We start from the raw sequence: 57,671 nt of genomic DNA on the forward strand, positions 1-57,671 counted from the left end.
CCTGTTTCCTTAGCCATAGTGCCGACCATTTTGGCACTACACCGGGGGTGCGGGTACAGCCGATTTCACGGGGCCGCGCGGGTCAGGACCGAGCGCCGAGGCCGGTGAGCACCGTCTCGGCCCGCTGGAGGGCGCCGGAGCCGGCCTCCAGGTCGGGGGTGATGCCCCGGCCGTCGACGGTGTGTCCCGAGGGGGTGCGGTAGTGGCCGACGGTCAGCTCGGCCACCGCGCCGTCGGGCAGCGCGGTCGGCATCTGGACGGAGCCCTTGCCGAAGGTGCGGGAGCCGACCACCACCGTGCGGCCCCGGTCCTGGAGGGCGCCGGTGAGCAGTTCGGCGGCGCTCATGGTGCCGCCGTCGACGAGGGCGACCAGCGGGCGGGTGGTGTCGCCGCCGGTGTCGGCGTGCAGGGCGCGCTGGGCGCCGTCGACGTCGTAGGTGGCGACCAGGCCGCCGTCCAGGAAGGCGGAGGCGGTGCCGACGGCCTCGGTGACCAGGCCGCCGGAGTTGCCCCGCAGGTCGAGGACGATCCCGGCGCCCGCGGGGGCCTCGCGCACGGCGGCCCGGACGGCGTCGGCGGCGCCCTTGGTGAACGCCGAGACCCGGATCAGGGTGACTCCGCCGGGCAGCCGGCCGGCGGTCACGGAGTCGGTGGACAGCTCGGTACGGCGCAGGGTCTCGGTCCACGCGCGGGTGCCGCGCTGGAGGCCGAGCGTGACCGTCGTACCGGCCGGGGCGGCCTCGGCGTCGCCGCGGAGTAAGGAGAGCACCTCGGTGACCGGGCGGCCGTCGACCCGGTCGCCGTCGACGCTGCGCAGCCGGTCGCCCTCGCGGATGCCGGCGGTGGCGGCGGGCGAGCCGGACCGCACCCGGGTCACCTCGACCCGGCCGTCGCGCTCGCGGCGGGCCCACAGTCCGACGCCGGTGTAGCGGCCGTCGAGGGCGTCCTGGAACTCCTCGAACTCGTCCTCGGAGTAGACGGCGGCCCAGCGGTCCCCGCTGCGGCTGACCGCGCGTTCGGCCGCCTCCGTGGGGGACTTGCCGTCGGCCGCCGCCTCGACGGCGGCCCTTCGCACCGACTCGTGCCGGGTGTCGGTGCCCCAGCCGTCCGCCGTGACCCGGCGCGCGGCCTGCTGCGACTCGGATGCCTCGGGCGACTCGGGCAGGGAGCCGGTGGCGGCGCCCGCGGCCAGGACGCCGGCGAAGAGGAAGGTCAGGGCGGCCCCGCGGCGGATGCGGCGGGGCGGACAGAACAGCTCTCGGCCCGGCATGGCCGTGAGTCTAGGACAACACGGGGGACCGTACGGACGCTTGACCGTACGGTCCCGGGGGGATGCGTCACACCTTCAGGTACTTGCGCAGCGCGAAGAACGCCGCAAGCGACGGCATCAGAACACTGGTGGCGAGGATCAGCGGGAGCTTGGTCAACACCGCGTCCCAGCCGACGAAGTTGATCAGCGTGAGCTTCTCGGACAGGGCCATGCCGTGGTCGATGGTGAAGTACCGCCCGGCGACCAGGAAGACACAGGCGACGCTGCCGCCGATCAGTCCGGCGACGGCCGCCTCGGCGATGAACGGCGCCTGGATGTAGAAGCCCGAGGCACCGACCAGGCGCATGATCCCAGTCTCGCGCCGGCGGCTGAACGCCGACACCCGCACGGTGTTGACGATCAGCAGCAGCGCGACCAGCAGCATCAGCGCCATCACCCCGAGCGCGGCCCGGTTCATCAGGTTCAGCAGCTGGAAGAGGTTGTCCAGGATGCCCTTCTGGTCCTGCACCGACTGCACGCCGTCACGGCCGTTGAACGCGGACGCGATCACCTGGTACTTCTGCGGGTCCTTGAGCTTGATCCGGTACGACTCCTGCATCTGGTCCGGCGTGAGCGAGCCGGCCAGCGGCGAGTTGCCGAACTGCTCCTTGTAGTGCTTGTACGCCTGGTCCTGGGACTCGTAGGTGACCGTCTCGACGACCGGCATCTTCTTCAGGTCGGCGAGGATCTGCTTCTTCTGGTCCTCGGTGACCGCGCCCTTGGCGCAGTGGACGTCCGAATCGGCATCGTGCTTGTTGCACAGGAAGATCGAGACGTTGACCTTGTCGTACCAGTAGCCCTTCATGGTGCTCACCTGGTCGCTCATCAGCAGGGAGCCGCCGAACAGCGCCAGGGACAGGGCTACGGAGACGATGACGGCGAAGGTCATCGTCAGATTGCGGCGGAGACCCACACCGATCTCCGACAGGACGAACTGGGCGCGCATGGCGTCTGGTCAAGCCTTTCCGTCGTGAACTTGCTTCAGTGCTGGTAGCCGTAGACGCCGCGGGCCTGGTCGCGGACGAGGCGGCCCTTCTCCAGCTCGATGACGCGCTTGCGCATCTGGTCCACGATGTTCTGGTCGTGCGTCGCCATGATGACGGTCGTGCCCGTCCGGTTGATCCGGTCGAGCAGCTTCATGATGCCGACGGAGGTCTGCGGGTCGAGGTTGCCGGTGGGCTCGTCGGCGATCAGCAGCTTGGGCCGGTTGACGAAGGCGCGCGCGATGGCGACGCGCTGCTGCTCGCCGCCGGACAGCTCGCCGGGCATCCGGTCCTCCTTGCCGCCGAGGCCGACGAGGTCGAGCACCTGCGGCACGGACTTGCGGGTCTCGCCGCGGGACTTGCCGATCACCTCCTGCGCGAAGGCCACGTTCTCCGCGACCGTCTTGTTCGGCAGCAGGCGGAAGTCCTGGAACACCGTCCCGAGCTGGCGGCGCATCTGCGGCACCTTCCAGTTGGAGAGGCGGGCGAGGTCCTTGCCCAGCACGTGCACCTGGCCGTGGCTGCACCGCTCCTCGCGGAGGACCAGCCGCAGGAAGGTGGACTTTCCGGAGCCGGAGGACCCCACGAGGAAGACGAACTCGCCCTTCTCCACCTCAAGGGAGACATCCCTCAGGGCGGGGCGGGTCTGCTTGGGGTAGACCTTGGAGACGTTGTCGAATCGGATCACGGATGCACCACGAGTCGCCGGGGGTAGATGAGCGTGACCATACGCGAACCGGGTGTGCAAGTGCAGTCGCGGGTTGAGGTTGGGCAATACTTGTGCGGTTTTGTACCCGCTCCTGATTTCCGCACCGGTCTTTCCGGGCCCCGCGCGGGCTCCGGTGGAACCTGGCACAGTGGAGGGGGGAACGTTCCCGTTTCCGTGAGCGTTGTAGTTCGTGAGCGGTGTAGGTGTGATGGCCGGTGCGAGGAGGGCGAGCGCATGACGTACGACCGGTTGGTGTGCGCGAACTGCGCGGCGCCCGTGAGCGAGGGCCGGTGCCCGGTGTGCCGGGCCAACCGTGCGCGCATGCAGCAGGAGGGCTTCCTGGGCGGGCTGAACCCGATGGCGCTCGTGGCGATGCTGGCGGTGCTGATCGCCGCGGTCGCGCTGCTGGCGCATCAGACCGCGTAACCGCGTAGGGACCCGCCCGAAGACGACCCGGCGGACAGCCGGAAGGGCCCGGAGCGGCATGCTCCGGGCCCTTCACCGTGCATCACGCGTGCGCTGCGTGACCGTGCGGCCACGCTCAGGCCGCGGCGCCGCCCCGGGCGCCGGCCAGACGCGGCAGCACCCGGAAGCCGATGCCGCCGGCGATCATCGTCGCGGCACCGATGAGCAGGAACGCGGTCTGCCCGGCACCGGTCTCGGCGAGCTGCTTGTCGCCGCCCTGGGCCGTGGTGTCGGAGCCCGTGTCGGTGATGACCGAGGAGCCCTCTTCCTGCGAGGCGTTGTCGTTGCCACCGTTGGGCGTGGTGTTGTTGCCGCCGTCGGTGGAGCCACCGCCGGACGCGTTGCCGCCACCGGTCGAGTGGCCGCCGGTGTCGCCGCCGGTGTTGCCGCCGCCGGTCGAGTTGCCACCGGTCGAGTTGCCGCCGGTCGAGTTCCCACCGTCGCCGCCGGTGTTGCCGGAGCCGCCGTCGGTGCCGGTGCCGCCGGTGTTGCCGGAGCCGCCGTCGGTGCCGGTGCCGCCGTCGGTGGTGGAGCCACCGTCCGTGCCACCGCTGGTGCCGGTGCTGCCGTCGGTCGTGGTGCCACCGTCTGTGCCGCCGTCGGTACCGGTGCTGCCGTCGGTCGTGGTGCCACCGTCCGTGCCGCCGTCGGTACCGGTGCTGCCGTCGGTCGTGGTGCCGGCGTCGGTGCCGCCGATGGTGACCGTGCCGCTGACACCGCCGTCCCCGCCGTCCGTGGTGGAGCCGCCGTCGGTGCCCTCGGTCACGCCCACGGAGGCGCCCGAGATGTCACCCTCGGTGCTGCCCTCGGTCGTGCCGTCGGTGTCCTTGCCGTCGGCGGTCACGCCGATGCTGATCGGACCGGCCTGGATGTTGGCGTCGAGTGCGGACGCCGCACCCGCGGCGGTCAGGGACGCACCGGCCGCGATCACGGCGCCCGCGGCTATCCGCGCGACCCGGATCCGCGTCTTCTTCGTCATGTGGTTGCTACCCCCAGTAGCTGATCGTCAGTGAGGCGGCGCGTGGGGCGGTGCCGTGATCGACGGAGGCAGCTGGTGACGCGTTACCGCGTCAGCTCGATCCCCCGGTTCACATGCGCCCCGAAGTACGCATGCCGCGCATCACCCTTCCGATTTTTCCCAGCAACGTCAAGGCCGTTGCGGGCGCAATGTCCACCGGAGGGGCGTTTGGGGGAAGTTGAAACCTGTGAGTGTGAGGTAAAACCCAGACATACGACAACTGCCGCCCCGGGGACGGCAGTTGTCATGTCGACAAAGTTACTTCTCCTGCTGCTTGCGCCAGCGAATGCCGGCCTCCAGGAACCCGTCGATCTCGCCGTTGAACACGGCCTCCGGGTTGCCGACCTCGAACTCGGTGCGCAGGTCCTTGACCATCTGGTAGGGGTGCAGCACGTAGGAACGCATCTGGTTGCCCCAGGAGTTGCCGCCGTCGCCCTTGAGGGCGTCCATCTTGGCCTGCTCCTCCTGCCGGCGCCGCTCCAGCAGCTTGGCCTGGAGGACGTTCATCGCGGTCGCCTTGTTCTGGATCTGCGAGCGCTCGTTCTGGCAGGAGACGACGATGCCGGTGGGCAGGTGAGTGAGGCGCACCGCGGAGTCGGTGGTGTTCACGCCCTGGCCGCCGGGGCCGGAGGACCGGTAGACGTCGACGCGCAGCTCGGACTCGTCGATCTCGACGTGGTCGGTCTGCTCGACCACGGGCAGCACCTCGACGCCGGCGAAGGAGGTCTGGCGGCGGCCCTGGTTGTCGTAGGGCGAGATGCGCACGAGGCGGTGGGTGCCCTGCTCGACGGAGAGGGTGCCGTAGGAGTACGGCGCCTGGACGGCGAAGGTGGTCGACTTGATGCCGGCCTCTTCGGCGTACGACGTCTCGTAGATCTCGGTCTTGTAGCCGCGCTGCTCGGCCCAGCGCAGGTACATGCGCTGGAGCTTCTCGGCGAAGTCGGCGGCGTCGACGCCGCCGGCCTCGGCGCGGATGTTGACGAGGGCCTCACGGGAGTCGTACTCGCCGGACAGGAGGGTGCGGACCTCCATCTCGTCGAGCGCCTTGCGCACGGAGGTCAGCTCGGACTCGGCCTCGGCGCGGGTGTCCGGGTCGTCCTCCTCCTCGGCCATCTCGAAGAGGACCGCGAGATCGTCGATCCGCCCGCGCAGCGCCTCCGCCTTCCTGACCTCGGCCTGGAGGTGGGAGAGCTTGCTGGTGATCTTCTGCGCCTCGTCCGGGTTGTCCCACAGGGACGGCGCGGCCGCCTGCTCCTCGAGCACGGCGATGTCTGCCCTCATCTTGTCGAGGTCCAGGACGGCCTCGATCGACTCCATGGTCGAGGAGAGGGACTTCAGCTCTTCGGATACATCGACGACTGCCACACCCCCAGCGTAACGGCTCCGCCGAGCGGGCCGGGCAGGGTACGGGGAGCCGCACGGCCACACACCCCCTCCGCCGGGGCGGAGCCGGGGCTCACCAGGGCCACTGTCCGGCCGACCGAGACGGGTGGGCGGGTGGGAAAGGACGGGAAGCGAGCCGACGGTGCGGCTGGGGTGGGGGCCAGTGGCGCCGGGGCCACTGTTCGGCCGACCGAGACGGGTGGGTGGGTGGGAGGAAAGGACGGGAAGCGAGCCGACGGTCCGCCGGGAAGGGAACCCCGCTGAGGCCGCCGGCCAGAGGCTACGGCGCCGACGTCGACCGGGTGCCGTGCGGCGGCTCGGTGTCGCCGTCCGCCGAGGCCCACCACGCGCCGACGCCCACGAGTGCCGCGACGACCACTCCGGCCACGCCCAGCGTGATCCGGCGCCGCCGCACCGTGGCACGGTGCCGTGCCGAGCCCGGCCGGGGCGCACCGGTGGCCCGAGGGGCGCGAGCCGTCCCGTGGGCGCCCCCCGCCAGCTCGTCCGGCGCCGGCACCCGCATCGAGGTGTGGGTGTCCCGGTTGGAGTCCGGCTTGGCCCCGGGGACCAGGGAGACGGCACCCCGGCGCCGTACCGGCTGCTCCCCCGCCGCCCCGGCCGACGGCACCGGCTCGTCGGCCGCGTCCTCGTCCGCCGGGTCCGGCTCGTCCACGTCTAGCGGCGGCAGCCCGGCGAGGATCGGCAGCTGCTCGCGCAGCCGCGCCGCCAGCTCCGAGGCGCGCAGCCGGGAGGCGGGCGCCTTGGCCAGGCACTGCACGAGGAGCTGCCACAACTCCTCGGGGATGCCGGGCAGCGGTACGACGGTCTCGGTCACGTGCCGCCGCAGGACCGCGCCGGGGTGGCCGCCGCCGAAGGGGGTGAACCCGGCCAGCAGCTCGTAGAGGACGGTGGCGAGCGCGTAGATGTCCACGGCCGCCCGCGGGGGCAGTCCCTCGACGATCTCCGGGGCCAGGTAGTCGGGCGTCCCGATGATCTTCGTGGCCCGGGTCCGCTTCGGCGAGTCGATCAGCTTGGCCACGCCGAAGTCGGTGAGCAGCGCCGGGTGCGCGCCGCCCGGCCCGAGCGGGCCCCGCATGTCCAGCAGCACGTTCTCCGGCTTGACGTCCCGGTGCACGACCCCGGCCGCGTGGGCGGCGGCCAGCGCGTCGGCGACGTCGGCGACGATCGCCACGGCCGCCTCGGGGGCGAGCCGCCGCTCGCGCTCCAGCCGGGTGCGCAGGTCGGTGCCCCGGACCAGGTCCATGACGAGGGCCAGGTCGTTGCCGTCGACCACCAGGTCGCGGACCGAGACGATGTGCGGGTGCTCCAGGCCGAGCAGCGCGGTGCGCTCCTGCACGAAGCGCCCGACCAGCTCCTGGTCGGAGGCGAGGTCCTCGCGCAGCAGCTTGACCGCGACGGGACCCTCCGGGCCCTCTCCCAGCCACACCGTGCCGGCACTGCCCCGCCCCAGGATCTGGTGGGCGGTGTACCGGCTGCCGATCTTCCGTGCCAAGGCTGCTCCTACCGACGCGTGTTGTCGTTAAAACTACGCGTCCGACGAGCCAACCTTCACCGCGGAGACGGAAATCACCCGCCGGGTGTCGACAAATCCCCAAGCCCGTGCGGGAATCCCCGCCGCTCCGGCCGCTCAGTTACCGGCGGACGAGCCCAGGTCCCTGACCCAGCCGACGGCCTTGCCGATCCAGTCGCTCATCTGGTCCCAGTAGCCGCGGCCCTGGCCGATCCAGCTGTGCAGCGGGGTCAGCTCCCAGACCAGCCAGCTCGCGACGACCAGGATGACGATCGTGAACAGGCAGCCCTTGAGGCAGCCCAGCCCGGGGATCTTCATCGGGTTGGCGCCGCGCTGCCGGGGCGCCCGCGGCTCGGGCGCGGGCCGCTGCGGCTCCGGGGCGGGCGGCGCGTACCGCTGCGGCGGCTGCGGCGGGGCGTACCGCTGGGGCTGCTGCTGCGGGGCGTACTGCTGAGGCTGCTGCTGCGGGTAGCCGTACCCGGCCGGCGCCTGCTGCTGCCTGCCGCGCGGCTGAGGCTGCTGCGGGCGGCCCTGCGGTGCCTGGCGCGGCTGCTGCTGGGGCCGGGCCACCTGCCGCTGGGGGCGGCGGCGCAGCGGGTCCTCGTCCGGGTCGAGGTACTGCACCTGCGTCTGCTCGTTGCGGTCGCGGGCGGCGCGCAGCTGGGTCTGCCACGGGTGCGGCTGGTCGGGCCGCTGTCCCTGCTGGTCCTGCTGCCCGTAGCCGCCGTACTGGTCCTGCTGTCCCGGCGGGGCGGGCGGCACCGGCGGCAGGACCGCCGTCGGATCGGCCGCGCCGGTGTTCGGCAGGACGGCGGTGGGGTCGGCGGCGCCGGCCGGGCCGCCGGTGTGCGGCAGGAAACTGGTCGCGGCGTTCGGGTCGTACGACCCCTGCGGCGCGTTCGTCGGCAGCACCTGGGTGGGGTCGGCGGCGCCGGGCACGCCCGGTACGGCGGCCGGGTCCGGGTCGGGGGCGAGCAGGGCGCCGACCCCCTCGGCGGCGGCGATCTGCGCGGGGTTCGCGTGCACCCCGATGCCCTCGGCGACCACCCGCAGCCCGCGCGCGAGGTTCTCGGCGCTGGGCCGCTCGGCGGGGTTCTTGCGCAGGCAGCGCTCTATCACCGTCCACAGCGGTTCGGGGACGGTGGAGGGGCGGCGCGGCTCGGCGCTCAGGTGCTGGTGGAGCACTTCGAGGGCGGAACCGCCGGAGAACGGGGGGCGGCCGGTGACCAGCTCGTACAGCAGGATGCCGGCGCCGTAGATGTCGACGGCGGAGGTCTGCGGGCGGCCCTCGGCGGACTCGGGCGCGACGTAGGCGGGCGTGCCGACGAACTCGTGGGTGCGGGTCAGGCCCGGGGAGTCGGCGAGGCGGGCGATGCCGAAGTCGGTCAGCAGCGGGTGCATCCGGCCGTCGCGCTGCAGGAGGAGCACGTTGGCGGGCTTCAGGTCGCGGTGGACGACGCCGTCGGCGTGGCTCGCGGCGAGCGCGTCGGCGATCTGGGCCGTCATGAGCGCGGCGGCGACGGGGGTGAAGGGGCCGTTCTCGCGCAGGTAGCGGTGCAGGTCGGGGCCGTCGACGAGGTCCATGACCAGCGCCAGCAGATCGCCCTCGACGACCAGGTCGCGCACCCGCACGATGTTCGGGTGGGTGAGGCGCAGCAGCACGGAGCGCTCCCGCAGGAAGCGCATCACGATGTCGGGGTCGCCGGCCAGTTCCTCTTTCAGGACCTTGATCGCGACGGTCTCACCGGGCTGGCCCGGCACGGCCGCTTCGGCGCCCGCGGTCTCGCGCTGGCGGGCACGCCAGACGGTGCCTGTGGCGCCGCGTCCGAGCGGCTCCTCAAGCAGGTACTTGCTGCCGACTGGCCGCACGTCACGCGCTCCCTGCTGCTTGCTGATGGTTGCCGTACCGCATTCCGGTGTTCCGGCCCACTGTAGTGCCGTGTCCCGGGGCACCGCGTTGTCACTCCCGAGCATGTTCGAAGGGAAGACGCTCTGTCCGGTCGCGTGGTTGCCGGGGAGTGGACGTGACCGATCTCAACTGATCACGCCCGTACCACTGGTCAGGCATTTTTGGGGGCAGAGCCGACCAATCAAGATCACTTCGTACCGGGTGCCGGGCGCGCTGTCAGTGGCAGGTGCGAGGATGCACCCCAGTACCGCCGGTGCCGGCGGTACGGGCCGACGTGCTCGTGTGGGAGTGGGGGGAAGTCCGCGCCCGCGCAGACCCGCGCAGAAGGGACCGCTGACGCCGATGCAGATCCGGCTGACCGTCGTAGACCCGCTGGGCCCGTCCCCGCAGCGGGGCCGCGCCGCGAGCCGCGACGTGCTGGTCACGGCGCCCACGGGCACGGACCTGGCCGCGGTCGCGTCGGCACTGGCCGGGGCGGTCGCCGGGGAGGGCGGCACCGGCCGCGACACGGGCGGCGCACCGGTCGTCCTCTATGCCGGCACCGACCGGCTGGATCTCCGCCGCTGCGTCCTGGGCGAGCCGCCGCTGGTCGACGGCGCCGTCCTGTCCCTCGGCGCCCCCGCCGCCGCCGAACCCCACCCCGAGCTGGACGACGCCCCGACCCAGCTGCACGTGGTGGCGGGACCGGACGCGGGCGGGGTGCACCTGCTGCACGGCGGCCGGATCACGGTGGGCCGCTCCGCCGAGGCGGACGTGCCGCTGGACGACCCGGACGTCTCGCGGCTGCACTGCGCGGTCACCGTCGGCGCGGACGGCCGGGTCGCGGTGGCCGACCTGGACTCGACGAATGGCACGACGCTCGACGGCGAGCGGGTGGGCGAGCGGGCGGTGCGGTTCCCGGCGGGGGCGTTGCTCCGGATCGGTGAGTCCGCGCTCAGGGTGACCCCGTCGGGGGGCACCGGGGCGCGGGTCGGGGTGGTGGCCGACGGGGAGGGGTGCGTGCGGGTTCCCGCCGGGGGCGCACCGGGCGCCGGGTCCCCGGGCGGACCGGCTGACGTACGGCCGCCGTCCTCGGCCTACGGCTCCCCGGGGGGCCGGGAGCACCGGCACGCCGAGCCTCTCGTGGTGCCGGGGCAGGCCGCCGCGCCGGGCATCGAGACCCGGGGCGCCTTCGGGGACACCCACGTCGGGCGCCTCGGGGTGGGCGGTTCCCACGAGCACGGCTACGACCTTCCGGTGGACGGCGGCCACCTGCCGATGGACACCGGCCGCCTTCCGGTGGACACCGGCCGTCTACCGATGGACACCGGCCGCGAGGGCACGCCGGCGGCGGAGACCGACGTACCGGCGGGTACACGGCGACGCGGGCTCGGGGCATGGGCCAGGCGGCTGGCCGGTGCCCGCGCCGAGCCGCCCGCCGGTGCGCTGCCGGGGGCCGGCCCCGCCGAACCGATCGCCGAGGCGCCGGCGCCCACCGCCCCGCACCAGCCCGACACCTGGCCCGACCCGGCCGCGCTGCTGCTGACCGCGCTGGGCCCGGGACCCCGGCTCTGGGAGCGCGGCCCTGGACACCCCGAGGCGCTGACCCTGCGGCTCGGCACGGCCGACCGGAGCGCCCCGGACGGCACCGGCCCGCTGCCCGCCGTACCGGTGACGGCGGCGCTGCGCGAGGCCGGCGCGCTGGGCCTGGCCGGTCCGCGCCCCCGGCTGTCCGGGCTGGTCCGCTCGGTGCTGGCGCAGCTCGCCGCGCTGCACTCGCCGGATCTGCTGGAGATCGTGCTGATCAGTGCCGACCGGTCGCGTCCCGTCGAGGACCGCGCGGCCGAGTGGTCCTGGCTGGGCTGGCTCCCGCACGTGCGGCCGGGGCACGGGCAGGACTGCCGGCTGCTGCTCGCCTACGACCGCGAGCAGGCCGCGGCCCGTACGGAGGAGCTGCTCCGCCGGCTCGACGACCACGCGGCGACCGGCCGAAGCACGGCCCACCCGGCCGCGTCCGGCCCGCCGCCGGCGCCCGCCCCCACGCGGGTGGAGACCCCCGGCACCCCCGCGACCGACCCCGACGCCTCCGCCCGCCGCCCCTCCTGGGCCCGGGACGGCCAGGCCCTCGCGGCCGGCGGCACCGGCTTCCCCGGCCCCTACACGGTCGTCGTCGTGGACGGCGACCCCGGCGGCAGCGCCCTGCGGGACGCCCTCGCGCGGCTGGCCGCCGCCGGGCCCCGGGCCGGGATCCACCTGGTGTGCCTCGCGGAGACCGACCCGGCCTCGGCCGCCTCCCCGGTGACCCGGACGTACGAGGACGCCTGCGCGGTGACGCCGGCCTTCCGGCACTGCGGCGCGGTCGCGCTGCTCGGCGGGGACGTCGCCGCCGCGCTGCACCTGATGCGGGTGGGGCCGGGCGGACCGGTCGGACCGGGGACCGTCGCCGCCGTGGACGCCGTGTCCCCCGCCTGGGCGGAGCGGTTCGCGCGGGCGCTGGCACCGCTGCGGCCGGACGGCCCGGTCGGCGAGCCGCACGCCCGGGTGGCCGTCCCGCTGCCCCGGTCCGCGCGGCTGCTGGACGAGCTGGGGCTGGCCCGCGCCACCCCGGCGTCGCTGATGGCCCGCTGGGCGGACGCGGCGGACGACGCCCGGTCCGTGGGCGGCCGGGCCCGCGCCGTGCTGGGCGCCGGCCCGCGCGGGCCGCTCACCGCCGACCTGGTGGCCGACGGCCCGCATCTGCTGGTCGAGGGGCCGGCCGGCAGCGGCCGTACCGAACTGCTGCGGGCCGTGGTCGCCTCGCTGGCCGCCGCCGAGCGGCCGGACCGCCTCGGCATCGTCCTGATCGACGGCCGGGACGGCGTCGGCAGCGGCGCCGGGCGGGACGAGGGCCTGCGGACCTGTACCGACATACCGCACGTCACCACCCACCTCGCCGTCAACGACCCGGTGCGCATGCGGGAGTTCGCGCAGTCGCTGAGCGCCGAGCTGAAGCGCCGGGCCGAGCTGCTGGGCCGCGCGGACTTCGCCGACTGGCATGCCGGTGCCGGGCGCGGGGTGCCGGGCCGTGTCGTCGCCCAGCGCACCGCCCCCGGCGGGGACATAGAAAGCCCGCCCAGCTCGACCCTGCGGCTGCGCCCGGGCGGCGCGGCGCGGCAACGCGCCGAGGCCGCACCGCCGTTGCCCCGCCTGGTGGTGGTCGTCGACGATCTCGACGCGCTGGTCTCTCCGCCGCTCGGCTCGCCGGGGCGGCCCGCCGCCGGCTCGGTGATGCGGGCACTGGAGGCGGTGGCCCGGGAGGGCGAGCGGCTCGGCCTGCACCTGGTGGCGGCGGCCGGAGCGGGAGGCCGTACGGCGGAGAGCGAACCGGCCCGCCGGGCCACGCTGCGGGTCACGCTGGACGCCCCCCAGCCCGGACCGGACGAACCGGCGCCGGGGCGCGGGCGGTTGACCGGCGCGGACGGCCGGGCCACCGACTTCCAGTCCGGCCGGGTCACGGGCCGTATCCCGCGCACCGCCACCCAGCGGCCCACGGTCGTCCCGCTGGACTGGCGGCGGATGGGCGACCCGCCCACCCGCCGCCCGGTCCGCGAACTGGGCAACGGCCCCACCGACCTGGCCCTCCTCGCCAGCGCAGTGGAGCGAGCGGCCCGCCAGGTCTCGGCCACCGAGGTGCCGTCCCTGCTCTAGCGGACCGTCAACGCATACCTCCTCGATCACGAGCCGGTCACGATCACCCCGTGGACCGCGCAGGCGGTCTTGCCGCCCCCGCGCGGCCCGGCGTACACCGGACCGCACGGGACGGACGTTGCGGCGTTCATGGCGTCATGGCGTTCATGGCGTGCGAGACGTTCCGAGACGTTCAACGGCGAACGACGAGCGGGGAAGTGATGCACAGCAGCAGCACCATCCGGACACACCGGGCCGTCAGCGCGCTCGCCGCGCTGCTCGCGGGGGCCCTCGCGCTCACCGCGTGCTCCGGCGGTGACGACGACAAGAAGGAGAACGGGGAGAAGGGCGGCGCCACGCAGGGCTCCACCGTCTCCCTGCCGAAACTGGACGGCGCCCACCTGGAGGTCGCCGCCGTCTGGACCGGCGCCGAGCAGGCCAACTTCAAGAAGGTCCTCGCCGAGTTCGAGAAGCGCACCGGCGCGAAGGTGACCTTCGTGCCGGCCCAGGACCCGATCATCAACTTCCTCGGCTCGAAGATCGCGGGCGGCCAGCCGCCGGACGTGGCCATGCTGCCGCAGCCCGGCGCCATCAAGCAGGCCGTGCAGAAGGGCTGGGCCAAGCCGCTCGGCGCGGACGCGCGCAAGGAGCTGGCGGAGAACTACTCGCAGGGCTGGCAGGACATCGGCACGGTCGGCGGCAAGCAGTACGGCGTCTACTACAAGGCCGCCAACAAGTCGCTGATCTGGTACAACGCCAAGGTCTTCGAGAACGCGGGCGCCCAGGAGCCCAAGACCTGGAAGGACCTGCTGACCGCCACCCAGGCCGTCTACGACTCCGGGGTGACGCCGTTCTCGGTGGCCGGCGCGGACGGCTGGCCGCTGACGGACTGGTTCGAGAACGTGTACCTGTCCCAGGCGGGCCCGGAGAAGTACGACCAGCTCGCCCAGCACAAGATCAAGTGGACCGACCCCTCGGTGAAGCGGGCGCTGACGACGCTGGCGCAGCTCTGGGGCAAGAAGGATTACCTCGCGGGCGGCCAGGACGGCGCGCTCCAGACCGAGTTCCCGCAGTCGGTCACCCAGACCTTCACCGGCGGCGACCAGCCGAAGTCGGCGATGGTCTACGAGGGCGACTTCGTGCAGGTCAACATCGGCGAGACCAAGGCCAAGGTGGGCACGGACGCCAAGGTGTTCCCGTTCCCCGCCGTCGGCTCGACCGCGCCCGTGGTCTCCGGCGGTGACGCGGCGGTGATCCTGAAGGACTCCAAGGCGGCGCAAGCCCTGGCGACCTTCCTGGCCTCCCCGGACGCGGCGACGATCCAGGCCAAGCTGGGCGGCTACCTCTCGCCGAACAAGAACGTGCCGGTGTCGGCGTACCCGAACGCGGTGCAGCGGAAGATCGCCAAGGCGCTGGTCGCGTCCGGCGACGACTTCCGCTTCGACATGTCCGACCAGGCTCCGCAGGCCTTCGGCGGCACCCCGGGCAAGGGCGAGTGGAAGGACCTCCAGGACTTCCTGAAGAACCCGGGCGACGTCGCGGGCGCCCAGGCGAAGCTGGAGAAGGACGCGGCGGCGGCCTACGGAAGCGGGAGCTGATCCGGCGATGGCGTCGGCAGCGGCGGCCGGAGCCCCACCGGGCCCGGCCGCGCCCCGCGGTCGCAAGAGCGTGACCGGCACCCGCAAGGCCGTGGCAGCGCTGTTCCTGCTGCCCGCCCTGGTGCTGCTCGGCGCGCTCGTGGTCTACCCGATCGGGTACTCCCTCGTCCGCAGCTTCTTCGACTCCTCCGGCGACGGATTCGCCGGGGCGGACAACTACAAGGCGCTCTTCACGGACGACAGCATCCGCACCGCCCTGAAGAACAACGTCATCTGGGTGGTGTTCGCGCCCACCGTCTCCACCGCGCTCGGGCTGGTCTTCGCGGTGCTGACCGAACGGGTGCGCTGGGGAACGGCGTTCAAGCTGGTCGTCTTCATGCCGATGGCGATCTCGATGCTGGCCGCCGGGATCATCTTCCGGCTGGTGTACGACCAGGATCCGGACAAGGGCGCGGCGAACGCGGTGTGGGTCGGGGTGCACGACACGTTCGCGCAGTCCTCGGCGTTCCCGAAGGCCCACCCGGGCAGGCAGTCGCCGCTGGTCGCGGAGGGCGGCGGCTTCGTCACCAAGGCGGCCGTGCACACCGGGCAACCGGTGACGCTGCCACTGGTCGGGGTCGCCCCCGATCAGCTGCCGGACGGGGTGAGGAAGGCCGTCGCCGCGAAGGCGGAGCCGGGCAAGGTCACCGGCAGCACCTGGCAGGACTTCACCCGGGGCAAGGGCGTCGGGAAGCTGGGCGCGCCCGACCCGTCCGAGGTGGGGTACGCCGGGATGCGGATCGAGGCGGTGAAGAACGGCAAGGTGGTCGCCTCCACCGAGGCGGCCGGCGACGGCACGTTCACCCTGCCCGCGTCCGCCGACGGGGCCCGGCTGCGCCTTCCGGCGGCCAACTTCCGGGAGCCGTACAACGGGGTCGAGTGGCTCGGGCCCACGCTGGTGACCCCGGCGGTGATCGGGGCGTACGTGTGGATGTGGGCGGGCTTCGCGATGGTGCTGATCGCGGCCGGTCTCGCGGGCGTGCCCCGGGAGCTGCTGGAGGCCGCGCGGGTGGACGGCGCCTCCGAGTGGCAGGTGTTCCGCAAGGTCACCGTGCCGCTGCTGGCGCCGGTCCTCGCGGTGGTCACCGTCACGCTGATGATCAACGTGCTGAAGGTGTTCGACCTCGTCTACATCATCGCCCCCGGCTCCTCCCAGGACGACGCCAACGTGCTCGCCCTGGAGCTGTACCGCAAGGGCTTCGCCGAGGGCCGTCCCGGCATCGCCAGCGCCATCGCGGTCCTTCTGCTGCTGCTGGTGATCCCGGTGATGCTGTTCAACATCCGCAGGTTGCGGCGGGAGGTGCGGCGATGAAGTCGCGAGCGCTTCAGGGCGGCTGGGGGCCCGGGGGTCGCCCCCCGGGAAGGCACAGCAACATCCGCAGGTTGCGGCGGGAGGTGCGGCGATGACGGCGACCGCTTCGCGTGTCGGCAAGGTGTCGTCCCCCGGTACCACGGCCCGGGCCCGGGAGTCGCTCGGGGCGCGGATCGCCGGGCGGCTGGGCGGCGGTCTGGTGCGGGTGTTCCTGATCCTGGTCGGCCTGTTCTGGCTGGTGCCGACCATCGGTCTGCTGATCTCCTCGCTGCGCGCGCCCGAGGACATGAGCGCGAGCGGCTGGTGGACGGCGCTCACCAAGCCGTCCCAGCTGACCGTGGACAGTTACCAGAAGCTGCTGGAGAACGGCGACATCACCCACTCCCTGCTCAACACCGTGCTGATCACGGTCCCGGCGACCGTGCTGGTCGTGGTGATCGGCGCCCTCGCGGGCTACGCGTTCGCGTGGATGGAGTTCCCGGGCCGGGACTGGTGGTTCCTGGGCGTGGTGAGCCTGCTGGTGGTGCCGGTGCAGGTGGCGCTGATCCCGATCGCCGAACTGTTCGGCAAGATCGGCCTGTTCGGGTCGATCCTCGGCGTCATCCTGTTCCACACCGGCTTCGGGCTGCCGTTCGCGGTGTTCCTGCTGCGCAACTTCTTCGCGGAGATCCCGCGCGAACTGCTGGAGGCGGCCCGCCTGGACGGCGCCGGTGAACTGCGGCTGTTCGCCCGGGTGGTGATGCCGCTCGGCGGTCCGGCGATCGCGAGCCTCGGCATCTTCCAGTTCCTGTGGGTGTGGAACGACATGCTGGTCGCGCTGGTGTTCACCAAGTCGGGCACCCAGCCGATCACGGTCGCCCTCCAGACGCAGGTGCGGCAGTTCGGCAACAACATCGACGTGCTGGCACCGGGCGCGTTCCTCTCCATGGTGATCCCGCTGGCGGTGTTCTTCGCGTTCCAGCGGCAGTTCGTGTCCGGCGTGATGGCAGGCGCGGTCAAGTAGCCCTTACGGCAACCGGTTTGGCATGGGAGGCGGGTCGTCAACGGCCCGCCTCCCGGCGTTCACCGGAATTCCCCCACATGACGTACGAGCCGTAACCAAGTCACTCCATCGGCCGTTGCCGGGCAGAACGCCCGCGCCGACCCATGGATGTGCCGTGCCCAGGTTCAGTGTCATCGTCCCCGCGTACCAGGTCCAGGCGTATCTGTCCGAGTGCCTGGACTCGGTGCTCTCGCAGTCGTACCCCGACCTCGAACTGATCGCCGTGGACGACCGCTCCCCCGACGCGTGCGGCGCGATCATCGACGAGTACGCGGCCCGGGACCCCCGGGTGCGGCCGGTGCACCTGGTGGAGAACGTGGGCCTGGGCGGCGCCCGGAACGCGGGCATCGCCGAGGCGCGCGGCGACTACCTGGTCTTCCTGGACAGCGACGACACGCTCACCCCGGGCGCACTGCACGCGATCGCCGACCGGATCGAGGCGACCGGCGACCCGGACGTCCTGGTCTACGACTACGCCCGCACCCACTGGGACGGACGCACGGTCCGCAACCAGCTCGCCGGGCAGCTCGCCGAGGAGGGTCCGGCGCCGTTCCGGCTGGCCGACCGGCCGGGGCTGCTGCGGGTGCTGATGGTGGCCTGGAACAAGGCCTGCCGCCGCGACTTCGTGGCCCGGCACGGCTTCACCTTCCCGCCGGGCTACTACGAGGACACGCCCTGGACGTTCCCGGTGCTGATGGCCGCCGAGTCGGTCGCGACCCTTGACCGGGTGTGCGTGCACTACCGGCAGCGCCGCCAGGGCAGCATCCTCGGCTCCACCAGCCGCCGGCACTTCGACCTGTTCGAGCAGTACGAGCGGGTGTTCGCGTACGTGGCCGAGCACCCGGAACTGGAGTGCTGGCGACCGGAGTTGTACCGCCGCATGATCGACCACCTCGCCGTGGTGTTCACCCAACCGGGCCGGCTGCCGCGCGGCAGTCACGGCGACTTCCTGCGCCGGGCCCGCGCCCTCGGCCGCCGCCACCGGGTGCCGGGCGTCCGGTTCGGGCCCCGGCAGACACTGGTCCGCCTCGGCCTGCACCGCACCCTCCGGTCGCTCCGGCTGGCCTCGGCGCTGCGCCGGCGCGTCCGGCGGACAGCGGGACGACCGGTGCGCGCCCTGCGGTCCGGGGCGCTGCGGCTGCACTACGCGCTCCAGTCACGGCTGCCGCTGCGCGCCGACCTCGCCGTGTTCGCCGCCTCCCACGGGCCCGGTGACCCGGGCGCGCTGGAGGAGGCGTTCCGGGCGCACGCCCCGCACGTGCGCACCGCGTGGCTCGCCCGACCGGGTCAGGAGGGCGCCGTACCGGCGGGCCCGCGCGTGCTGCGCCCGGGCACGGCCGCGTCCTGGTCGGCGCTGGCCCGCGCCCGGTACCTGGTCAACGACGGCGAGTTCGGGCCGGCCGTGCGCAAGCGGCGCGGGCAGGTCTACGTGCAGACCCGGCGCGGCACCCCGCTCCTCCACACCGGCCTGGACCTGCTGGAGCGCCCGGCGGCGGCCCGGGACACCGACTTCGGGGAACTGCTGCGGGAGGTCGACCGCTGGGACTACCTGTTGTCCGGCAACCGGCACGCCACCCTCACCTGGGAGCGGGTCCTGCCCGGCCGCTACACCACCCTGGAGTACGGCGCCCCGCGCACCGACGTCCTGCACCGGGCGACCGAGGCGGACGTGACCCGGCTGCGCGCCGCGCTCGGCGTCCCGGCGGGCGCGGTCGCCGTCCTGTACGCGCCGGCCCGCCGGGACCACCGGCGCACCCAGCACCCGCCGTTCGACCTGGAGCGGATCGCCCGCCGCCTCGGCCCGCGCTTCGTGCTCCTGGCCCGCCCCCACCCCGCGCACGGCGGCCCGCTCGGCACGGGCCCCGGGATCATCGACGTCGGCGGCCACCCGAGCCCGGCCGAACTGTGCCTGGCCTCGGACGTGCTGCTCACCGACCGCTCGTCCCTGATGGTCGACCACGCCGACCTGGACCGCCCGGTCGTGCTGCACACCGGGGAGCTGGCGGTGGTCGAGGCGGTCCGGGGCACCTATGTCGACCTGCGGGCCTGCCCGCCGGGCACGGTCGCGGACAGCGAGGACGAGCTGATCGACGTCCTCGTCTCCGGCCGGTGGTGCGACGCCCGCTCGGCCCGGCTGCGCGCGGAGTTCCGGGAGCGGTTCTGCCCGTACGACGACGGACGCGCCGCCGAGCGGGTCGTACGGCGGGTGGTGCTGGGCGAGAGGGCGGGGCTGCCCGTGGCCGTGCCGCTCGCGGAGCGCAAGCCCGTGCCGCCGGCCGTGTCCCGGGCGCCGTGGGCCACCGTGCCGCAACCTTCCGGTCCGCCCACCGTCACCGAGAGCCGCTGAACACCGTTGATCCCCACGGGAGTTCCCATGCCCCTCGGCTCGACGCGGCCCACCCCGAGCCGGCCGTCCACCTGGCGTCCGGCGGGGCGGCCCGGCCGCGTCCGCACGACGACAGAAAGAACCACATGCCCCGCTTCAGCATCATCGTCCCGTCCCACGGGGTCGCCGGCCGGCTGTCGCAGGCGCTGGACTCGGTCCTCGGCCAGTCCTTCGGCGACCTGCAACTGATCCCGGTCTGCGACGCCCCCGACGCCCCGGCCGCCGAGGTCGCCGCCGGGTACGCGGAGCGGGACCCCCGGGTGACCCCGGTCCACTCGCCGCCGTCCGCCGGTCCGAGCGGGGCCCGCAACACCGGGCTGCGGGCGGCGACCGGCGGCTATGTGCTGTTCCTGGACGGCGACGACCTGCTGCTGCCGGGCGCGCTCGCGGCACTGGACGCCCGGCTGACCGAGACGGCCGGCGTGGACGTGCTGTACGTGGAGCACGAGCGCGTCCCGTGGTGGGAGGGAGAGCCGACGAACCCGGCCGCGCCGCTGCTCGCCAAGGCGCCCAAGGGTCCCTTCGCGCCGGGCGAGTTCCCGGTGCTGACGGGGGTGCCGCTGCCGTCCTGGAGCGCGGTGTACCGGCGCGGCTTCCTCGCCGAGCACGGCCTCGCCTTCCCCGACGGCCACCACACCGACCTCGGCTGGGCGGGCCTGACCTCGCTGGCCGCGCGGCGGGTCGCGGTGCTGCGCCGGACGGTCGTACGGCACCGGGCGCGCCGGCAGGGCAGCCGGCTCAACCTGCCCGGACCGCACCAGCACGGCCTGCTCGACCAGGTGGAGCTGGTGCTGAAGCGGGCGGCGGAGAGCGGGCTGCCGGTGGAGCGGACCGGGCCGCTGTTCGAGCAGTTGTTCACGGCGGTGCTGAAGACGGCGTCCCGTCCGGAGCGGCTGCCGGCCGGGCACCGGGCGTTCTTCCGCCGGGCGGGCCGGCTCTACCGGCGCCACCGGCCGGGCGGCTACCGGGCGCCGGGCGGCAGTCTGGGCGTGCAGCACCGGCTGCTGGCGACCGGGGCGTACACCGCGTTCCGCGCGCTGCGGGGCGTCAACCAGGCGGCGGCCCGCTCGGCCGGGAGCCTGCCCCGCCCGCGCATGCTGCGCACCCGGCTGCGCTACGCCCGCGACCTGCGCCGCCCCCTCGACCCCCACCTCGCGGTGTACTGCGCCTACTGGGGCCGGGGTTACGCCTGCAACCCGGCCGCGATCCACGCCAAGGCCCGCGAACTGGCCCCGCACATCCGCTCGGTGTTCCTGGTCGAGGCCGACCAGGCGCACGCGATGCCCAAGGACGTCGAGTACGCGGTCATCGGCTCGCGCCGGGCCTGGGAGCTGCTGGCCCGCGCCACCTACCTCGTCAACAACGCCAACTTCGCGGAGGGCGTGGTCAAGCGGCCGGGCAGCGTGCACGTGCAGACGCAGCACGGGACGCCGCTGAAGACGATGGGCGTGGACCAGTCGACGTATCCGGTGGTGGCCGCGCGGTCCGGGAGCTTCACCAGGCTGCTGGGCCGGGTGGACCGCTGGGACGTCAACCTGTCGTCCAACCGGCACTCGACCCAGATGTGGGAGCGCGCCTTCCCCGGCTCCTACGAGCACCTGGAGTACGGCTATCCGCGCAACGACGTCTACTACACGGCCACCGCCGAGGACGTCGCCCGGATCCGGCGCGAGCTGGGCGTCCCGGAGGGCAGTACGGCCGTGCTGTACGCGCCGACCCACCGCGACCACCACACCGGCTTCGAACCCGGCCTGGACCTGGAGGCGTTCTGCGCGGCGGCCGGCGAGGACGTCGTCGTCCTGCTGCGCGCCCACTACTTCTACGACCGGGGGGCGCCGGCGCGCGGGTCCGGCCGGATCATCGACGTGACCGGACACCGCTCCTCGGAGGACGTGTGCCTGGCCGCCGACGCGCTGGTCACGGACTACTCCTCGATCATGTTCGACTACGCCAACCTGGACCGGCCGATCGTCGTGTACGCCGACGACTGGGAGGTGTACCGGGAAACCCGGGGCGTCTACTTCGACCTGTCGGCCGCGCCGCCCGGGGTGCTCGCCCGCACCCCCGGGGAACTGGCCGCCGCCTTCCGCGACGGCTCCTACGCGGGCCCCGGGGCGCGGGCGCTGCGGGCCGCGTTCCGGGAGCGGTTCTGCGAGTTCGACGACGGCCACGCCGCCGAGCGCGTCGTACGGCGGGTGCTGCTCGGCGAGCCGCCGCAGGCGCTGCCGCCCGTGCTCCCGCTCGCGGAGCGCGTCCCCGCCCCCGCCGCCGCGACCCTCGTCAGGAGCTGACCCGCCGTGCCCCGCTTCAGTCTGATCGTGCCCTGCTTCAAGGTGCAGGGCTTCCTGCGCGAGTGTCTGGACTCGGTGCTGGACCAGTGCTTCACCGACTTCGAGCTGATCGCCGTCGACGACCGCTCCCCGGACGGCTGCGGCGCGATCCTGGACGAGTACGCCGCCCGCGACCCGCGCGTGCGGGTGCTGCACCTGCCGGAGAACGTGGGCCTGGGCCGGGCCCGCAACGCGGGGCTGCCGCTCGCCACCGGCGACTACCTGTTCTTCCTGGACAGCGACGACACCCTCACCCCGGGCGCGCTGCGCGCCATGGCCGACCGGCTGGCGGAGGCCGAGGACCCGGACGTGCTGGTCTTCGACTACGCCCGCACCTACTGGTGGGGCGGCACCCGGCGCAACGCGCTCGCCGACATCCTCACCGAGGCGGGTTCCGGCACCTTCACGGCCGCCCGGTACCCGAGGATCCTCGACCTGCTGATGGTGGTGTGGAACAAGGTCTACCGGCGGGAGTTCGTCGCGCGGGGCGGCTTCACGTTCCCGCCCGGCTACTACGAGGACACCCCCTGGACCTTCCCGGTGCTGCTCAGCGCCGGGCGGATCGCCGCCCTGGACCGGATCTGCCTGAACTACCGGCAGCGCCGGCAGGGCAACATCCTGTCCACCACCAGCCGCAAGCACTTCGACATCCACGACCAGTACGAGCGGGTCTTCGCGTTCGTCGCGGAGCGGCCCGAACTGGCGGTCTGGCGGCCGTACCTGCACCGCAAGATGGGCGAGCACTGCCTCGACATCCTGGCCAAGCCGGACCGGCTGCCGCCCGGCGACCGGGCGGAGTTCTTCCGGAAGACGGCCGCGATGTTCCGGGCGCACAAGCCCGAGGGCGCCACCGTGGACGGCGAGGCGGCCCTGCTGGAGGGCACCTGGCCGGCCTATCTGCTGCGCCGGCAGACGGAGCGGGCGGGCCAGGAGGCGGCCCGGCGCGCGGTCCTGGCACGCCGGGCGGCGGCCGGGCGGGCCCGGGGCGGCTGGGCGGCGCTGCACGCGCGCCGGCCGCTGGACGAGAACCTGGTGGTGTACTCGGCGTCCTCGCACCGGGGCATGCTCGGTGACCCGGCCGCCGTCTACCGCGCGGCCCGCGAGATCGCCCCGCAGCTGCGCGGGGTGTGGGTGGTGCGGGACGCGGAGGCCGCCGCCGGGCTGCCGGAGGGCGTGGAACACGTCGTGGTGGGCTCCCGGCGCTATCTGGAGGTCACCGCGCGGGCGAAATTCTTCGTCAACGACGTCAACTGGCCCGGCGCCCTGGTCAAGCGGCCCGGCAGCGTGCACCTGCACACCCACCAGGGCACCCCGCTGAAGTACCTGGGCGCCGACCTGCTGGACAAGCCCGGCGCCCGGCTCGGCTTCGACGTGCCGCAGATGCTGCGCCGGGCCGACCGCTGGGACTGGAGCCTGGTCGCCAACCGGCACTCCGAGCTGGTCTACGAGCGGGCCTACCCCTGCCACTTCACCTCGGTGCGCACCGGCAGCCCGCGCAACGACGTGCTGGTGAACGGCGGTCCGAGCGACTTCCGGGAGCGGTACGGCATCCCCGGGGGCGACACCGTGGTGCTGTACGCGCCGACCCGCCGGGACTACCGGCGCAGCGGGCACGTGGACCGGTTCGACGTGGCGGAGTTCGCGGCCGACCTCGGCGCGGGCCACACGCTGGTGGTCCGGCTGCACCCCTCGCTGGCGACCGGTCCGGCGCGCGGCATGGGGCTCGCGGAGCTGGCCCGGCGCGGGATCGTGGTCGACGCGACCGACGAACCGCACCTGGAGGACGTGCTGCTCGCGGCGGACGTGCTGGTCTCCGACTACTCGTCCGTGATGGTCGACTACGCCAACCTGGACCGGCCGATCGTGCTGCACGCCGACGACTGGCCGGCCTTCCGGGCGAGCCGGGGCGCCTACGTCGACATCACCGCCGAACCGCCGGGCCATGTCGCCCACTCCTACCGGGAGTTGGCGTGGCTGTTCGCCTCCGGCGCCTGGCGGGACGAGGAGTCGGCCCGGCTGCGGACGGCGTTCCGGGACCGGTTCTGCGAGTTCGAGGACGGCGGGGCCGCCGAGCGGGTGGTGCGGAGCCTGCTGCTGGGCGAGACCCCGCCGGACCCGGCCACCGCCCGCGTCCCGGGCCAGTCGGCGGCCGGCCGGGACACCCTGACCTCGGCGTGACCACGAGGGGCCGGCCCCGCCCGCGGGACCGGCCCCTGGTGTCGCCGTCGGGTCACTCGATGACGAGGTCGACTTCGATGTTGCCGCGGGTGGCGTTGGAGTACGGGCAGACCTGGTGGGCGGTCTCCACCAGCTTGCGGCCGGTCTCCTGGTCCACCGACTCGGGCAGCTCCACGCGCAGGGTCACCTTGAGCCCGAAGCCCTCGCCCTGCTTGCCGATGCCGACCTCGGCGGTGACGGCGGCGTCGGTGACGTCCACCTTGGCCTGCCGGCCGACCAGGCCGAGGGCGCTGCCGAAGCAGGCGGCGTAACCGGCGGCGAAGAGCTGCTCGGGGTTGGTGCCCTCGCCGTTGCCGCCCATCTCCACCGGCGGGGCCAGCTTGAGGTCGATCCGGCCGTCGGAGGAGACGGCGCGGCCGTCCCGGCCGTGGGTGGCGGTGGCGACGGCGGTGTAGAGCGCGTCCATGGAAAGACCTTCCCTCTCGATGTGGGCCGCCAGGGGCCCGTGTGCGGTCCGTTGCGTGTACGAGTAGAGCACACAATTTAGTTGTGCACAACTAAATGGCTCGACAGGGGCTACCCTGGTGTCATGACCGCCTCGCCGACCGCCGCCTCCGCCGCCGACTGGCTCCGCCTGGACCGGCAGATCTGCTTCTCCCTGCACGCCGCCTCCCGCGCCTTCAACGGCGTCTACCGCGTCGTCCTGAAGGACCTCGGGCTCACCTACCCGCAGTACCTGGTGATGCTCGTGCTGTGGGAACAGGGCGACCTGCCCGTCAAGGCGCTCGGCGAGCAGCTGCGCCTCGACTCGGGCACGCTCTCCCCGCTGGTCAAGCGGCTGGAGGCGGCCGGTCTGGTCCGGCGCGAGCGCAGCGCGCGCGACGAGCGCTCGGTGCAGGTGCGGCTGACCGAGCAGGGCGCGGCGCTGCGCGAGCGGGCGCTGGAGGTGCCCCGGCGGATCGGCGCGGCGACGGGCTTCGACCTGGCGGAGATCGGCGAGCTGCGCGAGCGTCTCGACCGGCTCACCAGCGCGCTGGACGCGGCAGCAGAGGAGGCGGCGCGGGAGACTCGCTAGTCCGGCGCACGTACAGCCGTACGACGACGCCGTCCCGCACGGTCTCCTGCCCGGCGCGGAACTCCCCCGCCAGCACGTCGAGCTTGGTCCGCTCGTGCGGGTTCCGGGCGACCCACCGTCCGTCGAGCAGCCCCCGGTCCCCGACCACCCACACCCGCCGCAGCCCGGCCAGCCGGCGCCGCAGTTCGCCGGTGCCGACCTCGCGCCCGTACAGCGTCCCGGACGCGGCGGCGCCCTCCCCGAGCGCGATGTCCCGCATCCCGCGGAAGGCGCCGGGGTAGGTGAGCGCCACGTTCCGCAGCGCCCCGGGCACGAACACCACCGGGTCCCCGGGCGCCGTCTCCCGCCCGGCCGCCCGGGAGACGGCGGCGAGGTCATCGGGCCGCCGGCCGGGGTCGCGGTCGGCCTGGAGGAGGGGCCACTGGAGGAGCGGGACGAGGGCCACGGCGAGGACGCCGAGGAGGACGCCGGCGCGGCGGCGCGCGGTACCGGCCGACGGGGCGGCTCCGGGGCGCGCGGTACGGGCCGGGCGCCATCGTCGCCGAGTACCGCCCGGCGTGGACCGGGGCCGGCCTCTCCGCGGGGCCGGCCCGCCATTGAGGTACCGGACGGAGTCGAGGCGCCGGACGGAGTCAGGGCGGTGGACCGAGTCGAGACAGTCGACGGAGTCGAGGCGGTGGACAGAGTCGAGGCAGTCGACGGAGTCGACATGACGGGCCGGGGCGGTCGGCGTTGAGGAGGCGCTGCCGGCGCGCTCCGTCGGCACCTGCCGGGCGGTGGACAGCCACCTCCTCCACCGGCCTCCCTGACGGCTGCCGGATCGACGGCACCCGTCCGGCAGGTCGTCGCCACACGAACACCCGCCCGGCAGGCCGCCGCCACGCGGGCAGGCGTCCGGCAGGCCGCCGCCACACGGACACCCGCCCGGCAGGCCGCCGCCACACGGACACCCGCCCGGCAGGCCGCCGCCACACGGACACCCGCCCGGCAGGCCGCCGCCACACGGACACCCGTCCGGCAGGCCGTCGCCACGCGGGCAGGCGTCCGGCAGGCCCCACAGGTCGGGTCCCCGTCCGCCGGACCGGCACCAGGCCTCCGGCCGCGTCCCGGCGCGCGAACAGGCGATGGTCACGGCGAGGGACACCTCGCCGCGCGGCCGGCCCCGGGCCCCGGCGGCAGCCGGTACCCCCCGGGCGTCGGCCCACAACCGGCCCACCACCCCCGCCACCCGTTCCGCGCCACAGGCCACCAGCAGCGGTGCCCCGCCGAGGGCGTAGAGGACGTACCGGTCGACGTACAGCGGGGAGACCTGGGAGGCCAGCATCAGGACGCCCGGCGGCACCACCGCGAGCGGCAGCGCCACGCCCGCGCAGGTGATCTCCCCCCGGCGTCCCGCGAGCCCCGCAAGCCCGACGACGGCCAGGGCGAGGCACACCCAGTACACGCCGTCCACGGAGCCGAAGAACGCCCGCAGCAGGCCCTCGGCCGTCTCCCAGGTGGGCGTGCGCAGCCACGCCACCTGTGCCGACTGCCCCCGCGACACCAGCACCATCGGGACGAGCGACAGCACGACCGCGCCGGACGCCCGCCCCCAGCCTCGCCACACCCGCGCCCCGGCCCGGGCGAACGCCAGCGTGACGGCGTGGGCGAGCAGCAGCAGGACCGCGAACTCGTGCAGCCAGCAGGTGACGGCGACCACGGCGCCGTACGCCCACCAGGAGCCCGGCCGGACGATCCGGACGGCCCGGACGAACAGCAGCGTGGCCCCGGTGGCGCCGGCGGCGACGAGGGCGTAGGAGCGGCCCTCCTGGGCGTAGTGACCGGCCAGCGGGGTGACCGCGTACAGCAGCCCGGCCCAGAGGCCGACGCGGGGGCGCACGAGGCGGGCGCCGAGCGCGGCGACCAGTCCCGCCGTCGCCGCCGCCGCGCACACCGACGGCAGCCGCAGCACCACCTCGCCGGGGTGGACGAGGAGGACGGCGTGCATGAGCAGGTAGTACAGGCCGTGCACCGCGTCCACGTCGTGCAGTACCCGCCAGATCCCCGGCACCCCGCGCCGGGCGACCTGGAAGGTGACGGCCTCGTCGCGCCACATCCCGCCCCGGTCGAGCCCCCAGAATCCGGCCGCGAGCATCACCAGCACGGGTGCGCCGACGGCCACCGCACGGCGGACACCCGCCGGAAGTCCGCGCGGCGCACGGTCCGGCGCACGGTCCCGCGCACCTTTCGGCGTCCGCGTCGTTGCACCGGTAGGCGTCGCACCGGTGGAGGCACCGCCCGGCGCCCCGGCCGCCCGGCGCGACGCGTGATTCACAGGAAGCCCGACGTTCACCACGGCCCGATCTTTTGCGATTAGCCAACCTTTGCCGCGCTTTGACGGCGTATCGGCATGGATACACCATCGGCACCGCTTACGCTCCCATGTTGATGAACCGTCACCGTGTCACCCCCGGCCCGGTCCTCACCCTCTTTGCCGTCTGGCTCGCCACCCGCGCCGCGATGCTGTGGCTGCTGCTGCACGACGGCTCCCCGCTGCTGGGCGGCGGTTCGGTCGCCCGCGAGGTGTGGCGGCTGTACTTCCACTGGTACGGCGTCCTCGCGCACGGCTCCTTCCCGGCGCACGACACGCTGTGGCAGTACCCGCCCGGCGCGGGCGCGGTGCTGCTCGCGCCGGGTCTGCTGCCGGGGCTGACGTACTTCGAGGCGTTCGTGCTGCTGACGCTGGCCGCGGACGCGCTGATCGCGGCGGCACTGGTCCGCGCGGGCACGCGCCCGGGACGGAGCCTGCTCGGCGCGGGGGTGTGGCTCGGCGGTCTGCCCCTGCTGCTGCACCTCCCGCTGGCCCGGCACGACGTCGAGGTCACGGCGCTCGCCGTGCTCAGCCTGCTGACGCTGAAACGTTCCCCGCGCGCGGGCGGCGTGTTCGGGGCACTGGGGGCACTGGTGAAGGGCTGGCCGGCGCTGGTGCTGCTGGGCACGCCCCCGGGGCGCGCGACGCGCACGGCGTGGGGCTGGGCGGCGGTCTCGGGAGCCGGCGCGTTCGCCCTGCTCGCCCTGTTCCTCGACCGGCCGCTGTCCTTCCTGCGCGAGCAGGGCGGGCGCGGGGTGCAGATCGAGTCGCTGGGCGGTACCGCGCTCAACCTCGCGCGGCACGCGGGCTGGGGCGGCCGGGTGCGCTACCAGTACGGCGCGATGGAACTGGTCGGCCCGCACGTGCACGCCGTGGCCACCGTCTCCCTCGCGCTCACGGCGACCGCGTTCGGGCTGCTGGTGCTGTGGCGGGTGCGGGCCCGGCACTGGGGCGAGGCGACGCCGTACGACGCGGCGCTGTGCGCGGTGCTGCTGTTCACGGTCACCAGCCGGGTCATCAGCCCGCAGTACCTGATCTGGCTGCTGGGGCTGGCCGCCGTCTGCCTGACCTCGCGGCACACCCGGCAGCGGCCGGTCGCGGTCCTGGTCCTGGCCGCGTCCGCATTGAGCACGGTGGCGTACCCGATGTGCTACCGCGAGGTGATCGACGGCACCTGGGCCGGCTGCCTGCTGATGCTGGCCCGCGACGGGCTGCTGCTGGCGGCGGCGGTGCTGTCCTTCGTCCGGCTGTGGGGGGCGAGCCGGCCGCCGTCGGCGGAAAGTGGGCGGAGCGCACAACCCCGACCGGATTCCGGCCGTCTAGTGGACAGAGCACTAAGCGCTTCTTAACGGGGTATTACCGATCATTCCGAAGTAGTCGGCCCATGGACCTCATGCCTCCCCATTCCTCACCCTCGCCCCCTCCCCCTCCCTCTTCCTCCGTCTCCGTCGTCGTCATCGGCTACAACGACCGCGCGCACGTGGGCGACGCGGTGCGCTCCGCGCTGGCGCAGGGGCCGGCGGTCGCCGAGGTGATCGCCGTCGACGACCGCTCGACCGATGGCAGCGCCGAACTGCTCGACCGGCTGGCCGCCGGCGAGCCCCGGCTGCGTGTCGTGCGCCGGGAGGTGAACAGCGGCGGCTGCGGCAGCCCGCGCAACACCGGGATCGACGCGGTACGGACGCCGTACGTGATGTTCCTGGACAGCGACGACGTGCTGCCGCCGGGCGCGGCGGACGCGCTGCTGGCGGCGGCCGAGGGGGCGGGCGCCGAGGTCGCGAGCGGGCTGTGCGTGCGCCGGGAGCTGCCGTCGGGGCGTGAACAACCCTGGCAGGCGCCCCTCTACACGGCGCACACCGTCCTCGCGCGCCCCTCCCAGCGCCCGCGCCTGGTCCACGACACGCTGTGCGTCAACAAGCTGTACCGCACCGGCTTCCTGCGCGAGCACGGCATCCGCTTCCCGGAGGGCCGCTTCCTCTACGAGGACGTCGTCTTCACCGCGCGCGTGCTGGCCGCCGGCCCGCGCATCGCGCTGATCCCGGACCGCGTGTACGTGTGGCACGTGCGCCGGTCGGCCGAGCGGCTGTCGCTCTCCCTGGACCGGGAGCGCGTCGAGAACTGGCGGGCTCGGGTGGAGGCGTGCGCGCAGGCGTACGACATCCTGCTGGGCGCCGGCCAGAAGGGCCTGGCGCGGGCGGCGCGGGCCAAGTTCCTCGACCACGAGGTGCGCATGTACGCGCGCGAGCTGGGCTTGCGCGACGCGCACTACCGGCGCGCGTGGTGGACGCACACGCGGGAGTACCTCGCGCGCTACGACGCCGCCGACTGGGAGCTGAACCCCGGCGCCCCGGGCCGCCTGCTGGCCCGGGTGATCCTCGCCTCCGCCGAGCCGCGCGACCTGCCCCGGCTGCGCGAGCTGGCCGCCCGCCCGGCCCGCCTGCTGCCGCCCTACGCCCGCACCGCCGACGGCGTCCCGGTCTGGTCGGACGACGTCCCCGAGGTCTCCCTGGCCCCGCTGCTGACCGCGCCCGTCGGGGCGCTGCCGCTCGCGGTGGACGCGGAACTGCGCCCCCGCGCGCGCGGCACGCTGCTGCACCTGCGGCTGCACGAGCTGTACGGCAGGGTGGCCGGGGCGCGGCCGCGCGAGGTGGAGGCCTACTGGCAGCACCGGGAGAGCGGGCGGCCGGTGGGGCGTGTGACGGCCGCGCTCACGCCGTCGGACGCGGACACCTGGGCGGCGCGGGTCCCCGTCGACCTGGCCGGGCTCGGCGAGGGCACCTGGGATCTGCGGGTGACGCTGCGCTTCGCGGACGGCGCGTGGCGGGACGTCACGGCGCACCCGCGCGCGGGTATGCGCCGGCACGTGGTGCCGAGCGCCCGGTACGGCCTGCTGCTGGTGCAGCCGTACGCCACCCACTCCGGCGCGCTGGCGCTGCGGCTGGCGACCGGGCTGCGCGGTGCCGCCGGGGTGGCCCGGGGCCGGCTGCGGCGCCTGCTTCACTGAGCGGACACAGGCCCCGCACCGGCGGGGACACGGACGAGGAGACGGCCGCACATGACCTGGCTGATCACCGGCGGCGCCGGCTACATCGGGGCGCATGTCGTACGGGCGATGACGGAGGCGGGCGAGCGGGCGGTCGTCTACGACGACCTGTCCACCGGCCTGGCCGAGCGCGTGCCGGCCGAGGTACCGCTGGTCCGGGGCTCGGTCCTGGACGGCGACCTGGTGGCCCGGACGCTCGCCGGGCACGGGATCACCGGGGTGGTGCACCTCGCGGCGAAGAAGCAGGTCGGCGAGTCGGTGGAGCGCCCGCTGCACTACTACCGCGAGAACGTCGAGGGCCTGCGGGTGCTGCTGGAGGCGGTGACGGCGGCGGAGGTCCCGTCCTTCGTGTTCTCCTCGTCGGCCGCCGTCTACGGCATGCCGGACGTGGACCTGGTGACGGAGGAGACGCCCTGCCGCCCGCTCTCCCCCTACGGCGAGACGAAGCTGGCCGGCGAGTGGCTGGTGCGCGCCACCGGCCGGGCGACGGGCCTGGCCACCGCGTCCCTGCGCTACTTCAACGTGGCCGGCGCCGCCGCCCCCGAACTGGCCGACACCGGCGTCTTCAACCTCGTCCCGATGGTCTTCGAGCGGCTCACCCAGGGAGCCGCGCCGCGCATCTTCGGCGACGACTACCCGACCCCGGACGGCACCTGCGTGCGCGACTACATCCACGTGGTCGACCTCGCCGAGGCGCACGTGGCCGTGGCCCGCGCCCTGGCCTCCGCGCCGGGCACCGACCTGACCCTCGACATCGGCCGCGGCGAGGGCGTCTCCGTCCGCGAGATGATCGACCGCATCGCCGCCGTCACCGGCCACACTCGCCCCCCGACCGTCACCCCCCGCCGCCCCGGCGACCCCGCCCGCGTGGTCGCCTCCGCCGCCCGCATCACCACGGAACTGGGCTGGCACGCCAAGCACGACGTCCAGGACATGATCACCTCGGCCTGGGAGGGCTGGCTGCGCCACCATCCGGGGGCGGCGCGGGACTAGACGGCGCCCTCACAGCGCCCTGAGGGCCCCCGTCGTCGCGCGGGACAGGCTGGTCAGGTAGCCCTTGGGGAGTCTGGGGGTGCGGGTGACGACCGCGCGCCAGTAGAGGGGGCCGGAGATCAGGTCGAGGGCGAGGTCGGGGTCGATGCCGGGGCGCAGTTCGCCGCGCTGCTCCGCCGCCGCCACGATTTTGCTGGCCACGCCCTCCTGGCCGTCGCGCAGGGCCTTCTGGAAGGCCTCGGCGATCTCCGGGTTGCGGGCGGCCTCGGCCTGGAGGTCGGGGATGATCTGCGAGGCGACCGGGTGGCGCAGGGCGCGGGAGGTGACCTCGTAGAGCAGGCGGAGGTCGCCCTCCAGGGAACCGGTGTCGGGGACCGGGAAGCCCGTCACCGCCATCGCCGAGACGACGTCGAGGACCAGGTGCAGCTTGGAGCGCCAGCGCCGGTACACCGCCGTCTTGCCGACCCCGGCCCGGCGCGCGATGCCCTCGATGGACATCCGGGCGTAGCCGACGGCGGCCAGTTCCTCGAAGACCGCCGCCCGGATCGCCTCGGTCACGTCCTCGCGGAGCACGGCGGCCCCGGCCGGGGCCCGGCGGCGCGGACGCGCCGGCTGCGCTGCGGCGGACTCCTCGGCGTTCGTCGTCATGCCGACCAGCATAGGGCGTGACGACGGAACGGTTGCGTTCCGACGTCGAATGGGCCTACGCTCCCGTTGCGACGATACGGTCCCGTCCCGACGTAAGAGAACGTGAAGAGAAGCGTAAGGAAACGCCGGACGACGGGCACGGACGACGAGGCACCCCCTCCCCCCGAGCGAAAGCAGCGGATGTGAGCCAGGTTCTCCACACACCGCCCCCGACCCAGGCGCCGGCCGACGACGACCTCGCGGCCCTGGCGGCCCGGCACGGACTGTCGGTCAGCGGCGCGCGCCCCACCCTGCCGGAGTACGTCGGCCAGCTGTGGGCCCGGCGCCACTTCATCAGCGCCTTCGCCACCGCCAAGCTGACCGCGCAGTACAGCCAGGCGAAGCTCGGCCAGGTCTGGCAGGTCATGAACCCGCTGCTGAACGCGGCGGTGTACTACTTCATCTTCGGCGTGCTGCTCAACACCAAGCACAACGTGCCCGACTACGTGCCCTTCCTGGTCACGGGCGTGTTCATCTGGACGTTCACGCAGAGCTCGATCATGGCCGGCACCCGCGCCATCTCCGGCAACCTCGGCCTGGTGCGCGCCCTGCACTTCCCGCGCGCCGCCCTGCCGATCTCCTTCGCGCTCCAGCAGCTCCAGCAGCTGCTGTTCTCGATGGCCGCGCTGGTCGTGATCCTGCTCGCCTTCGGCGTGCCGGTCGCCGCCTCCTGGCTGCTGGCGGTCCCGGCGCTGGTCCTGCAGTTCACGTTCAACGCCGGCGTCTCGATGATCGTGGCCCGGATGGGCGCCAAGACCCCGGACATCGCCCAGCTGATGCCGTTCCTGCTGCGCACCTGGATGTACGTGTCCGGCGTGATGTGGAGCATCGACAAGATCACCAAGGGCGACGACCTGCCCCACCTGGTCACCCTGCTGCTCCAGCTCAACCCGGCCGCCGTCTACATCGACCTGATGCGCTTCGCGCTGATCGACAGCTTCCACGCCCACCAGCTGCCCCCGCACGTGTGGGCGGCGGCGACCGGCTGGGCGCTGCTCGCGGGCGTCGGCGGCTTCATCTACTTCTGGAAGGCTGAGGAGACGTACGGCCGTGGCTGAGCACAGCGAGAAGGTCCCCACCGTCGTCGCCGACGGCGTCGACATCGTCTACCGCGTCAACGGCACGGGCGCGGGCCGCGGCTCCGCCACCGCCGCCCTCAACCGCATCCTGCGCCGCAAGCAGGCCGAGCAGGCGGCCGGGGTGCGCCGGGTGCACGCGGTGAAGAACGTGTCCTTCACGGCGTACCGGGGCGAGGCCATCGGGCTCATCGGCACCAACGGCTCCGGCAAGTCGACCCTGCTCAAGGCGGTCGCCGGCCTGCTCCCGGTGGAGAACGGCCACATCTACACCGACGGCCAGCCCTCCCTGCTCGGCGTCAACGCGGCCCTGATGAACGACCTGACGGGTGAGCGGAACGTCTACCTCGGCGGCCTCGCCATGGGCATGTCCCGGGAGCAGGTCAAGGAGCGCTACCAGGACATCGTCGACTTCTCCGGGATCAACGAGAAGGGCGACTTCATCACCCTGCCGATGCGCACCTACTCCTCCGGCATGGCGGCCCGGCTGCGGTTCTCCATCGCCGCCGCCAAGGACCACGACGTGCTGCTCATCGACGAGGCCCTGGCCACCGGCGACCGCTCCTTCCAGAAGCGCTCCGAGGCCCGCATCCGCGAGCTGCGGCAGCACGCGGGCACCGTCTTCCTGGTCAGCCACAACAACAAGTCGATCCGCGACACCTGCGAACGGGTGCTGTGGCTGGAGCGCGGCGAGCTGCGCATGGACGGGCCGACCGAGGACGTCATGAAGGAGTACGAGGCCTTCACCGGCGACAAGAACGACAGGACCGACAAGAAGCCGGCCCCGAAGAAGCCCGCCGCGAAGGCGCCCACGACGCAACCGGACGCCCCGAAAGTGCCTCTTCCTTCCTGAGCGCACCCGTTGCACCCGTTGCACCGTTTGAGGGGGCGGCCGTTACGCCAGACAGGCGCGGTTATCCCTTTCATCCGCTTAATGACTGTATGTTGTGAAGGGTGCCCGGAGCCTACGAGCCGAAGGAGTCCCCAGCGATGCCCCAGCTCAGCGTGATCGTCTACGGGCCGAACGCACAGGGGCATCTGACCGAGCTGCTGGACTCCCTGGCCGCCCACCCGCCCGCCGACACCGAGGTGATCGTCGCGGCGGTCGGCGACTGGGCCCGGGAGACGGCCGCGGCGCACGCCCCGGAGGCGGTCGTGGTGCCGCTGCCGGACGGCACCCGCGACGCGGACGCCCGCGCGGCCGGCGCCGCCCGCGCCACCGGCCGCTGGCTGCACTTCGCGCACGCCAAGGACGGGCTGCCGCCCGGCGCGCCCCGTCTGATCGCCGAGCGCACCGCCGAACTGGACGCCGCCGCGCCGGAGTCGCCGGTGGACGTCCTCCTCTTCGACCACGTCGGCACCACCTGGCAGACCGCCGCCGCCCCCTCCCGCGACGGCCGCCACCTCGCCGCCGTCGGCCGCGAGGCCCGCACCCTGGACCAGGCCGCCGACCTGCTGCGCATCGCCCCGCTGCTCGGCAACCGCGCCCTGCGCGCCGACTTCTGGCGCGCCCACGAGCAGCGGCTGAGCGGCGACGACGAGGCGGGCACCGCCCTCGCCGCGCTGCTGCACGCGAGCCGCGTCGCCTGCCTGAACCAGGTCGCCTACGTCCGGCGCGTGCTGCGCCCCGAGAGCCTGCCGCCGCTCGCCCCCGAGGACCGGCTCGCCCTCGTCGACCGCTACGAGGCGCTGTTCCCGCTCACCGAGGGCCGCCGCGCGGTGGGCACGGTGCTGTACGACCTGATGGTGCGCGAACTGGTGCGCGTCTTCGCCCGCGAGAACCTGCCCGACCCGGTGGCCCGCGAGTTCTTCCGCCGCGCTGCCGCCGCCGCGGTCCGCCGGCGCCCCGAGGGACACCAGCGCCCGGCCGGCCTGGAGGGCGTACGGCACGCCCTGCTGGAGGAGGGCGCCTACGGCAGGTACCGCGCGTTCCAGGCCGCCAACCGCGCCCGGCGCGCCGCCCGCAAGGCCGTCCGCGCCCGCAAGCGCACCCTGGGCGCCAAGGTCCGCGACCACCAGTACCGGCGCGCCCTCGGCCATCCGGTCGACCCGGACCTCGCCGTGTTCGCCGCCTACTGGGACCGGGGCGTCGCCTGCAACCCGGCCGCCATCGCCGCCAAGCTCGCCGAACTCGCCCCGGACATCCGCCAGGTGTGGACGGTGTCGAAGGAGAACGCGGCCCTGCTGCCGCCCGGCACCGACCACGTGGTCCCCGGCACCCGCGCCTACTGGGAGACCCTGGCCCGCGCCAAGTACCTGACGAACAACGTCAACTTCCCCAACGCGGTGGTCAAACGGCCCGACGCGATCCACCTCCAGACCCACCACGGCACCCCGCTCAAACGCATGGGCCTGGACCAGATGGACCATCCGGCCGCCGCCAAGGGCCTGGACTTCGCCGCGCTGCTGGCCCGCATCGACAAGTGGGACTACAGCGTCAGCGCCAACAGCCACACCACCCGGATGTGGGAGCGCGCCTACCCGGCCCGCTACGTCTCCCTCGACCACGGCTATCCGCGCAACGACGTCTTCTACACCGCGGGCGCCGCCGAGGTCCGCGCCGCCCGCGACCGCCTCGGCATCGCGCCGGGCCGCACGGCCGTGCTGTACGCGCCCACCCACCGCGACTACGAGGCCGGCTTCACCCCCCGCCTGGACCTCGCCGCGTTCGCCGACCGGCTCGGCGAGGACACCGTGCTGCTGGTGCGCGCCCACTACTTCTACGGTGGCGCCGCCTCCCCGCTGACCGGCCTGCGCCGCTCGGGCCGGATCATCGACGTCTCCTCCTACGACCCCGTCGAGGAACTCTGCCTGGCCGCCGACGCGTTGGTCACGGACTACTCCTCGATCATGTTCGACTACGCCAACCTGGACCGGCCGATCGTCGTCTACGCCGACGACTGGGAGACCTACCGCACCACCCGGGGCGTCTACTTCGACCTGCTGGCCGAGCACCCCGGACAGGTGGCCCGCACCCAGGAGGAGCTGGCCGACGTCTTCACCTCGGGCGCCTGGCGCGACGAGAGCGCGGCCAAGGCGCGGTCCGCGTTCCGGCGCCGGTTCTGCGAGTACGACGACGGCCGCGCCGCCGAGCGCGTCGTACGGCGGGTGTTCCTCGGCGAGCCCGAGGCGGCGCTGCCCCCGGTACTGCCGGTCGAGGACCGCACCCCCGCCCCGAGCCCCGAGGAGGCCACGGCATGACGACCCCCGACGTCACCGTCACGGTCATCGTCTTCAACGACGCGGCCCGCCTCCCGCGCGCGGTCGCCTCGCTGCGCGCGCAGACCCACGGCAACATCGAGATCGTCATCAGCGACGACCACTCCACCGACGACACCCCCGCCGTGGCCCGGCGGCTGGCCGCGCAGGACCACCGCGTCCGCTACCTCCGGCTGCCGGAGAACAGCGGCGGGTGCAGCGCCCCGCGCAACCGGGCCGTCGAGATCGCCCGGGCGCCGTACCTGATGTTCCTCGACAGCGACGACGAACTCCCGCCCCGCGCGGTCGAGTCGCTGCTCGCGGCCCACCGGGAACGCGAGGTCGACTTCACCATGGGCGCGGTACGGCGGGTACGGGTGGACAACGGACGCCGCTCGACCTGGATGCCGCACCTGGTCGCCGAGCGCCGCACCCTGGAGGGCATCGAGGCCGACCCCCGGCTGCTGTTCGAGCACCTGTCCACGAGCAAGATGTACGCGCGCGCCTTCCTGGACCGGCACGGCCTGCGCTTCCCCGAGGGCATCCACTACGAGGACCAGCTCTTCTCGGCGCAGGCCTACTGCCTGGCCGAGGCGTTCACCATCATCCCGGACCCGGTGTACGTCTGGTACATCGAGCCGTTCGCGGCGGCGGACGCGGCGTCCATCTCCAACCAGCGGCACAAGATCTCCAACGTGCGCGACCGGGTGCACGTCCAGCGGCTGATCGACGACTTCCTGGTGAGCAGCGGGCACGCGGGGCTCCGGGAGGACAAGGACTACAAGTTCCTCAAGCACGACTTCCGGATGTACGCGGGCGACCTGCCGTACCGGGACGAGGACTGGCTGCGCGCCTTCGCCGAGACCGTGAACCCGTACCTGGACACGCTGGCCCCCGGCGCCTACGCCCGGCTGCCGCGCCCGGAGCGGGTGGTGCTCCAACTGGTGCGCGAGGGGCGGCTGGACGACGCCCGGCTGGCGGCGCGCGGCCTCGGGCACGGGGTGGCGCCCCGGCAGGTCACCGCCGACGGGACAGGGGTGCCGTACTGGGGCGACAAGGTGCCCGACTCCGAGCCGGGCCGTCGCGAACTGGCCCTTAACGACCTGGAGTTGGACACCCGCCCGTTCCCCAGCGCGCAGTTCCGGCACGAGATCACGGCGCTGACCCCGGGGCCGGGCGCGACGCTCACCCTGGCCGTGCGCACCTACGACCCCGGGCTGCGGCTCCCGGTGGGCCCGCAGCGGGCCGGTCTGCTGCTGGCCCCCGGCGGGCGCCGGATGACGGTGCCCTTCCGGCTCGACCCGGTCCGCCCCGGCGTCTTCGAGGGCACGGTCCGCCTCGACCTGGCCGCCGCCCCGCTCCCCCTCCAGGGCTTCCAGGGCGTACGGCACCCGATGGTCCGCCTCCAGCAGCAGGGCCTGAGCCACTCGGGCCTGCTGCTGGCCCCGCCGGCCTTCCCGGCCCGCACGGCCCGCGTCCCCTACCGCTCCGGCACGGCCCCGCACGAGGTGACGATCGAACCGGAGGGCCGCAACCCCGGCCGCCTCCAGATCCGCTGGCGCCCGGTCGGCGTGACGGCCCGCGTGGTACGGCCCGTGGTCCGCACGGTGGCCCGCCCTCGCGTCCGCAAGGCCGTGAAACTGGTCGGAAGCCTGCTGCGCTGAGCCCGGACGCGCCCGCCGCTCAGCGCACCACCCGGTACAGGACCTGGCCCCGGGACCAGCCGTCACGACCGACTGGCGCCCGGTGGGCGTGTCCGCCCGCGGACAGGGCCCGAGGCACGCACGGTCGCCCGCCCGCGCATCCGCAAGGCGGTGGAACCGGCGGCAAGCCTGCTCACGCCGAACCCGCACGCCCGCCGCTCAGCGCACCACCCGGTACAGCACCTGGCCCCCGGGACCGCCCGTCACCTTCCGCAGCCCGGGTCGTCCGGCCAGGTCCCGGGGGCCGACGACCCAGCGCACGCCGTACTCCCGGACGATCCCCTGCCGCTCGGCCGTGCTCGTGCCCGCCGCGAAGTACCGGATCACCGCCGTCTTTCGGGCCCCGGCAGCGGGCAGGAACACGTCCGGATAGCCGGGCGCCACGGTGTACGGCCCGTACGCCGGGATCTGCCGGGCGGCGCCGGTGCGGGCCAGCACGACGTCGCCGTACCGCACTCCCGCGCGCATGATCCACCGGTAACCGACCCACGGCGTCCGGTACTTCGCCGCGACGGCGCCCGGCAGCGCGTCCCGCCCCGTCACGTAGCCCAGCGTCCCGGCCTGCGTCCACGCGCCCACCAGCAGCGCGGCCCCGAGCGCGCACGCCCACCCGGCCCGCACCGCCCGCCGCCCCGCCGAGACGCACTCCAGCGCGGCGGCCAGCTGGGCCGGGATCAGCGCGGCGGGCAGCGCGCGGCCCCACGAGTAGTGCCCGGTGAGGCCGCCCGCGGCGAACACCAGCGCGCCCAGCGCGAAGAACAGCACCAGGACGTCCCGGTGGTCCCGGCGCCACCGGGGCACCAGCGCGGCCACCCCGAGCAGCACCAGTCCGAAGCGGGCCGCGAGGTGCGTGTAGAGCGGCCGGTGGATGACCTCCAGGTCGGCGCCCGCGGAGAAGAGGGCGAAGAAGTCGTAGTACGGCCACAGCCACAGGACCGCCAGGCCGAGGGCGAGGGCGCCGGCGAGCCGGGGCAGCGGGGCGCGGTCCGGGCGGGCCGCGAGCACCGTCGCCAGGGCGCCCAGCGAGGCCACGACGCCGGTGAACTGGTGGCACAGCAGGATCGCCGCCCACCACGCGCCGAGCCCGAGCCACACCGCCCACCCGGCGCCCCCGCGCACCGCTCGCGTCAGCGAGGCCCAGAAGTGGAAGGCGAGCCCGAGCGCGAACACGCTCGGGTACGACACCGTCAGCGCCAGGGAGTTGAGGCCGAGGAAGCCGCTCCACTCGAACAGCAGCGGGCCCCAGAGGAAGAGCAGGCTCAGGAAGGCGAGGGCGGGCGCGGCGCGGTGCGGGCTCAGGGTGCGGACGTACCGCCACACCCCGGTGGCCAGCAGGCCGAGCCCCGCCAGCGCGGCGACCCGCAGCACCACGAACACCGACCAGCCGGTCAGCCGGGCCAGGCAGCCGAGGACCAGCATCCACGGCGAGTAGTAGGGGCTCGGGGTGTCGGCGTCGACCAGCGGATTGCCGGGGTGGAGCAGATCGTGCCGCAGCCGCTGCACGGTCGCCGCGTGCATGCCGAGGTCGCCCGCCCAGGGCAGCCGGACCACGACGAGGAGCAGCAGCACCAGGACCAGTGCGGCGGCGACGCCCGGGAGCCGGCGGCCGGCCCGCGCGGTGCCCGTCGGCGGCACGGCCCGGCTCACCGGCTCGGTGTCGGACGGCGCGGCGTGCATCACACCGCAGACCCTATCCGAAAGCCACTGATGGGAAGGAAAAGGGGCATTTGCATGCGCCGTTCGGGCCCGGTGTACGTGAAGGGCGCCCCGGCCACAGCGTGACCGGGGCGCCCTTCGTGCCGTACCGCTACGAGTGCGAGCGCAGCAGCGTCCGCATGGTGCGCATCGCCACCGACAGGTTGGCGAGGTCGAACGAGTCCGAGCCGCGGATCTCGTCCAGGGTGGTGCGCGCCCGGCCGAGGATCGCGGTGTTCTTCTCCTCCCAGGCCTGGAAGCGCTGCTCCGGCGTCGAGGTGCCGTTGCCGGCCGCGAAGACGTCGGCGGTGAGCGCCGCGTGCGCCGCGTACAGGTCCTCGCGGATGGAGGCGCGGGCCATGGACTGCCAGCGGTCCGCGCGGGGCAGCTCGATGATGCGGTCCATCAGCTGGGTGATGTCGAGCCGGTCGGCGAGGTCGTAGTAGATCTCGGCGACGTCCAGCGGCTCCTTGCCCATGCGGTCGGCCACCGAGACGATGTCCAGCGCCGGGAAGGCCGAGGAGAACCCGGCGACCCGGGTGGCCAGCTCGTCGGGGACACCGGCGGCGGCCAGCTCGTCGTACACGTGCTGGTACCAGTCCTGGTCCGCGCCGCGCAGCAGCTTCGGCAGCTGCTGCCACACCTGCTCGACCCGCTCGGCGAAGAACTCGACCGTCTCGGCGAGCTGGAGCGGCTGCGGCCGGTTGTTGAGCAGCCAGCGGGTGCCGCGCTCGATGAGCCGGCGCGAGTGCAGCCGGATGCGGGTCTGGACGGCCGCGTCGACCGTGTTGTCCAGGGCCTCCACCGCGTCCCACACCGGTGCCGAGCAGAAGATCGCGCGGGCCGCGGTCTGGGCGCGGACGATCTCCTCCAGGGAGGCGCCGGTCTCCTCGCGCAGCCGGTGCAGATACGTTGTTCCACCGGTGTTGACCGTGTCGTTGACCAGTACGGTCGTGGTGATCTCCCGGCGCAGCGGGTGGCCGTCGATGGCCTCGGCGAACCTCTCGTGCAGGGCCGACGGGAAGTACGCGTGCAGCAGCCCGCGCAGGTACGGGTCGTCCGGCAGCGAGGTGTGCAGCAGCTCCTCGGCGACCGTGATCTTCGTGTACGCCAGCACGACGGCCGTCTCCGGGCTGGTCAGGCCGTGGCCCTGGGCGAGCCGCTCGCGGATCTGGCGGTCGGCCGGCAGGAACTCCAGCGCCCGGTCCAGGTGGCCCTCGCGCACCAGGTGGCGGATGAACCGCTGCTGGGCGTGGAGCATGTCCTTGGCCTGGAAGAGGGCGTTGGCGAGCGCGGTGTTCTGCGCGTAGTTGTTGCGCAGCACCAGCGAGCCGACCTCGTCGGTCATCTCGGCGAGCAGCTTGTTGCGCTGCTTGAGGGTCATGTCGCCCTCGGTGACCAGGCCGTTCAGCAGGATCTTGATGTTCACCTCGTGGTCGGAGGTGTCCACGCCGGCGCTGTTGTCGATCGCGTCGGTGTTGATCTTGCCGCCCTGGTGGGCGAACTCGATCCGGCCGAGCTGGGTCAGGCCCAGGTTGCCGCCCTCGCCGACGACCTTGACGCGCAGGTCGGCGCCGTCGACGCGGATGGCGTCGTTGGCCTTGTCACCGACGTCCGCGTGCGACTCCGCCGAGGACTTCACGTACGTGCCGATGCCGCCGTTCCACAGCAGGTCGACCGGCGAGCCGAGGATCGCCTTCATCAGGTCGGCCGGCGTCATCTTGCCGACCTTGCTCTCGATGCCGAGGGCCTCGCGGATGTGCGCGTTGACCGGGATCGACTTGGCGCTGCGCGGGAAGATCCCGCCGCCGGACGACAGCAGCGAGGTGTCGTAGTCGGCCCAGCTGGAGCGGGGCAGCTCGAACAGGCGGCGGCGCTCGGCGTAGGAGGTGGCCGCGTCCGGGTGCGGGTCGATGAAGATGTGCCGGTGGTCGAAGGCGGCGACCAGGCGGATGTGCTCGGACAGCAGCATGCCGTTGCCGAACACGTCACCCGACATGTCACCGACGCCGACGACCGTGAAGTCCTCGCTCTGGGTGTCCACGCCCAGCTCTCGGAAGTGCCGCTTGACCGACTCCCAGGCGCCGCGGGCGGTGATGCCCATGCCCTTGTGGTCGTAGCCGGCCGAGCCGCCGGAGGCGAAGGCGTCGCCGAGCCAGAAGTTGTACTGCCCGGCGACCCCGTTGGCGATGTCGGAGAAGGTCGCGGTGCCCTTGTCGGCGGCGACGACGAGGTAGGTGTCGTCGCCGTCGTGCCGGACCACGTCGTGCGGCGGCACGACCTCGCCGCCGACCATGTTGTCGGTGATGTCGAGCAGCGCCGAGATGAAGGTCTTGTAGCTGGCGATGCCCTCGGCGAGCCAGGCGTCGCGGTCCTTCGCCGGGTCCGGGAGCTGCTTGGCGACGAAGCCGCCCTTCGCGCCGACCGGCACGATGACGGTGTTCTTCACCATCTGCGCCTTGACCAGGCCCAGGATCTCGGTGCGGAAGTCCTCGCGCCGGTCGGACCAGCGCAGACCGCCGCGCGCGACCTTGCCGAAGCGCAGGTGCACGCCCTCCACCCGCGGCGAGTACACCCAGATCTCGTACGCCGGGCGCGGTGCGGGCAGGTCCGGGATGGCCCGCGGGTCGAACTTCATGGAGACGTAGTCGTGCGGCCCGCCGTCCAGGGTCTCCTGGAAGAAGTTGGTGCGCAGGGTCGCCTTGATGACGGTCAGGAAGGACCGCAGGATGCGGTCCTCGTCCAGGCTCGCCACCTGGTCGAGCGCCGCGTCCAGCTCCTCCAGCAGCGCGTCGGTGATCTCCAGGCCGGCCTGCTGCCGGTCCGGGGACATCCGCGCCTCGAACAGGGAGACGAGCAGCCGCGTGGTGTGGACGTTGTTGCGGAGGGTGTCCTCCATGTAGTCCTGCGAGAAGGTCGAACCGGCCTGCCGCAGGTACTTGGCGTAGGCGCGCAGCACCATCGCCTGCCGCCAGGACAGCCCGGCGCTCAGCACCAGCGCGTTGAAGCCGTCGTTCTCCGCCTTTCCGGTCCAGGTCGCGGCGAACGCCTCCTGGAACCGCTCACGCGCGTCGTCGGCGAGGTGCTCGCCGTTGCCGCCCGCGAGCGAGGTCGGGATCCTCAGACCGAAGTCGTAGATCCAGGCGGTGGTGCGGTCGGCGCAGCGCAGCTCGTAGGGCCGCTCGTCGGTGACCTCGACGCCGAGCCGGCTGAGCACCGGCAGCACCTGCGAGAGGGAGACCGAGCCGCCCTTCTGGTAGATCTTGAAGCGCCGCTCGCCGGGCCCCGCGCCCACCGGCTCGTACAGGCTGAGCGAGAAGGTCTTGTCCTCGCCGAGCTGGTCCAGGTGCACCAGGTCGGCGACCGCGGCGCGCGGGGAGTGGTCGGCCTTGTAGCCCTCGGGGAAGGCGTTGGCGTAGTGGCGCAGCACCTCGGCCGCGTGCTCCTCGCCGCACTCGGCGGTGAGCGCCTCGGCGAAGGCGTCCGCCCAGGACCGGGCCGCCTCCACCAGCCGGGCCTCGATGCGGTCCTTGTCGGCGTCGGACAGCTCGGGCAGTTCGGTGCCCTGCGGGACGCGGACGACGAAGTGCAGCCGGGACAGGATCGACTCGGTGTTCCAGGCGGTGAAGTCGACGCTGATGCCGCCCAGCTCCTCCTTCAGCAGCTCGATGATCCTGAGCCGCACCCCGGTGGTGTAGCGGTCGCGCGGGAGGTAGACGAGGGCCGAGTAGTAGCGGCCGTACTCGTCCTGGCGCAGGTACAGGCGCAGCCGGCGGCGCTCCTGGAGGTAGAGCACGCTTGTGGCGATGGACTGCAGCTCGGCGACCGGCGTCTGGAACAGCTCGTCGCGCGGGTAGGTCTCCAGGATCTGGAGCAGGTCGCGGCCGTCGTGGCTGTTGGGCGAGAACCCGGCGCGCTCCAGCACCTCGGCGACCCTGCGGCGGATCACCGGCACGCGGCGCACCGACTCGGTGTAGGCGGCGGAGGAGAACAGACCGAGGAAGCGCCGCTCGCCGACGACGTTGCCGTCCGCGTCGAACTTCTTGACGCCGATGTAGTCCAGGTACGACGGCCGGTGCACGGTGGCCCGGCTGTTGGCCTTGGTCAGCACCAGCAGCTTGTGCTCGCGGGCCTTGGCGCGGGCGTCGGCCGGGAGCCGTTCGAAGGAGGGGCTGACCGGGTGTTGGTCGTCCTCGGCGTGCTGCGGGTCGGAGCGCAGGATGCCGAGGCCGGTGCCGGGCACGGCGGCGAGGGTGTCGTCCTCGCGCAGCTGGTACTCGCGGAAGCCGAGGAAGGTGAAGTGGTCGGAGGAGAGCCAGCGCAGCAGCTCCCGGGCCTCCTCAACCTCGGGCGCGGCCAGGTCGGCGGGCCGCGGCTCGTCCAGCAGGCCGTCGGCGATCCGGGCCGCCGCCTCCCGCATCTTCTCCCAGTCCTCGACGGCCTCGCGGACGTCGGACAGGACGCGCAGCAGGTCGGCGGTGATCTGCTTCAGGTCGGCGCGGTCGGTCTCGCGGTCGATCTCGACGTGGATCCAGGACTCGACGTGCGCGTCGTGCGGCAGCTCACCGGTGGGCGCGGTCGGCAGCACCTCCAGCAGCTTGCCGGTCAGGTCGCGCCGGACGACGAACTGCGGGTGGATGACGACGTGGATGCCGCGGCCCTGGCGGGTCAGCTCGTTGGTGACGGAGTCGACGAGGAAGGGCATGTCGTCGGTGACGACCTCCACGACCGAGTGGCTGCAGGTCCACCCGTTCTCCTCCACGGTCGGGGTGTGCACCCGGACGTTCGCGGTGCCCTGCGGGCGGGTCTCGGCGAGACGGTAGTGCGAGACCGCGGCACCGAAGACGTCGACCGGGTCGCGGCCGGCCAGGTCCTCCGGGGCCGTGTGCAGGTAGTAGCGCTGGAGGAACGCGAGCACGGTCTCGCTGTCCGGGGTGCCGGGAGTGCCCTCGCTCGTCGTCCCGGTCGGTAGGTGCCCCCCGACCGGGCTGTTCTCAGCTACCCGGGCCGCCCGTTCGAGCAGCTCGGCCTTGGCTTCGTCCAGCTTGGTCTGCATTGTCCTCTGGCTCCTGTCGCGCGCCGTTGCGTGACGTTAGAAGGAAGTACGGGTCTTCCCCTCCGGCGTGACGCCACGGCCCGGGGTGTCCGGTCCGTTCCGACGCTATGCCGCGAGGCGAGATGAGCGGGGGGATATCGGCCATTCTCGACACGTCCGCCGGGTGTGACGCTGCTCTCGGCGCCGCCGTGTCCAGGGGGTTGATCGGCGCCTCGGAGGCACCGATGCCTCCGTCCCGCCCGCGAGGACCAGCGACCGCCGCCCGGTCACGGAGGTACTCCGTGCGGCCCGGGCGCAGGGCGGGGGCAGCAGCGCCCCCGCGAGATATCGCGCTGATCACGCCACCAGGCTATCGCCCTCGACCGGGGGCCCGTCATGAGCCGTATGTGTACAAAACCAGGGGGCGAACTTTGACGTTCTGCACAGCGCCGGAAGGCGGTGGCGTGACGTATTCGGCCAAGCGGCGGAAAAGGGGTGTACGCCGGGACTCCGCGCCCGGGCCGGGGTCGCGGTCTCCGTCCTCCGGCGGCACCCTGAAAGCGACGCCGGCCAAGAGGGAGGCCGGCGGAAGGCGACGCCGACGAAGGCGACGCCGGCGCGGACGCCGGAGAGGAGCCCACACATGCCCGCGAAGATCCTCATCGTCACCGGGGACGCGGCCGAGTCCCTGGAGGTCCTCTACCCCTACCAGCGGCTGCGCGAGGAGGGCTACGAGGTCCACATCGCGGCCCCCACCCGCAAGACCCTCCGCTTCGTGGTGCACGACTTCGAACCCGGTTTCGACACGTACACCGAGAAACCCGGCTACACCTGGCCCGCCGACCTGGCCTTCGCCGAGGTCGACCCCGGTGAGTACGCGGCGATCGTCATCCCGGGCGGCCGGGCCCCGGAGTACCTGCGCAACGATCCCGAACTGCGCAAGATCCTCAAGGCGTTCTTCGACTCCGACAAACCGGTGGCCCAGATCTGCCACGGCCCCCTGCTCACCGCGGCCGTCGACAGCCTGCGCGGCCGCCGCGTCACGGCCTACCCCGCGCTGGAACCCGACATGCAGGCCGCGGGCGCGGGCTTCCAGGACGTCGAGGCGGTGGTGGACGGCACCCTGGTCTCCGCCCGCGCCTGGCCCGACCACCCGGCCTGGATGCGGGAGTTCCTCAAGGTGCTGCGCACCAAGGCGCCCGCGTAGGGCCTCCCTGGACTTCGCTACGCCGCGAGACGCCGGGCCTCGGCCACCGCCTCCTCCAGCGTGTCCACGACCGGTACGCCGGCCACCTCCAGGCTCTCCCTGCTGTGCGACCCCCCGGTGTACAGCACGGCCCGCGCGCCCACGTGCCGCGCGGCCACGGCGTCGTCCGCCGCGTCCCCGATCACGACCGTGCGCTCCGGCGCCGCCACGCCCACCAGCTCCCGCAGGTGCCGCACCATGTGCTCGGCCTTGCTGCCCCCGGACGGTCCCTGCCGTCCCTGCACCCGCACGAAGTGCGCCTCGATGCCCAGGCCGCGCACCAGCGGCACCAGCTCCTCGTGCCCGTACATGCTCAGCAGTGACTGACTGTGCCCGGCGGACCGCCAGCCGGCCAGCAGCTCCGCCGCGCCCGTGGTGAGCCCGCAGACCACCCGCTGCTCCATGTAGTGCCGGTGGAACACGCCGTCCATCAGCTCCCACTCGGCGTCGGTGGGCAGCCGCCCCATCAGCCGCTCGTAGAACTTGGGCACCGGCACGCAGTACAGCGACCGGTACTGCTCCAGCGTGATCGGCGCCAGACCCAGCTCGGCGAAGGCCGCGTTCGTCGCCCCGATGATCGCGTCGTTGTCATGGAACAGCGTCCCGTTCCAGTCCCAGACGATGTGCGCGCTTCCCTGCGTCCCCATGTCCAAGACCGTACCCGCCACCACTGACAACGAGCCCGGACGCCCGGCTCAGCCCCGCGCGACCAGGTTCGGGATCTCCTGCGTGGCGAACCACAGCAGCTCGTGGTCGTCCGCACCGTCGACCGCCGACCGCGCGCCGGCGTCCCCGCCGTCGGCCGCCGCCAGCGCCCGCGCCGCCGCGGCCACGTCAGCCCCGGCGTCGTCGGCGTCGACATGCACCGCCGCCGCCTTCGCGAGCCGCACCGGCTGCCCCACGGTCACCTCGCCCGGCGCGTCCGCGCCCGATCCGCGCACGGCACCGTCGGACACGTCCACGGCGACCACCACCCGGCGCCGCGCCGCCTCCGCATCGGCCGCGAGCAGCCGCAGCGAGGCCAGCGCGGCCTGCCCGAGCGCGGCGTACTCCAGCTCCTCGACGTCCTCCGAGCCGTACCACTCGCGCAGGGCGGGCGTGACGGCGTACGCGACGAAGGACCCGCTCCCCAGCTCCCCCGTCCTGTGCGCCTGGGCGAGACCGGGGAGGGTCAGGGGGACGTAGACGCGCATACCGGCCGCTCTTTCCTGGTCAAAGGGATGGGCTTCAGGATACGTGCGCCCGTCCCCTTTCGAGTCCCCCCGGGCACCCCGGGAGCCGTCCACTCCGCGCCACGCATTCACCCGGCCCACCCGCTCCGGTACGGCCCCGGCGCCCTCTCCATCCCCCTGATAGGTGAACCTGCGCGCCCTGCACCGCCCGCCGCGTCGTCCTTGCCTCCCGCCGCCCCGTCCCCGTACAAGGTCCCCACCAGCTAGTTACCGCCCGGTATCACCGGCCCGCCGAACGGGGACCCCATGAACAAGGTCATGAGCCGCCGCACCGCCCAGCCCCGCCCGCGCCACCGCCCGCCGACCCGGCACGACACCCGCCGCCCGGCCGGCGCCCCGCCGAGGACCCCCGCCCGGCGCCGGGCACCCGCGCAGCCGGCCCCTGAAGCCGCTGTCGCGCCCGTGCCGGCGCCCCGGCCCACCGACGTCTTCGCCGACCGTCTGCTGGCCGTGCTGAGCGGCCAGCGCCCCGTCCACTGGCTGCTGCGGCACACCGCCGGCCGCGCCTACGACGACCTGGCCCGCCTCGCCTCCCTCGGCGCCCTGCGCACCCGCGGCGCCCGCCCGGTCGTCCGCGACATCGGCTACTACGTCGCCGACGAGGGCGCCCTGGAGGTCTTCGCCCGCATCGCCGCCGGCAGTCAACTCCGCGCCCTCGCCTTCCGCCTGGAACGCGGCCGGGACCTCCGCTGGCGCTGCACGGCGGTGGAAACGGGCCAGTAGCGACCCCATTCGACTGCGGGCAAGCGGCCCACCCCCGCCCGGCCACAGCACAGGGCGACACGGAAGCACCCCAAGCAGGAAGGGCCGGCTCCCAAAGGAACCGGCCCCACTCCACGGCTGAAGCGCCTTAGGCAGCCCTACTTCTTCCGGCGCCGCCCGCCCTTGGCCTGCTTGCGCCGCTCCGCCCGCGTCAGCCCGTCGGACTCGGACCGCACCGGCTCCTCGTCCTCCAGGTCCCGCTCCACGATGCCACCCTCGCCGTCCACGGTCGGAGCCGAGAAGTGCAGGTCACGCCGCTGCGGCACATCCAGACCCTTGGCCCGGATCTCCGGACGCGCGCCCGCCTGCGCCGGCACCGCGTCCTGGACACCCTCCGCCACCGGCTCGGCGGCCTCGACGGGGACCTCCTCGACCTGCTGCTCGACCTGGACCTCCAGGTTGAACAGGTAGCCGACGGACTCCTCCTTGATGCCCTCCATCATGGCGGTGAACATGTCGAAGCCCTCGCGCTGGTACTCGACCAGCGGGTCCTTCTGCGCCATCGCGCGCAGGCCGATGCCCTCCTGGAGGTAGTCCATCTCGTAGAGGTGCTCGCGCCACTTGCGGTCCAGGACCGACAGCACGACCCGGCGCTCCAGCTCCCGCATGATCTCGGAGCCGAGCTGCTCCTCACGGGCCTGGTACTGCGCGTAGATGTCGTCCTTGATGGACTCGGAGATGAACTCGGCGGTCAGACCGGCGCGGTCGCCGGCGGCCTCCTCCAGCTCCTCGATGGTGACCTTCACCGGGTACAGCTGGCGGAAGGCGCCCCACAGCCGGTCCAGGTCCCAGTCCTCGGGGAAGCCCTCGGCGGTCTCCGCACCGACGTAGGCGTCGATCGTGTCGTCCATGAAGTGCTGGATCTGCTCGTGCAGGTCCTCGCCCTCCAGGACGCGGCGGCGCTCGCCGTAGATGACCTCGCGCTGGCGGTTGAGGACCTCGTCGTACTTCAGGACGTTCTTACGGGTCTCGAAGTTCTGCGTCTCGACCTGCGACTGCGCCGACGCGATCGCGCGCGTGACCATCTTGTTCTCGATCGGCACGTCGTCCGGCACGTTGGCCATCGACATCACGCGCTCGACCATCTGGGCCTTGAACAGCCGCATCAGGTCGTCACCGAGCGAGAGGTAGAACCGGGACTCGCCGGGGTCGCCCTGCCGGCCGGAACGGCCGCGGAGCTGGTTGTCGATGCGCCGCGACTCGTGCCGCTCGGTGCCCAGCACATACAGCCCGCCGAGCGACTCGACCTCGTCCTTCTCCGCCTTGACGGCCTGCTCGGCCTTCTCCAGGGCGGTGGGCAGCGCGCCGGCCCACTCCTCGATGTGCTCCTCGGGGTCGAGGCCGCGCTGGCGCAGCTCCGCCTCCGCGAGGTCCTCGGGGTTGCCGCCGAGCTTGATGTCGGTACCACGGCCGGCCATGTTGGTGGCCACGGTGACCGCGCCCCGGCGGCCGGCCTGCGCGACGATCGACGCCTCGCGCTCGTGCTGCTTGGCGTTCAGCACCTCGTGCTGGATGCCGCGCTTGCTGAGCTGCTGGGAGAGGTACTCCGACTTCTCGACGGACGTCGTGCCGACGAGGATCGGCTGGCCCTTCTCGTGCTTCTCGGCGATGTCGTCGACGACCGCCTCGAACTTGGCCACCTCGGTGCGGTAGATCAGGTCCGACTGGTCCTTGCGGACCATGGGCTTGTTGGTCGGGATCGGGACCACGCCGAGCTTGTAGATCTGGTGGAACTCGGCGGCCTCGGTCATCGCCGTACCGGTCATGCCGGAGAGCTTCTCGTAGAGGCGGAAGAAGTTCTGGAGGGTGATCGTGGCGAGCGTCTGGTTCTCGTCCTTGATGTCCACCCCTTCCTTCGCCTCGATCGCCTGGTGCATGCCCTCGTTGTACCGGCGGCCGGCGAGGATACGGCCGGTGTGCTCGTCGACGATCATGACCTCGCCGTCGATGACGACGTAGTCCTTGTCCTTCTTGAACAGTTCCTTCGCCTTGATGGCGTTGTTCAGATAGCCCACGAGCGGGGTGTTCACCGACTCGTAGAGGTTGTCGATGCCCAGCCAGTCCTCGACCTTGGCGACACCGGACTCGTGGATGGCCACGGTGCGCTTCTTCTCGTCGACGTCGTAGTCACCCGTCTCCTCGACGCCCTTGAGGGGGTTGCCGGCCTCGCCGCGCTTGAGGCGGGTGACCAGCTTGGCGAAGTCGCCGTACCACTTGGTGGCCTGGTCGGCCGGGCCGGAGATGATCAGCGGCGTCCGCGCCTCGTCGATGAGGATGGAGTCGACCTCGTCCACGATGGCGAAGTTGTGGCCGCGCTGGACGAGTTCGTCCTGGGACCACGCCATGTTGTCGCGCAGGTAGTCGAAGCCGAACTCATTGTTCGTGCCGTAGGTGATGTCGCACGCGTACTGCTCGCGGCGCTGGGCCGGCGTCATGTTGGCGAGGATGCAGCCGACCTCAAGGCCCAGGAACTTGTGGACCCGGCCCATCATCTCGGAGTCGCGCTCGGCCAGGTAGTCGTTGACCGTGATGAGGTGGACGCCGTCACCGGACAGGGCGTTCAGGTACGCGGGCAGAGTGCCGACGAGGGTCTTGCCCTCACCGGTCTTCATCTCCGCCACGTAACCGAGGTGCAGGGCGGCGCCGCCCATCAGCTGGACGTCGTAGTGCCGCTGGCCGAGGACGCGCTTGGCGGCCTCGCGGACGGTGGCGAACGCCTCGGGGAGCAGGTCGTCCAGGCTCTCGCCGTCGGCGTACCGCTGCTTGTACTCATCGGTGAGGGCGCGCAGCTCGGCGTCGGAGAGGTCGACGAAGTCCTCTTCGATGGAGTTGACCTGGTCCGCGATGCGGTGCAGCTTGCGCAGGATTTTGCCTTCGCCTGCACGCATGATCTTCGAGAGGACGGACACGGGGGCTGGTCTCCTTGCCGGTCGGGCCTGGGACGGTCGGTTTTCCTTCTGACGTACTGAGCAACCGCCATCGTATGCGAGGACCCGGCCGCGTCGGGAGGCCTGGCGGCCCGACGGCTGCTTCACCCGGGACAACGGACGGGAGACGCGGTTGGTGCCGCACCGGCCCGGTGAATTGCACGAAACGTGATCGCGTCCTCACGCTGGGCCCGGTCCCGCCGCGCGTATCGCGGAAACCGATGGTCCGCGCGCCCGTTCCCGAGCACAATCGGCCGATGGAACCCGTCACGCTCACCACCGACCGACTCGTGCTGCGCGCCGTGGGCCCGGCCGACACCGAGGCGGTGTACGCGGCCGCCCAGGACCCCGACATCCAGCGCTGGACGGTGGTCCCCTCGCCCTACCTGCCCGAGCACGCGAGCGGCTTCACCGGGGAGCTGGCCCCCGGCGGCTGGGCCCAGGGCTCGGTGTTCACGTTCGGCGCGTTCCTGACCGGCGGGGAGCTGGCCGGCATGCTCGCCCTGACGATGCAGTCGCTGGGCACGGCCGAGGTCGGCTTCTGGGCGGCGAAGGAGCACCGCGGGCGCGGCTACGTCACCGAGGCCACCCTGACCGCCTGCCGCTGGATCTTCACGGAGCTGGGCGTCGACCGGGTCGAGTGGCGCGCGGAGGTCGGCAACCACGCCTCCCGCGCGGTGGCCGAGCGCGCGGGCTTCACCGTCGAGGGCACCCTGCGCTCCGGCCTCAACAACAAGGGCGTACGGCGGGACTGCTGGGTCGGCTCGCTGCTCCCGTCCGACCTGGGCCTGCCCTCCACCGCGCCGTACCTGCCCGCGCGCGTCTGACGCCGTCGCGGCGCAGCCGCAGGTCGGCGCGGGGTGCCGGGGGCACTGTCAGTGGCACCCTCTATCGTCCGACGCATGACGATCCTGCCGCGCCCGACGACCACCCTCTCCGCGGACGACGCCCGCCGGATCGCCCTGCGGGCCCAGGGTTTCCTCGGCGCCCCCGACCGGCGGGCCGGGGTGCGCGGAGTGCTGCGCCGGCTCGGCGCCGTCCAGCTCGACACCATCTCGGTGCTCGCCCGCTCCCACGAACTGGTGCCGTACGCGCGCCTGGGCGCGGTGGGCCGCAAGACGGTCGAGAGCGCCTACTGGACCGACACCCACGCCTTCGAGTACTGGTCGCACGCCGCGTGCGTCCTGCCCATCGAGGAGTGGCCGCACTTCGCCTTCCGCCGCCGCGCCTACCGCGACCGCCCGCACTGGCACCACGACCTGCCCGACGGTGTCTACGAGCAGGTGGTCAAGCAGCTGCGCACCGAGGGCCCGCTGACCGCCACCGAGCTGGGCGGCGCGAAGAAGACGAGCGACTGGTGGGACTGGTCGGGCACCAAGGTCGCCGTGGAGCGGGCGCTGATGTACGGCGAGGTGGTGTGCGTCGAGCGGCGCGGCTGGAAGCGGGTGTACGACCTGGCCGAGCGCGCCGTCCCCGCGGATCTGCTGCACGACGGGCTGGACGACACGGAGTGCCTGCGCCGGCTGGTCCGGCTGGCCGGCGAGGCCCTCGGCGTCGGCACGCGCGCGGACATCGCGGACTACCACCGCCTCAAGGCCGAGCAGGTGGACGCGGTGATCGCCGACTCGGGTCTGGTGCCGGTCGAGGTGGCGGGCTGGGGCCGGCCCGCCTGGGCCGATCCGGCGGCGCTGGCCTCGGCCCCGCGCGGCCGGCATCGCACCACGCTGCTGTCGCCGTTCGACTCGCTGGTCTGGGAGCGGGCGCGCACCGAGCGGATCTTCGGCTTCACCCACCGTCTGGAGGCCTACGTCCCCAAGCCCAAGAGGATCCACGGCTACTTCGCCATGCCGGTGCTCGCCGGCGGCCGGCTGGTCGGGCGGGTCGACCCCGCGCGCGAGGGCCGGACGCTGGTGGCCAGGCAGCTCACCCTGGACGGCCCGAAGGCGGTCCCGGCGGTCGCCCAGGCCCTGGTCGAGGCGGCGGGCTGGGTGAACTGCACGGACGTGCGCGTGGAGCGGGTGGACGAGCCCGGGCTGCGCGAGGCCCTGACCCGGGAGCTGGCCGCGCTGACGGCCTGAGGCGGGCACTGACCCTGAGAGGACTAGCGGATCTCCAGGATCTTCTCCCGCATCGCGTAGACCACGGCCTCCATCCGGGAGTGCAGCTGGAGCTTCTCCAGGATGTTGCGCACGTGGTTCTTCACGGTGTTCTCGGAGATGAACAACTCCTTGGCGATGTCCCGGTTGTTCATGCCCGTGGCCACGAGCTTGAGGACTTCGAGTTCCCGGTCGGTCAGCCGGGGCGCGGGCACCAGCCGACGTTCGTCGGTGCGCTGGATCATCGACTTGAACTCGGTGAGGAGTTTCGACGCCATCGAGGGGCTGATCTGCGACTGACCGTCGGCCACCGCGCGAATGGCGGTGGCGACCTCGTCCGTGGAGATCTCCTTGAGGAGGTACCCGGTCGCCCCCGCCTTGATCGCGTCGTAGAGGTCCGCCTCCTCGTCGCTGATCGTCAGCATGATGATCTTCGCGCTGGGGGCGACCTCCTTGATGGAGGTGCAGGCCTCGATGCCGCCGCGCCGGGGCATGCGGACGTCCATCAGCACGATGTCGGGCAGCAGATCGGCGGCCTTGTCGACGGCCTCGGCGCCGTCACCGGCCTCGCCGACCACCTCGATGTCCTCCTCGGCGTGCAGCACGATCTCCAGGCCGCGCCGGAAGAGGGCGTGATCGTCCACGACCAGGACCCTGATCGGCTCCTCGCGTACGGGGCCGGCGTCCGGGCCCATGCCCGTGACGTCGTCGTCGGCATCCCCGTCCCGCATCGGTCCGAAGGTGTCCGCCATCGTTCCTCCCCCTGAAGGCCCTGGCCTGTGGTCCTGTGCCATCGCCAACGCAAGGCAGCGGCCCACCGGTTGGGCCGGTGCGGTCATGATTCCATGCCCGGGCGCCACAGCGGTGACATGCGGGGCGTGAAGTAGGCGCACACCGGTGCCCCTGGGGGCGTACACGCGCTCCAGGGGCACCGCCTCGGATGCGAGCGGGTGGATCAGCCGCCCAGCGTGCCACCGGCCGCCGGGGTTTGCGCCGCCTCGGCGACCATCGGGTCGGTGCTGAGGTGGATCACGCCGTAGTCGTAGGCGTGGCGCCGGTAGACGACGCTGGGTTCCTTCGTCTCCGAATCGACGAACAAGTAGAAGTCATGGCCGACGAGTTCCATCTCGTACAGGGCTTGGTCGAGGCTCATCGGAGACGCGACGTGGGTCTTCTCGCGGACGACGAGGGGGCCGTCGCCCTTGACCTCCAGCGAGCCGATCTTCTTCGTCGGGACGCCGTCCGTCGTCTCGTCCCGCACGGGAAGGCCGTTGCTGTCGAGCGTCGCCGCGTCGGGGACGTGGTCGGCCACCTCGGCGGCCGAGATCCGGCGGGCGCCGCGACGCGAGAAGCGCTTGTCGTGCTCCTTGCGCAGCCGGGCGTCCAGCTTTTCCGCCGCCAGGTCGAGCGCCGCGTACGGGTCGCTGGCCGCTGCCTCCGCCCGGATCACCGGACCGCGGGAGCGGAGCGTGATCTCCACTCGGTCACAGCGGTCGGCCTGTCGGGGGTTGGGCTCCTTGGACACCTCGACGTCGAGGCTGATCACCTTGCCGTCGAGCTTCTGGATCTTCTCCAGCTTCAGCTTCTCGGCCACGTGCTTGCGGAACCGCTCGGGCACCTCGGTCTTGCGGCCCTTGACGACGATGTCCACGCAGAACTCCGTTCCCGGATCGCTCCGCACCTCGGCGGAGCATCTCCCTTTCGCACCAGATCCGGTGAGCACCGGACCTCGGACTCGGTGACGTCCACCTCCTCCTCCCCCATGGGCGAGATCTCCACCCCCGCGCCTCCGGGTGATTGCGTGAAAAACCCGCGGCACGGCATTCGGATAAGCGAGGCGTGGCCTGCGCCTTTCCTCACAACTGAACATATCTCGCCCGGACGGATGTCGTCACCCTCTACTGAGGCGTACCTCCATTCAGGTGAATTACGCCTCTCGTCACCTGCAACGAAGCAAGTTGACCTTCAGTTCCTGTTTATTTCGAAAGAATCTCGCGGAGCGGCGATCACCGCCGCGCGAAGGAACGGAACGGGGGCGTTCACCGCGTCCCTTTTCGGTGCACCGTGCATCCACTTCTCGCACTCCGGTCGTCCTCCGATCCGTCGTTCTCCCCTACCTTCCCGACATACGGCTCCGTATGCGGCTCCTCTCGCCCCGGCCGTCTCGCACCGCACGGCTCGCGCCGCCTCGGCGAGCGTGGCGCCCGTCGTCATCAGGTCGTCCACGAGCACCACCGGGCCGGCACCGAGCAGCCGCGCGCCGCCCGCCGCCACCTCCAGGGCGCCCGTGACGTTCGCCAGGCGCCGGCGCGCGTCCAGCCCCGACTGGTCCGCCACGGCCCGCCGCTGCCGCAGCACGGCGGCCACCCGGGCCGGTGTCCCGGTGCGCCGCAGCTCACCGGCCGCCGCGAGCGCGATACGCCGTACCGGATCGTGTCCGCGCGCCCGCACGGCCCGCCGCGCGGAGGGCACGGGCACCAGGACGACCGGACCGCGCACCGCCGGACCGGGCCCCGGCAGTTGGCTCGAATGTGCCCTCACCGACCCCGCCAGAGCCGTGCCCAGGGCTCCCGCGAGGGCCAGCACGCCCCGCTCCTTGTGGGCGAGCAGCACCGACCGCACCTCCTCCGCGTACGGCACCGCCGCGTGCGTCACCGGCAACCCGGCCGGCTCCGGCACCGGCCGCACCCGCCCCGGCGCGCGCCCGCCCAGAGCCGCCCGGCACCGCCCGCAGAGCACCGCCCGAGCCGCCCCGCAACCGGCGCACTCGGCCGGGAGCACCAGGTCGGTGAGGTCCTGCCACCAGCCCCGCATGGCCTCCACTGTGCCAACGCCGAAGCCGGGCTGCCACCCCTGTGGACAACCCCCTGTGGACAACTCGCGCCCACCGGACGCGGCACACCCGGCCGCCGCTCACCCGGGCCGGACCGACCCACCCGGGCCGGACCGGCTCACCCGGGGCCGACCGACTTACCCGGGGCCGACCGGCTCACCCGGAGCGGACCGAGGGGCCGGCTCACTGCGGCGGACCGGGGACCGGCTCACCCGGGATAGACCGGCGCCGTCCCGTCCTTGTCGACCTTCTGCCACTGCGCCCCGGACGGCAGGCGGACGAGGCCGTCGTCCGAGTAGGCGACGAGCGGCACCCGCTCGTCCTCGGACGCCGCGATCGCCTTCACGCCCGGCAGCGCGCCGGGGGCAGGACCGTCCGGCGTGGAGCCGTCGACCTGCACGTACCGCATCTGCTGCACCCCGCCCTGCTCCCGGCCGACGGCGAGCAGGGTGCTGTCCCCGGCCCAGGAGACGGCGCTGACCTGCTCCAGGTCCGGTGCCGCCGAGTGCAGCCCGTCCACCGAGATGCCCTGCCCGGTGCCGTCCTCGCGCTGGACCCGGCCGACGAGCAGCGACTGCTTGCCGTCCTTCGCCGCCACCACCAGCGCGATCCGCACGCCGTCGGCGGAGACCCGCGCGTCCGTGATGCGGCCGGGCAGACCGGGGACGGAGACCTCCTCGGGCTTGGAGACACCCTGCTCCAGCACCGTCAGGCGCGCATGGCGCGGATCGCGGTCGGCCACCCAGAGATCGCCGCGGGCGTCCCAGCTCGGCGTGGTCAGGCGGTCGTCGGGGGTCGCCCCCGTACTGGTCACCAGCGGCTGCCCGAGCGTGCCGTCCGACGCCAGCGACGCCACGTACAGGGACCTGCCGCCGTCACCGACCCCGGCCGCGGAGTGCTCGTCGCGCGACACCGCCACCGACTGGAGTTCCTTGCCGCCCTCGCCCAGCGGCCCGGGCACCGGCACCGCGCCGGTCCCGGTGCTGCCGGTCGGCATCCGCACCACGCGGTGCTTGCCGTCGAGGTAGTACAGGTACTCGGGACGCTTGGCGGAACCGTGCCAGGCGGTCGACTCGGCCTGCTCCTCGGTCAGTTCGCACAGCCGGCCATCACCCAGCCCCCGCAGCTCGACCGCCTCCAGCGTCGGAGCGAGGTTGCGCAGGGTGAACAGCAACTGCGTCGCCATCTCGGTGCACTTGCCCGCCGTGACCTGCGACGCCTTGAGGTTGAGCGGCACCGTCAGCCGGTTCTGGTCGTCCGGCGTCAGCTCCGACACGCCCTTCCGCAGGGCCGTTCCGGTGGGGAAGCTGGACCTGACGACCGGCCTGAGCCAGCTGGTGGGCTCCTTGATCAGCGAGCGGACCATCTGGGTCATGGGATCGACCTTGCCGCGCACGAACACCGGATCGGCGACCGCCACCGGCTGTCCGTTCGGCCCGGCGGCGGTGTTCGAGGCGAAGTAGTACTTGTCGACGGAGGAGTAGTTGCGCTGGAAGTCCGACTTGCCCAGGACCACCCCGTCGGGCAGCCCGTCGATGCGCCACTGCCCGGTCTTGGCGCTCTTCGACAGATGCAGCTTCTTGCGGAACGGCCCGTCGGCGGGCTGGTAGGCCTGCTCCGCGTCGACCGTGGCGACCTGGGTGCCGGCCAGGACGCAGGTGACGCCGTCGGTCACCTCCCGGCCGCCGGTCTGGCAGTCGGTCTCGATACTCGGCCCGTTCGCGAGCACGGTGGTCGACCGCTCCGGCCGCCAGGCGCGTGCCGCGTCCTCCGTCAGGTACTTGCGCGCCGTGTCGTACTGCGGGTCGTCGCTGGTCAGCGCCTCCAGGAAGCCCTGCATGATCTCGCCGGGCCCGGCGCCGTCGGCCGGCGGCGCGGCGAAC

40 protein-coding genes (2 of these 40 only partly in view) are annotated in these 57,671 nt (G+C 73.2%); 20 read left to right on the forward strand and 20 right to left on the reverse strand.

The window, feature by feature from the left end; translation table 11 throughout:
- The 4 genes from smpB to ftsE all read right to left on the reverse strand — a co-directional run.
- Positions 1 to 17, reverse strand: partial view of an SsrA-binding protein SmpB gene (gene smpB, locus NX794_RS15230; protein WP_258779056.1) — the 5' end (the start) only. Its footprint begins 463 nt before the window's first position; the window shows 17 of its 480 coding nt (coding positions 1-17); it begins with the start codon at positions 15 to 17; the stop codon falls past the left edge of the window.
- A gap of 65 nt (positions 18 to 82) precedes the next feature.
- Entirely contained in the window at positions 83 to 1,270 is a 1,188-nt protein-coding gene (locus NX794_RS15235) for a S41 family peptidase (RefSeq protein WP_258779057.1), read from the reverse strand.
- Between the two features lie 67 nt (positions 1,271 to 1,337).
- Positions 1,338 to 2,255, reverse strand: a complete 918-nt coding sequence (gene ftsX / locus NX794_RS15240; protein WP_258779058.1) for a permease-like cell division protein FtsX — start codon at positions 2,253 to 2,255, stop codon at positions 1,338 to 1,340.
- Between the two features lie 35 nt (positions 2,256 to 2,290).
- Entirely contained in the window at positions 2,291 to 2,980 is a 690-nt protein-coding gene (gene ftsE / locus NX794_RS15245; protein ID WP_258779059.1) for a cell division ATP-binding protein FtsE, read from the reverse strand.
- A gap of 255 nt (positions 2,981 to 3,235) precedes the next feature.
- Here ftsE and NX794_RS15250 point away from each other — a divergent pair, with 255 nt between their 5' ends.
- On the forward strand, positions 3,236 to 3,427 hold the full coding sequence (locus NX794_RS15250; RefSeq protein WP_258779060.1) for a hypothetical protein: 192 nt from the start codon (positions 3,236 to 3,238) through the stop codon (positions 3,425 to 3,427).
- Between the two features lie 115 nt (positions 3,428 to 3,542).
- Here NX794_RS15250 and NX794_RS15255 read toward each other — a convergent pair whose 3' ends face one another.
- The 4 genes from NX794_RS15255 to NX794_RS15270 form a co-directional block, all read right to left on the reverse strand.
- Positions 3,543 to 4,445, reverse strand: coding sequence for a hypothetical protein (locus NX794_RS15255; RefSeq protein ID WP_258779061.1), 903 nt, complete (start codon positions 4,443 to 4,445; stop codon positions 3,543 to 3,545).
- 297 nt (positions 4,446 to 4,742) lie between these two features.
- The gene (prfB, locus tag NX794_RS15260) at positions 4,743 to 5,849 is read right to left on the reverse strand and encodes a peptide chain release factor 2 (RefSeq protein WP_258779062.1); all 1,107 of its coding nucleotides are present in this window, start codon (positions 5,847 to 5,849) and stop codon (positions 4,743 to 4,745) included.
- A 298-nt stretch (positions 5,850 to 6,147) separates the two neighbouring features.
- Positions 6,148 to 7,380 (reverse strand): serine/threonine-protein kinase, encoded by a 1,233-nt coding sequence (locus NX794_RS15265; protein ID WP_258779063.1) that lies wholly within the window; start codon positions 7,378 to 7,380, stop codon positions 6,148 to 6,150.
- A 135-nt stretch (positions 7,381 to 7,515) separates the two neighbouring features.
- A complete protein-coding gene (locus tag NX794_RS15270) occupies positions 7,516 to 9,267 on the reverse strand; it encodes a serine/threonine-protein kinase (RefSeq protein ID WP_258779064.1) in 1,752 nt (583 codons plus the stop codon).
- Between the two features lie 382 nt (positions 9,268 to 9,649).
- Here NX794_RS15270 and NX794_RS15275 point away from each other — a divergent pair, with 382 nt between their 5' ends.
- The 7 genes from NX794_RS15275 to NX794_RS15305 all read left to right on the forward strand — a co-directional run bounded on the left by NX794_RS15275 (position 9,650) and on the right by NX794_RS15305 (position 23,837).
- Positions 9,650 to 12,973 carry an FHA domain-containing protein gene (locus NX794_RS15275; protein WP_258779065.1) on the forward strand — a complete coding sequence of 1,108 codons (3,324 nt, stop codon included), beginning with the start codon at positions 9,650 to 9,652 and terminating at the stop codon, positions 12,971 to 12,973.
- 200 nt (positions 12,974 to 13,173) lie between these two features.
- Positions 13,174 to 14,550: an ABC transporter substrate-binding protein gene (locus NX794_RS15280; RefSeq protein WP_258779066.1), complete on the forward strand. Its 1,377-nt coding sequence runs from the start codon at positions 13,174 to 13,176 to the stop codon at positions 14,548 to 14,550.
- Between the two features lie 7 nt (positions 14,551 to 14,557).
- Positions 14,558 to 15,901 (forward strand): carbohydrate ABC transporter permease, encoded by a 1,344-nt coding sequence (locus NX794_RS15285; protein ID WP_258779067.1) that lies wholly within the window; start codon positions 14,558 to 14,560, stop codon positions 15,899 to 15,901.
- A 91-nt stretch (positions 15,902 to 15,992) separates the two neighbouring features.
- Positions 15,993 to 16,904, forward strand: coding sequence for a carbohydrate ABC transporter permease (locus NX794_RS15290; RefSeq protein ID WP_258779068.1), 912 nt, complete (start codon positions 15,993 to 15,995; stop codon positions 16,902 to 16,904).
- A 154-nt stretch (positions 16,905 to 17,058) separates the two neighbouring features.
- Positions 17,059 to 19,290, forward strand: coding sequence for a bifunctional glycosyltransferase/CDP-glycerol:glycerophosphate glycerophosphotransferase (locus tag NX794_RS15295; RefSeq protein WP_258779069.1), 2,232 nt, complete (start codon positions 17,059 to 17,061; stop codon positions 19,288 to 19,290).
- A gap of 125 nt (positions 19,291 to 19,415) precedes the next feature.
- Positions 19,416 to 21,620 carry a bifunctional glycosyltransferase/CDP-glycerol:glycerophosphate glycerophosphotransferase gene (locus tag NX794_RS15300; RefSeq protein ID WP_258779070.1) on the forward strand — a complete coding sequence of 735 codons (2,205 nt, stop codon included), beginning with the start codon at positions 19,416 to 19,418 and terminating at the stop codon, positions 21,618 to 21,620.
- Positions 21,621 to 21,626: 6 nt separating this feature from the next.
- On the forward strand, positions 21,627 to 23,837 hold the full coding sequence (locus tag NX794_RS15305) for a bifunctional glycosyltransferase/CDP-glycerol:glycerophosphate glycerophosphotransferase (protein WP_258779071.1): 2,211 nt from the start codon (positions 21,627 to 21,629) through the stop codon (positions 23,835 to 23,837).
- A gap of 52 nt (positions 23,838 to 23,889) precedes the next feature.
- Here the strand turns inward: NX794_RS15305 and NX794_RS15310 are convergent, their stop codons facing one another.
- Positions 23,890 to 24,303, reverse strand: coding sequence for an organic hydroperoxide resistance protein (locus tag NX794_RS15310; protein WP_258779072.1), 414 nt, complete (start codon positions 24,301 to 24,303; stop codon positions 23,890 to 23,892).
- Between the two features lie 123 nt (positions 24,304 to 24,426).
- On the opposite strand from NX794_RS15310, the gene NX794_RS15315 reads away from it, so the two are divergent.
- A complete protein-coding gene (locus NX794_RS15315; RefSeq protein WP_258779073.1) occupies positions 24,427 to 24,912 on the forward strand; it encodes a MarR family winged helix-turn-helix transcriptional regulator in 486 nt (161 codons plus the stop codon).
- On the opposite strand, the gene NX794_RS15320 is transcribed toward NX794_RS15315, so the two are convergent.
- Entirely contained in the window at positions 24,860 to 27,073 is a 2,214-nt protein-coding gene (locus NX794_RS15320; protein WP_428985907.1) for a glycosyltransferase family 39 protein, read from the reverse strand. The two genes, NX794_RS15315 and NX794_RS15320, sit on opposite strands and share 53 nt — an antisense overlap.
- Before the next feature lie 266 nt (positions 27,074 to 27,339).
- Between NX794_RS15320 and NX794_RS15325 the strand changes: the two genes are divergently transcribed.
- From NX794_RS15325 to galE, 3 genes are read left to right on the forward strand one after another with little or no spacing between them, the layout of a single operon-like run.
- A complete protein-coding gene (locus NX794_RS15325; protein WP_258779074.1) occupies positions 27,340 to 28,611 on the forward strand; it encodes a glycosyltransferase 87 family protein in 1,272 nt (423 codons plus the stop codon).
- Positions 28,612 to 28,646: 35 nt separating this feature from the next.
- Positions 28,647 to 30,266 (forward strand): glycosyltransferase family 2 protein, encoded by a 1,620-nt coding sequence (locus NX794_RS15330; protein WP_258779075.1) that lies wholly within the window; start codon positions 28,647 to 28,649, stop codon positions 30,264 to 30,266.
- 51 nt (positions 30,267 to 30,317) lie between these two features.
- Positions 30,318 to 31,298, forward strand: coding sequence for a UDP-glucose 4-epimerase GalE (galE, locus tag NX794_RS15335; RefSeq protein ID WP_258779076.1), 981 nt, complete (start codon positions 30,318 to 30,320; stop codon positions 31,296 to 31,298).
- Positions 31,299 to 31,307: 9 nt separating this feature from the next.
- Here galE and NX794_RS15340 read toward each other — a convergent pair whose 3' ends face one another.
- Positions 31,308 to 31,946 (reverse strand): TetR/AcrR family transcriptional regulator, encoded by a 639-nt coding sequence (locus NX794_RS15340; RefSeq protein ID WP_258779077.1) that lies wholly within the window; start codon positions 31,944 to 31,946, stop codon positions 31,308 to 31,310.
- 182 nt (positions 31,947 to 32,128) lie between these two features.
- On the opposite strand from NX794_RS15340, the gene NX794_RS15345 reads away from it, so the two are divergent.
- From NX794_RS15345 to NX794_RS15360, 4 genes are all read left to right on the forward strand, one after another.
- A complete protein-coding gene (locus NX794_RS15345; RefSeq protein WP_258779078.1) occupies positions 32,129 to 33,043 on the forward strand; it encodes an ABC transporter permease in 915 nt (304 codons plus the stop codon).
- On the forward strand, positions 33,036 to 33,914 hold the full coding sequence (locus tag NX794_RS15350) for an ABC transporter ATP-binding protein (RefSeq protein ID WP_258779079.1): 879 nt from the start codon (positions 33,036 to 33,038) through the stop codon (positions 33,912 to 33,914). Before NX794_RS15345 ends, NX794_RS15350 begins: the two co-directional genes overlap by 8 nt.
- Positions 33,915 to 34,051: 137 nt before the next feature.
- Entirely contained in the window at positions 34,052 to 36,262 is a 2,211-nt protein-coding gene (locus NX794_RS15355; protein ID WP_258779080.1) for a CDP-glycerol glycerophosphotransferase family protein, read from the forward strand.
- Positions 36,259 to 37,923 carry a glycosyltransferase family 2 protein gene (locus NX794_RS15360; RefSeq protein ID WP_258779081.1) on the forward strand — a complete coding sequence of 555 codons (1,665 nt, stop codon included), beginning with the start codon at positions 36,259 to 36,261 and terminating at the stop codon, positions 37,921 to 37,923. Before NX794_RS15355 ends, NX794_RS15360 begins: the two co-directional genes overlap by 4 nt.
- A 198-nt stretch (positions 37,924 to 38,121) precedes the next feature.
- On the opposite strand, the gene NX794_RS15365 is transcribed toward NX794_RS15360, so the two are convergent.
- Positions 38,122 to 39,639 (reverse strand): hypothetical protein, encoded by a 1,518-nt coding sequence (locus NX794_RS15365; protein WP_258779115.1) that lies wholly within the window; start codon positions 39,637 to 39,639, stop codon positions 38,122 to 38,124.
- Between the two features lie 130 nt (positions 39,640 to 39,769).
- Positions 39,770 to 44,713: an NAD-glutamate dehydrogenase gene (locus tag NX794_RS15370; RefSeq protein ID WP_258779082.1), complete on the reverse strand. Its 4,944-nt coding sequence runs from the start codon at positions 44,711 to 44,713 to the stop codon at positions 39,770 to 39,772.
- Between the two features lie 622 nt (positions 44,714 to 45,335).
- Here NX794_RS15370 and NX794_RS15375 point away from each other — a divergent pair.
- The gene (locus tag NX794_RS15375; RefSeq protein WP_258779083.1) at positions 45,336 to 45,899 is read left to right on the forward strand and encodes a DJ-1/PfpI family protein; all 564 of its coding nucleotides are present in this window, start codon (positions 45,336 to 45,338) and stop codon (positions 45,897 to 45,899) included.
- Positions 45,900 to 45,916: 17 nt separating this feature from the next.
- Here NX794_RS15375 and NX794_RS15380 read toward each other — a convergent pair whose 3' ends face one another.
- Together NX794_RS15380 and NX794_RS15385 are read right to left on the reverse strand one after the other, a co-directional pair.
- Complete coding sequence (locus NX794_RS15380; RefSeq protein ID WP_258779084.1) at positions 45,917 to 46,585, reverse strand: HAD family hydrolase; 669 nt, start codon at positions 46,583 to 46,585, stop codon at positions 45,917 to 45,919.
- 48 nt (positions 46,586 to 46,633) lie between these two features.
- Positions 46,634 to 47,131: a DUF6912 family protein gene (locus NX794_RS15385; protein ID WP_258779085.1), complete on the reverse strand. Its 498-nt coding sequence runs from the start codon at positions 47,129 to 47,131 to the stop codon at positions 46,634 to 46,636.
- Between the two features lie 285 nt (positions 47,132 to 47,416).
- Here NX794_RS15385 and NX794_RS15390 point away from each other — a divergent pair, with 285 nt between their 5' ends.
- Positions 47,417 to 47,893, forward strand: coding sequence for an Rv3235 family protein (locus NX794_RS15390; protein WP_258779086.1), 477 nt, complete (start codon positions 47,417 to 47,419; stop codon positions 47,891 to 47,893).
- 137 nt (positions 47,894 to 48,030) lie between these two features.
- Here NX794_RS15390 and secA read toward each other — a convergent pair whose 3' ends face one another.
- The gene (secA, locus tag NX794_RS15395; RefSeq protein ID WP_258779087.1) at positions 48,031 to 50,841 is read right to left on the reverse strand and encodes a preprotein translocase subunit SecA; all 2,811 of its coding nucleotides are present in this window, start codon (positions 50,839 to 50,841) and stop codon (positions 48,031 to 48,033) included.
- Positions 50,842 to 51,116: 275 nt separating this feature from the next.
- Between secA and NX794_RS15400 the strand changes: the two genes are divergently transcribed.
- Both NX794_RS15400 and NX794_RS15405 read left to right on the forward strand, forming a co-directional pair.
- Entirely contained in the window at positions 51,117 to 51,686 is a 570-nt protein-coding gene (locus NX794_RS15400; protein WP_258779088.1) for a GNAT family N-acetyltransferase, read from the forward strand.
- 75 nt (positions 51,687 to 51,761) lie between these two features.
- The gene (locus NX794_RS15405; RefSeq protein ID WP_258779089.1) at positions 51,762 to 52,937 is read left to right on the forward strand and encodes a winged helix-turn-helix domain-containing protein; all 1,176 of its coding nucleotides are present in this window, start codon (positions 51,762 to 51,764) and stop codon (positions 52,935 to 52,937) included.
- A 23-nt stretch (positions 52,938 to 52,960) separates the two neighbouring features.
- On the opposite strand, the gene NX794_RS15410 is transcribed toward NX794_RS15405, so the two are convergent.
- The 4 genes from NX794_RS15410 to NX794_RS15425 all read right to left on the reverse strand — a co-directional run.
- Positions 52,961 to 53,707, reverse strand: a complete 747-nt coding sequence (locus NX794_RS15410; protein WP_258779090.1) for a response regulator — start codon at positions 53,705 to 53,707, stop codon at positions 52,961 to 52,963.
- Positions 53,708 to 53,910: 203 nt separating this feature from the next.
- On the reverse strand, positions 53,911 to 54,606 hold the full coding sequence (gene hpf, locus NX794_RS15415) for a ribosome hibernation-promoting factor, HPF/YfiA family (RefSeq protein ID WP_258779091.1): 696 nt from the start codon (positions 54,604 to 54,606) through the stop codon (positions 53,911 to 53,913).
- Positions 54,607 to 54,920: 314 nt separating this feature from the next.
- Positions 54,921 to 55,769, reverse strand: a complete 849-nt coding sequence (locus NX794_RS15420; RefSeq protein WP_258779092.1) for a ComF family protein — start codon at positions 55,767 to 55,769, stop codon at positions 54,921 to 54,923.
- Positions 55,770 to 55,996: 227 nt separating this feature from the next.
- Positions 55,997 to 57,671 carry the 3' portion of an LpqB family beta-propeller domain-containing protein gene (locus NX794_RS15425; protein ID WP_258779093.1) on the reverse strand. It continues 161 nt past the right edge of the window, so only the last 1,675 of its 1,836 coding nucleotides appear in the window; its start codon lies beyond the right edge, outside the window; the stop codon is at positions 55,997 to 55,999.

It is taken from the genome of Streptomyces pyxinicus (assembly GCF_024753135.1).
Lineage (GTDB): Bacteria > Actinomycetota > Actinomycetes > Streptomycetales > Streptomycetaceae > Streptomyces > Streptomyces pyxinicus.

Bases quoted from the DNA above. Each gene is read 5' to 3' on its own strand.
- galE (WP_258779076.1), top strand. From the start codon at position 30,318: ATGACCTGGCTGATCACCGGCGGCGCCGGCTACATCGGGGCGCATGTC.
- NX794_RS15355 (WP_258779080.1), top strand. From the start codon at position 34,052: ATGCCCCAGCTCAGCGTGATCGTCTACGGGCCGAACGCACAGGGGCAT.
- NX794_RS15360 (WP_258779081.1), top strand. From the start codon at position 36,259: ATGACGACCCCCGACGTCACCGTCACGGTCATCGTCTTCAACGACGCG.
- NX794_RS15325 (WP_258779074.1), top strand. From the start codon at position 27,340: ATGAACCGTCACCGTGTCACCCCCGGCCCGGTCCTCACCCTCTTTGCC.
- NX794_RS15290 (WP_258779068.1), top strand. From the start codon at position 15,993: ATGACGGCGACCGCTTCGCGTGTCGGCAAGGTGTCGTCCCCCGGTACC.
- NX794_RS15400 (WP_258779088.1), top strand. From the start codon at position 51,117: ATGGAACCCGTCACGCTCACCACCGACCGACTCGTGCTGCGCGCCGTG.
- NX794_RS15255 (WP_258779061.1), bottom strand. From the start codon at position 4,445: ATGACGAAGAAGACGCGGATCCGGGTCGCGCGGATAGCCGCGGGCGCC.
- NX794_RS15365 (WP_258779115.1), bottom strand. From the start codon at position 39,639: ATGCACGCCGCGCCGTCCGACACCGAGCCGGTGAGCCGGGCCGTGCCG.
- NX794_RS15405 (WP_258779089.1), top strand. From the start codon at position 51,762: ATGACGATCCTGCCGCGCCCGACGACCACCCTCTCCGCGGACGACGCC.
- NX794_RS15250 (WP_258779060.1), top strand. From the start codon at position 3,236: ATGACGTACGACCGGTTGGTGTGCGCGAACTGCGCGGCGCCCGTGAGC.
- NX794_RS15300 (WP_258779070.1), top strand. From the start codon at position 19,416: ATGCCCCGCTTCAGCATCATCGTCCCGTCCCACGGGGTCGCCGGCCGG.
- NX794_RS15235 (WP_258779057.1), bottom strand. From the start codon at position 1,270: ATGCCGGGCCGAGAGCTGTTCTGTCCGCCCCGCCGCATCCGCCGCGGG.
- NX794_RS15275 (WP_258779065.1), top strand. From the start codon at position 9,650: ATGCAGATCCGGCTGACCGTCGTAGACCCGCTGGGCCCGTCCCCGCAG.
- NX794_RS15285 (WP_258779067.1), top strand. From the start codon at position 14,558: ATGGCGTCGGCAGCGGCGGCCGGAGCCCCACCGGGCCCGGCCGCGCCC.
- NX794_RS15340 (WP_258779077.1), bottom strand. From the start codon at position 31,946: ATGACGACGAACGCCGAGGAGTCCGCCGCAGCGCAGCCGGCGCGTCCG.
- NX794_RS15280 (WP_258779066.1), top strand. From the start codon at position 13,174: ATGCACAGCAGCAGCACCATCCGGACACACCGGGCCGTCAGCGCGCTC.
- NX794_RS15390 (WP_258779086.1), top strand. From the start codon at position 47,417: ATGAACAAGGTCATGAGCCGCCGCACCGCCCAGCCCCGCCCGCGCCAC.
- NX794_RS15330 (WP_258779075.1), top strand. From the start codon at position 28,647: ATGGACCTCATGCCTCCCCATTCCTCACCCTCGCCCCCTCCCCCTCCC.
- NX794_RS15380 (WP_258779084.1), bottom strand. From the start codon at position 46,585: ATGGGGACGCAGGGAAGCGCGCACATCGTCTGGGACTGGAACGGGACG.
- NX794_RS15420 (WP_258779092.1), bottom strand. From the start codon at position 55,769: ATGCGGGGCTGGTGGCAGGACCTCACCGACCTGGTGCTCCCGGCCGAG.
- NX794_RS15385 (WP_258779085.1), bottom strand. From the start codon at position 47,131: ATGCGCGTCTACGTCCCCCTGACCCTCCCCGGTCTCGCCCAGGCGCAC.
- NX794_RS15310 (WP_258779072.1), bottom strand. From the start codon at position 24,303: ATGGACGCGCTCTACACCGCCGTCGCCACCGCCACCCACGGCCGGGAC.
- NX794_RS15315 (WP_258779073.1), top strand. From the start codon at position 24,427: ATGACCGCCTCGCCGACCGCCGCCTCCGCCGCCGACTGGCTCCGCCTG.
- NX794_RS15370 (WP_258779082.1), bottom strand. From the start codon at position 44,713: ATGCAGACCAAGCTGGACGAAGCCAAGGCCGAGCTGCTCGAACGGGCG.
- NX794_RS15410 (WP_258779090.1), bottom strand. From the start codon at position 53,707: ATGGCGGACACCTTCGGACCGATGCGGGACGGGGATGCCGACGACGAC.
- ftsX (WP_258779058.1), bottom strand. From the start codon at position 2,255: ATGCGCGCCCAGTTCGTCCTGTCGGAGATCGGTGTGGGTCTCCGCCGC.
- NX794_RS15375 (WP_258779083.1), top strand. From the start codon at position 45,336: ATGCCCGCGAAGATCCTCATCGTCACCGGGGACGCGGCCGAGTCCCTG.